This window comes from Streptomyces alboflavus (genome assembly GCF_000716675.1).
GTDB classification, from domain to species: domain Bacteria; phylum Actinomycetota; class Actinomycetes; order Streptomycetales; family Streptomycetaceae; genus Streptomyces; species Streptomyces alboflavus.
The window spans coordinates 1-57,671 of the sequence record NZ_JNXT01000008.1; the positions used below are offsets into that span (position 1 = coordinate 1).

At 72.1% G+C, this 57,671-nt stretch carries 29 protein-coding genes (1 of these 29 running past the window's edge); 24 read left to right on the top strand and 5 right to left on the bottom strand.

Annotated features, from left to right (window positions below; translation table 11 throughout):
* From OO63_RS08410 to OO63_RS08515, 22 genes are all read left to right on the top strand, one after another.
* On the top strand, positions 1 to 1,378 hold a 1,378-nt coding region (locus OO63_RS08410), incomplete at its 5' end, for an alpha/beta fold hydrolase (RefSeq protein WP_031192252.1).
* Between the two features lie 730 nt (positions 1,379 to 2,108).
* Positions 2,109 to 3,587: a sugar transferase gene (locus OO63_RS08415; protein WP_031192253.1), complete on the top strand. Its 1,479-nt coding sequence runs from the start codon at positions 2,109 to 2,111 to the stop codon at positions 3,585 to 3,587.
* Between the two features lie 74 nt (positions 3,588 to 3,661).
* Positions 3,662 to 4,978 carry a nucleotide sugar dehydrogenase gene (locus tag OO63_RS08420; protein WP_031192254.1) on the top strand — a complete coding sequence of 439 codons (1,317 nt, stop codon included), beginning with the start codon at positions 3,662 to 3,664 and terminating at the stop codon, positions 4,976 to 4,978.
* Positions 4,968 to 6,233, top strand: a complete 1,266-nt coding sequence (locus OO63_RS08425; protein WP_031192255.1) for a glycosyltransferase family 4 protein — start codon at positions 4,968 to 4,970, stop codon at positions 6,231 to 6,233. The genes OO63_RS08420 and OO63_RS08425 overlap by 11 nt, the downstream gene beginning before the upstream one ends.
* Complete coding sequence (locus tag OO63_RS08430; protein WP_031192256.1) at positions 6,230 to 7,597, top strand: Wzz/FepE/Etk N-terminal domain-containing protein; 1,368 nt, start codon at positions 6,230 to 6,232, stop codon at positions 7,595 to 7,597. Before OO63_RS08425 ends, OO63_RS08430 begins: the two co-directional genes overlap by 4 nt.
* Positions 7,594 to 9,156: a Wzz/FepE/Etk N-terminal domain-containing protein gene (locus OO63_RS08435; protein ID WP_031192257.1), complete on the top strand. Its 1,563-nt coding sequence runs from the start codon at positions 7,594 to 7,596 to the stop codon at positions 9,154 to 9,156. The genes OO63_RS08430 and OO63_RS08435 overlap by 4 nt, the downstream gene beginning before the upstream one ends.
* 3 nt (positions 9,157 to 9,159) lie before the next feature.
* A complete protein-coding gene (gene asnB / locus OO63_RS08440; RefSeq protein WP_030363678.1) occupies positions 9,160 to 11,097 on the top strand; it encodes an asparagine synthase (glutamine-hydrolyzing) in 1,938 nt (645 codons plus the stop codon).
* Positions 11,098 to 11,124: 27 nt separating this feature from the next.
* On the top strand, positions 11,125 to 13,335 hold the full coding sequence (locus OO63_RS08445) for a bi-domain-containing oxidoreductase (RefSeq protein WP_031192258.1): 2,211 nt from the start codon (positions 11,125 to 11,127) through the stop codon (positions 13,333 to 13,335).
* Positions 13,332 to 15,317, top strand: a complete 1,986-nt coding sequence (locus tag OO63_RS08450; RefSeq protein ID WP_031192259.1) for a heparinase II/III family protein — start codon at positions 13,332 to 13,334, stop codon at positions 15,315 to 15,317. The genes OO63_RS08445 and OO63_RS08450 overlap by 4 nt, the downstream gene beginning before the upstream one ends.
* Before the next feature lie 7 nt (positions 15,318 to 15,324).
* Positions 15,325 to 16,863, top strand: coding sequence for a right-handed parallel beta-helix repeat-containing protein (locus tag OO63_RS08455; RefSeq protein WP_051810658.1), 1,539 nt, complete (start codon positions 15,325 to 15,327; stop codon positions 16,861 to 16,863).
* 1 nt (position 16,864) lies between these two features.
* Positions 16,865 to 18,160, top strand: a complete 1,296-nt coding sequence (locus OO63_RS08460; RefSeq protein ID WP_030363704.1) for a membrane protein — start codon at positions 16,865 to 16,867, stop codon at positions 18,158 to 18,160.
* Positions 18,161 to 18,177: 17 nt separating this feature from the next.
* Positions 18,178 to 19,452 carry a glycosyltransferase gene (locus tag OO63_RS08465; protein WP_031192261.1) on the top strand — a complete coding sequence of 425 codons (1,275 nt, stop codon included), beginning with the start codon at positions 18,178 to 18,180 and terminating at the stop codon, positions 19,450 to 19,452.
* Positions 19,453 to 20,703: a class I SAM-dependent methyltransferase gene (locus OO63_RS08470; protein WP_031192262.1), complete on the top strand. Its 1,251-nt coding sequence runs from the start codon at positions 19,453 to 19,455 to the stop codon at positions 20,701 to 20,703.
* Positions 20,700 to 21,494, top strand: a complete 795-nt coding sequence (locus OO63_RS08475; RefSeq protein ID WP_030363718.1) for a glycosyltransferase family protein — start codon at positions 20,700 to 20,702, stop codon at positions 21,492 to 21,494. The genes OO63_RS08470 and OO63_RS08475 overlap by 4 nt, the downstream gene beginning before the upstream one ends.
* On the top strand, positions 21,491 to 22,141 hold the full coding sequence (locus OO63_RS08480) for a PIG-L deacetylase family protein (protein ID WP_031192263.1): 651 nt from the start codon (positions 21,491 to 21,493) through the stop codon (positions 22,139 to 22,141). Before OO63_RS08475 ends, OO63_RS08480 begins: the two co-directional genes overlap by 4 nt.
* Before the next feature lie 3 nt (positions 22,142 to 22,144).
* Positions 22,145 to 23,170, top strand: a complete 1,026-nt coding sequence (locus tag OO63_RS08485; RefSeq protein ID WP_031192264.1) for an NAD-dependent epimerase/dehydratase family protein — start codon at positions 22,145 to 22,147, stop codon at positions 23,168 to 23,170.
* Positions 23,167 to 24,441, top strand: a complete 1,275-nt coding sequence (locus OO63_RS08490; protein ID WP_031192265.1) for a DUF4910 domain-containing protein — start codon at positions 23,167 to 23,169, stop codon at positions 24,439 to 24,441. Before OO63_RS08485 ends, OO63_RS08490 begins: the two co-directional genes overlap by 4 nt.
* Positions 24,438 to 25,721: an MATE family efflux transporter gene (locus OO63_RS08495; protein WP_031192266.1), complete on the top strand. Its 1,284-nt coding sequence runs from the start codon at positions 24,438 to 24,440 to the stop codon at positions 25,719 to 25,721. The genes OO63_RS08490 and OO63_RS08495 overlap by 4 nt, the downstream gene beginning before the upstream one ends.
* Positions 25,718 to 26,665, top strand: a complete 948-nt coding sequence (locus OO63_RS08500; RefSeq protein WP_031192267.1) for a glycosyltransferase family 2 protein — start codon at positions 25,718 to 25,720, stop codon at positions 26,663 to 26,665. Before OO63_RS08495 ends, OO63_RS08500 begins: the two co-directional genes overlap by 4 nt.
* The gene (locus tag OO63_RS08505) at positions 26,662 to 27,900 is read left to right on the top strand and encodes a polysaccharide pyruvyl transferase family protein (RefSeq protein WP_031192268.1); all 1,239 of its coding nucleotides are present in this window, start codon (positions 26,662 to 26,664) and stop codon (positions 27,898 to 27,900) included. The genes OO63_RS08500 and OO63_RS08505 overlap by 4 nt, the downstream gene beginning before the upstream one ends.
* Entirely contained in the window at positions 27,897 to 28,448 is a 552-nt protein-coding gene (gene rfbC / locus OO63_RS08510; protein ID WP_031192269.1) for a dTDP-4-dehydrorhamnose 3,5-epimerase, read from the top strand. The genes OO63_RS08505 and rfbC overlap by 4 nt, the downstream gene beginning before the upstream one ends.
* Before the next feature lie 7 nt (positions 28,449 to 28,455).
* Positions 28,456 to 29,781: a glutamate-1-semialdehyde 2,1-aminomutase gene (locus tag OO63_RS08515; protein ID WP_031192270.1), complete on the top strand. Its 1,326-nt coding sequence runs from the start codon at positions 28,456 to 28,458 to the stop codon at positions 29,779 to 29,781.
* Positions 29,782 to 29,788: 7 nt separating this feature from the next.
* On the opposite strand, the gene OO63_RS08520 is transcribed toward OO63_RS08515, so the two are convergent.
* From OO63_RS08520 to OO63_RS08535, 4 genes are all read right to left on the bottom strand, one after another.
* Positions 29,789 to 30,478, bottom strand: a complete 690-nt coding sequence (locus OO63_RS08520; protein ID WP_031192271.1) for a phosphatase PAP2 family protein — start codon at positions 30,476 to 30,478, stop codon at positions 29,789 to 29,791.
* A 116-nt stretch (positions 30,479 to 30,594) separates the two neighbouring features.
* Positions 30,595 to 31,029 carry a VOC family protein gene (locus tag OO63_RS08525; protein ID WP_030363819.1) on the bottom strand — a complete coding sequence of 145 codons (435 nt, stop codon included), beginning with the start codon at positions 31,027 to 31,029 and terminating at the stop codon, positions 30,595 to 30,597.
* A gap of 92 nt (positions 31,030 to 31,121) precedes the next feature.
* The gene (locus tag OO63_RS08530; RefSeq protein ID WP_031192272.1) at positions 31,122 to 32,006 is read right to left on the bottom strand and encodes an NAD(P)H-binding protein; all 885 of its coding nucleotides are present in this window, start codon (positions 32,004 to 32,006) and stop codon (positions 31,122 to 31,124) included.
* A 115-nt stretch (positions 32,007 to 32,121) separates the two neighbouring features.
* Complete coding sequence (locus OO63_RS08535; RefSeq protein WP_031192273.1) at positions 32,122 to 33,168, bottom strand: YncE family protein; 1,047 nt, start codon at positions 33,166 to 33,168, stop codon at positions 32,122 to 32,124.
* A gap of 148 nt (positions 33,169 to 33,316) precedes the next feature.
* Here OO63_RS08535 and OO63_RS08540 point away from each other — a divergent pair, with 148 nt between their 5' ends.
* Both OO63_RS08540 and OO63_RS08545 read left to right on the top strand, forming a co-directional pair.
* Complete coding sequence (locus tag OO63_RS08540; protein ID WP_031192274.1) at positions 33,317 to 34,237, top strand: LysR family transcriptional regulator; 921 nt, start codon at positions 33,317 to 33,319, stop codon at positions 34,235 to 34,237.
* Positions 34,238 to 34,698: 461 nt separating this feature from the next.
* On the top strand, positions 34,699 to 44,262 hold the full coding sequence (locus OO63_RS08545; RefSeq protein WP_033263950.1) for a non-ribosomal peptide synthetase: 9,564 nt from the start codon (positions 34,699 to 34,701) through the stop codon (positions 44,260 to 44,262).
* 37 nt (positions 44,263 to 44,299) lie between these two features.
* Here the strand turns inward: OO63_RS08545 and OO63_RS08550 are convergent, their stop codons facing one another.
* Positions 44,300 to 57,671 carry the 3' portion of a non-ribosomal peptide synthetase gene (locus OO63_RS08550; protein ID WP_051810659.1) on the bottom strand. 1,217 nt of this gene lie beyond the right edge of the window, so 13,372 of the gene's 14,589 nt are visible here — the last part of the coding sequence; its start codon lies off the right edge, out of view; it ends in the stop codon at positions 44,300 to 44,302.

Genomic DNA, 57,671 nt, shown 5'->3' on the forward strand with positions numbered 1-57,671 from the left:
CCCCCACGGCACACCCGGCGAACGCATGTACCGCACCGGCGACATCGCCACCTGGACACCACAAGGCCACCTCACCTACCACGGCCGCACCGACACCCAAGTCAAAATCCGCGGCTTCCGCATCGAACCCGCCGAAATCGAAACCGCCCTCACCCACCACCACGCCATCGCCCAAGCACTCGTCACCACCCACACCGACACCCACTCCACCAACCACCTCATCGCCTACGTCATACCCACCGACCCCACCGCCAACGAACCCACCCCCACACAACTACGCACCTACCTCGCAGACCGCCTCCCCGACCACATGCTGCCGTCCGCGTATCTGCCCCTGGCGCAGGTCCCGTTGACCGCGAACGGGAAAGTGGACCACGAGGCCCTGCCGCGGCCCGAGTTCGCCGCCGCGACCGCGTACCGCGCTCCCGGCACCCCCCAGGAGGAGATTCTGGCCGGTGTCTTCGCCGGCGTGCTCGCCGTCGACCAGGTCGGCGTCGACGACGACTTCTTCGACCTGGGCGGCAACTCACTCCTCGCGATCCGCCTGGTGAGCAGCATCCGCGCGGTGCTCATGGTGGACATGCCGATGCGGGTGGTGTTCGAGTCCCCGACCGTGGCGGGACTGGCTCGACACCTCTCGGGTGCTGAACTCGAGGGCCACACAGATCCCTTCGGGGTGGTGCTGCCGCTGCGGGGTGGCGGCAGCGGAGCGCCCGTCTGGTTCATCCATCCGGGCCTCGGGCTGTGCTGGCCCTACTTGGGCATGGCCGCCCGCCTGGGCGAGCGGCCTGTCTACGGCATCCAGGCCAGGGGCTTCGACGGGACCCCGCTGCCGGAGTCCATGGCGGCGATGGTCACCGACTACGTCGAGCAGATCCTCAGCGTCCAGCCGGACGGGCCCTTCCACCTGGTCGGACACTCCATCGGTGGGACCATCGGGCACGCCATCGCCGTGGAGCTCCAACGTCGGGGCCATGAGGTCCCGTTGCTGGCCGTCCTCGACTCCGTTCCCAGCCACTGGTTCGCCCGACAGGAAGCGCAGGACACGTCCTCGGCACGCGACGGCATCAGGGACTACCTGGTGTCCTCGGGTGCCGACCATGACGCCGACCGCGAGCAGCTGATCGAGAACGGCGCCACGATCCTGATCGAACACACCCGTATGGCAGGGGAGTTCACTCAGCCGAGCGGCTACCGCGGGGTCACGCTGTTCTTCAACGCGACCCTCAACAGCGACGAGTCGTACGCACCGCTCTGGGAGCCCCATGTCGAGGGGCCCCTGCACACGTACGACATCCAGGCGACACACGTCGACCTGCATGAACCGCGGCCCGGCGCTGAGATCTGCGCGGTCATCAACCGTCATCTGAAGGGGTAGCCGGCCACCGACCCCACGCGTTCTCCGGGAGGGGCCGTCGCCGTCACCACGGCGGCGGCCCCTCCCGGCCGTCCACGCCACCTCCGCCCCAGGTCGAACACGCCTTCGCGTGCCACCACCACACCCCCGTCCGATCGGGCCAACAGGCTCTGGGATCGGTCAAGTTAAGTGTGTCCTGACGGCTTGAAATCACTGGTGCCACCAGCCGGGAGATTCCCCATCACCACAGGTCACACGGCATGACTTCGTCGTACAGGCACCCGCGACGGGTCACCTGCTGGTGAATCCCTTCTCAAAGCTTGGGCACGAATTGCACACACCCCCTCTACAACCTGACCCCCATGGTCTAAATTGACCGTGCTTCAGCTGTTCGGAGACGAAGCGACCGTTAATGATCTATGGATCCGGCGCCATGCACAGCCAGCAGTAGCGTCCCCGGTGCCAGGCCGGGGGCGGTCAGATATCGGGGCCCGACAGGGGGGCCCGGGTGCGGGGAGCACCCGGGGTTTCGACGGGCCCGGCACGTCTCGGAAGTACGGCAGGGGCCACAACTCCCGTGCCGTCGGGGTGAGTTGTTCACGTAACGCTGAGGCAGCCGGATTTGTCATGCGCGGGAGGCGGGGGCCTCCTGCGGCGAGGAACAGCGCGGCGCCGGGGGCGAGACCTCCCGGGGGGATGAACAGGGGAGCAGGCAACACGTCGAGCCACTGGCGCAACCTGGGGGGGTTCTGTGCAGCAGGGGGAATTAGTCAACCCGTTTCCGTCGACGCGCGGGCGTCTGACGAACGGGGCAAGCAGCCAGCCCGCGAGTGATTGGGAGCAGCGGTACCGCCGCGCCGTGATCACCAGCGACACGGTGTCCACCGCCTTCGTGGTGGCGGCGATCGGGGGCTTCTTCGGGGTCCGGGACGCGGCCAACTGGCATGAGAACTGGGCGTTTCTCGCCTTCGGCACCGAGTTGCTGATCCTCGGGTCGCTCGGTGTGAGCCGATCGTGGGCCCCGGCCGTACTCGGTCAGGGAGCCGAGGAGTTCCGCCGGCTCGGACGGTCCCTGTTCACCGCGGCTGTCGTACTGGCCCTCGGCGGGATCGCCCTCACCTCGCGCAACATCAAACTCTGGATCTTCGTCGCGATCCCCGCGATCGCGCTCGTCACCATGACCGCGCGCTATGTGCTGCGCCTGTGGCTGCACAAACAGCGCAAGGAGGGGCGGTGCCTGAGACCGGTGCTCGCCGCCGGGAGCCCGGCCACCGTGCGCGATCTGATCAGCAGGGCCCGCAAGTTCCCGCACCTCGGCTGGCGTGTGGAGGCGGTGTGCACGACCGACGGTCACGGGCTCGACGGTGACCATCTGGACGGGGTGCCGGTCGTCGGCGAACTGTCGGACGTCGCGGGCCATGTCCGCCGCGACGGCTACCGCGTCGTCGCGGTCACCCCGGACCCGCACTGGTCACCGGACCGGCTGCAGCGCCTCGCCTGGAACCTCGAGGGCAGCGACGCCGACATGGTCGTGGCCCCCGTCCTGATGGAGGTGGCCGGGCCCCGGCTGCACGTCGACGCGGTGCTCGGCATCCCGCTCCTGCGGGTCAGCATGCCGACCTTCACCGGGGGCCGGCGGGCGGTCAAGGCGGTCGTCGACCGGATGAGCGCGGTGATCCTCCTTGTCCTGTTCGCGCCGCTGATGGTGTTCGTCGGACTGCTCGTCCTCGCGGACAGCCGGGGCGGGGCGTTCTACCGCCAGCGCCGGGTCGGCAAGGACGGCCGCGAGTTCACCATCTACAAGTTCCGCACGATGGTCACCGGGGCCGACGGGGCGCGGGCCGCGCTCGCCGAACTCAATGAGGGCGCGGGCCTGTTGTTCAAGCTCCGCCGGGATCCGCGGGTGACCCGGGTGGGAGCGGTGCTCCGGCGGTACTCGATCGACGAACTCCCGCAGCTTTTCAACGTACTCACCGGATCGATGTCGCTCGTCGGTCCGCGGCCCCCGCTGCCGGAGGAGTCCGCGGCGTACGGCCCGGACATCCGGCGGCGCCTGCTGGTCAAGCCCGGCCTCACCGGCCTGTGGCAGATCAGCGGACGCAGCGACCTGCCGTGGGAGGAGGCCGTGCGGCTCGATCTGCGGTACGTGGAGGACTGGTCGCTCGCCCTGGACACAGTGATCTTGTGGAAGACGCTGCGTGCGGTGCTCCAGGGACAGGGGGCCTATTGATACCCGGGGGGCGTCGTCCGACCGGCGAACGACATGGCAGGCCGGAAGGGCGTGCCTGGGGGGAGGAACGGGTGATGAGAGTCAGTGTCTTAGGGCTCGGCTACGTGGGCTGTGTGTCGGCCGCGTGCCTGGCCAGTCTGGGTCACGACGTGATCGGCGTCGATGTGAACCCGGTGAAGGTCGACATGGTGAACGACGGCAAGGCACCCGTCGTCGAGGAGCGGATCGGCGAGCTCGTCGCCGAGGTCGTGGGGGCAGGCAAGCTGCGCGCCACCACCGACGTCCGCGAGGCGGTCATGGGCAGTGACGTTTCCCTCGTCTGTGTGGGCACGCCGTCGGAGCCCAACGGCAGCCTGTGCACCGCCTACTTGGAGCGCGTCACCGAGCAGATCGGTGCCGCGGTGGCCGAGCGGGGCGGGCGGCACACCGTCGTGTTCCGCTCCACCATGCTCCCGGGCACCTGCCTGAACCTGCTCGTGCCGATCCTGGAGAAGTTCCTCGGCGGCACGGCGGGGGTGGACATCGGGGTCGCGGTGAACCCGGAGTTCCTGCGCGAGGGCACGAGTGTGCGGGACTTCTTCGACCCGCCGAAGACCGTCATCGGCGAACTCGACGCGGCCAGCGGCGATGTGGTGGCGGCGTTGTACGAGGGGCTGCCCGGCGAGGTGTTCCGGGTGCCGGTCCCGGCGGCGGAGGCGATCAAGTACGCGGACAACGCGTTCCACGGCCTCAAGATCGGCTTCGCGAACGAGCTGGGCGCGGTGTGCCAGGCGCTCGGCGTGGACTCGCACCAGGTGATGGACGTCTTCCTGGCCGACCGCAAGCTGAACATCAGTCCCGCCTATCTGCGGCCCGGCTTCGCCTTCGGCGGCTCCTGCCTGCCCAAGGACCTGCGCAGCCTGGTGCACGCGGCGCAGCGGGCCGACGTCTCGGTGCCCATCCTCGCCCATGTGCTGCCGTCCAACGCCGACCATCTGCAGCGTGCGGTGGACCTCGTCGAGCGCACCGGCAAGCGCCGGGTCGGCCTGTTCGGTCTCTCCTTCAAGCCCGGCACCGACGACCTCCGCGAGAGCCCGCTCGTCGAGCTGGCGGAACGTCTCTTCGGCAAGGGGTACGACCTGCGGATCTACGACGCCAACGTGAGCCTGTCGCGGCTCCTCGGCGCGAACCGCGAGTACATCGAGACCCGGCTCCCGCACCTCGGGCAGCTGCTCGCGGACTCCGTCGAGGAGGTCCTCGCACACGCCGACGTGTGCCTCGTCGGGACCAGGGACCCGGCCGTCCTCGCGGCGCTGCCGCATGGCGCGGAGCCGGTGATCGTCGACCTCATCCACCTTCCCGACGCCGACGCGCGCCGGGCCGAACCTGGGTACGTGGGCCTTGCTTGGTGACGCAACACGCCGCGACCGGCGAAACCGGCGCGCGCTGATCTTGGTGGAGAACCTGTCGGTGCCCTTCGACCGGCGGGTGTGGCAGGAGTGCACGACACTGCGCGACGCGGGCTGGACGGTGCACGTCATCTGCCCGCGGGGGGAGAAGCGGGACACGGAGCCGGAGGCGGTGATCGACGGGGTGCGGATCCACCGTTACCCGTTGCGCGCGGCCACCGGGGGCCCGGCCGGGTATCTGCGGGAGTACGGCTCGGCGCTGTGGCACACGTACCGGCTCGCCCGGAAGGTCGGTCCGGTCCACGTGGTGCACGCCTGCAATCCGCCGGACCTGTTGTTCCTGCCCGCGCGGTGGCTGACGCGGCGCGGCGCGCGGTTCGTCTTCGACCAGCACGACCTGGTGCCCGAGCTGTACCTGTCCCGGTTCGACCGCGGCAAGGATCTGCTCTACCGCGCCGTGTGCGCCCTGGAGCGGCTGACCTACCGGGCCGCGGACATCGTGATCGCCACGAACGAGAGCTACCGGGATGTCGCGGTGAGCCGGGGCGGCAAGAGACCCGAGGACGTCTTCGTGGTGCGCAGCGCGCCCGCCGTCGAGCGGTTCCAACCGGTGCCGCCCGAGCCGGAGTTGAAGCGCGGCAAGCCCCATCTGCTGTGCTATCTGGGCGTGATGGGACCGCAGGACGGCGTCGACTACGCCCTGCGGGCCCTCGCGAAGCTGCGCGACGAGGTCGGGCGGACCGACTGGCACGCGGTGTTCGTCGGCTCCGGCGACGCCTTCGACTCGATGGTGGAGCTGTCGCGGCAGCTCGGGCTCGACGACCAGGTGCAGTTCACCGGGCGCATCCCGGACGCCGATCTGGTGCGCTACCTGTCCACGGCGGATGTGTGCCTCTCCCCCGACCCGCACAATCCGCTCAACGACGTGTCGACGATGAACAAGGTCCTCGAGTACATGGCGATGGGCCGTCCGATCGTCTCGTTCGACCTCCGGGAGGCCCGCGTCTCCGCCGGGGAGGCCGCCGTCTACGCGCCCGCCAACGACGAGGCCCGGTTCGCCGGGCTCGTCGCGCAGCTCCTCGACGATCCGGAGCTGCGCGCCCGCATGGGCAAGATCGGCCAGGAACGGATCAACGGGGAGCTGTCCTGGCGCAACTCGCAAGTGTCGCTGCTCGCCGCCTACGCCGCTGCCTGCCGTGACCGCGCCGCGGTGTCGGCCCGCTCCCCGATCAGCACAGGGAAGAGGCAGCGCAGTTGAGTGAAGAAGCAATACGCCTGGTGACGATCGGGCGGATCTTCCGTCGGCGGTGGCGGCTCCTCGCCATCGTCGCCGTGACAGGCGCGCTCTTCGGCTTCGGCGTCTCACTGCTGTTCCCGCCGAAGTACACCGCTTCGGCGTCGGTCCTGCTGCCGGGGCAGTGGGAGGAGCGCGAGCTGCTGACCCAGGCGGAGATCGCGACGAGTTCGGCCGTGGTCGACCGCGCGGCCGCCACGCTCCGCTGGAAGGGCGTCAGCGGCGGCGAGCTGCGGGGTCAGGTGAGCGCCAAGGCCTCCGACGGCAACATCATCAAGATCTCGGGTACGGCCGAGAGCCCGCGGCGCGCGCAACAGCTCTCCGACCGGATGGCGGAGCAGTTCGTGGGCTTCGCCGCGCGGATCGCGGGCGACGACGACCAATCCGACGCGGCCACGGGACCCGAGGCCCTGCGGCAGAAGGTGACCGAGACCAACCGCCGCATCAGCGACCTGGCCGACGCCGCCGACCCGGGGCAGACCGTGGAGAGCGTGCAGGCCCGCACCGAACTGGAGAAGCTGCGCACCGCGCTGCAGGAAGCCATGAAGAAACTGGACGAGTCCGACCGGGCGACCGACAAGGCCGGCATGGTCGTCATGGGCCCGGCGGCCCGGCCGACCAGCGAGGCGCCGCCGACGAGAACGCAGTTCGTCGTCGCGGGGGCCCTGCTGTTCTTCCTGGTCGCGGTCATCGGCCATCTCGCCGCCGCACGGAGCAACCGTCGGCTGCGCGGCGAGGCGGAGATCGCGTCGGCGCTGAGATCCGCCGTCCTCGGTGCCGTCGACGTGCCGGGAGACCGGACCGCGCAGCGGCCCCGGAGCGGTGGCCCCCGGGCCCGGATCCGCCAGGTGCTCGGCCTCGACACCCGGTGGGACCTGCCGGCGCCGAGACGGTCCGGCGACGAGGCCGGCAGACGGATCAGATACCGGCGGGTGTGCGCCCGCCTCCGCGAGAAGCTCCTCGCACCCCGGCGGCTGCTCGTGGTCGTACCGGACGGCGACGAGATCGCCCGCCGGGCCGCCGATCAGCTCGTCGCCGAGGCCAAGGGCGACCCGATGCTGCGCGTGGTGGACGTCTCCGTGGAGCGGCCGACGGTGCCGGACCGCGACACCGAGTCGGGTGCCCTGGTCGTGCTCAGCACCGGCAGCTGGACCGCGGGCGAACTCGGCGGCATCGCCGAGGCGTGTGCGGACGGCAGGCACGAGGTCGTCGGCGTCGTCGTCGCCGGTGCGGTCCAGGACCGTCCGGCGCGCTCCGCCGGTCGTCCCGCACCGAGCGCCGCCCCGGCGCTCGCGGCGCGCGGTCAGGCGACGGGAGGCTCCGGGTGACCACGAGTACGACATCGGAGTCGTCGGCCTCCACTCCGCTCCTCGACCTGCAGGCGCTGGTGGTGGCGGTGCGCAGGCGCCGTCGCCTCTGGTGCTCCCTCGCGCTGCTCGGGTTCGTGCTCGGCGCGGCGTTCGCCGTCCTGCGACCGCCGCCGCCGACGGCGGCGACCAAGGTGCTCGTCGCGCACCAGGAGGACCAGCCGAACGACACCGGCACGCTGATCCGCACCGACGTGGAGCTGCTCAAGACCACCCTGATCGCGAGCAAGGCCCTCCAGGCCCTCAAGTCCCCGGAGAAGCCCGAGGACTTCATGCGGGACTACCGGGGCACGGGCATCACCAACAACCTGATGCGGATCGACGTCACGGCCGACACCGAGGAGAAGGCGGTGGCCCGGGCCAAGGCGCTCGCCGACGCGTTCGTCGCCGACCATGTGCGGCGGATGCGGGAGACCGCGAAGGCCGAGGCCAAGGCCCTGCTCGACCAGCGTGAGCGGATGCGGGACGAGCTGGCCAAGGTCAACGAGGCGATCGGGGACCGGGATCCGGAGAGCGACTCGAAGGAGTCGGCCAGCATCGAGTCGCTCTTCGCCCGCAGGGCCGAGCTGAACTCGCGGATCGCCGACTTCGCCCAGCGCGCCGAGGAGGCCCGCGTGGGCACGCCCCGGCTCATCGCGGGGACACAGATCGTGGACGCGCCGCGCGCGGTGCCGCACTCCCTGCCCAAGGCCGCCGTCACCAGTGCCGGGATCGGGCTCGTCCTCGGGCTCGTCCTCGGCATCGCGGTGGCCGCGGTCGGCACGGTGGTCGCGGACCGTCCCGTGCTGCGCCGCCAGATCGCGGCGAACCTGGGCGCCTCGGTCATCGCGGAACTGCCCCGGCTGCCGCGCCGTTCGGCCCGGCTGTGGCAGCTCCGCCGGACCCGGGCCGCGCGGTCGAGACTCACCACGTCCCTGGCCCGCACCGTGCGCGGCTCCGCGGAACCGGTGTCGCTCCTGGAGCTGGGCTGTGCGCGCACCACGAGCGTCATCGCCCTGGACGTCGCCAGGGCGCTGGCGGCCGAGGGGCCGGTCGTCATCGTCGACGGTCTGCCCGGGGCGCAGCTCGCGGGCCGCCATCAGGAGCCGGGAGACCCGGACGTCGTCGCCGGCGAGGACACCGCGTCCGTGCCGCAGCAGACGCGGCGGCTCGGCGTCGGCTCGGTCGCGCCCGGCACGGCCTGGACCGACCTCCGGTTCCTGGGCAGCCGGACCGTGCTCGTCGTGCGGGCCGGGCACGGCAGCGCCGCGTGGCTGCACACCGTGGCACGGCAACTCGCCGACCTGGACATCCCGGTGATCGGCGTGGTGCTGATCGACCCCGATCCGCGGGACCGGACCGACGGCACCCTGTGGGACGGGCTGCACACCGCGCTGCGCGGCCCTTTCAGGCGGATGACCCGGCCGAACGGCGGGGGTACCGCGCACGCCGTCCAGGCAGTGGGGGACGGTCCGCCACGGACGGAGCGACCGCCGGTACCGGCCGCGCGAGCAGCGAACAGCGACCAGGAGGCGCGGTAGCACATGTGTGGCATCGCAGGCACTTACCGATGGCCGGACGGCAAGGCCGTGACCGACCGGCTGACCGAGACCCTCGCCCACCGCGGTCCGGACGGCGCGGGCCGGTACAACCACCGCGCCGGAGACGGCGAGGTGCACCTCGGACACCGCCGCCTCGCCATCATCGACCTGTCCGAGACCGGCGCCCAGCCGATGGTCTCGGGCGGCCTCGCCCTGACGTACAACGGCGAGCTGTACAACGCACCCGAGCTGCGGGCGGAGTTGGCGGCGTCCGGGGTGCGCTTCCGCGGGACCTCCGACACCGAGGTGGTCCTGGAGGCGTGGCGGCGCTGGGGCACGGACTGTCTGCCCCGGCTGCGCGGGATGTTCGCGTTCGGGATCTTCGACGAGCGCACCGGAGAGCTGGTGCTCGCCCGCGACCAGCTCGGCATCAAGCCGCTGTTCCTGCTCCGGCGGGGCGGGGGCCTGGTGTTCGCCTCCGAACTGAAGGCGCTCGCCGCGGTGACCGGCGGGTCCCTGGAGGTGGACCAAGGGGCGCTGGTGGCCTCGCTCCTCTATTACTGGGTGCCGGACTCCCGGTGTGCGTTCCGTGAGGCGGAGAAGCTGCCGCCGGGGAGCTGGCTGAGGTGCCGGGCGGACGGTCAGGTGGAGCGCGGCCGGTACTGGCACCTCAAGGACGTCGCCGCCGAGGGCAGGGAGCGGGCGCGCAGCGGTGAGAAACCGGACCTGGCGGCCGTCGTCGAGGAGTCGACGCGGCAGCACCTGCTGTCCGACGTGCCCGTGGCGACGTTCCTCTCCGGCGGCCTGGACTCCAGCTATCTGACCGCCCTCGCGGCCCGCCACCAGCCGGGGATCTCCGCGTACACGATCGGGTTCCGCGCCGAGGACGCCAAGTTCGAGGCGATGCCGGACGACCTGCGCTACGCCAGGAAGGTGGCCGAGCGGTTCGGCGTCGACCTGCACGAGATCGAGATCGCCCCGAACGTGCTCGACCTGCTGCCGCAGATGACGTACCACCTGGACGAGCCCATCGGCGACCCCGCGGCGATCAACACGTTCCTGATCTGCTCGGCCGCCCGGGAGGCCGGGGTCAAGGTGATGCTCTCGGGGATGGGCGCGGACGAGCTGTTCGCCGGGTACCGCAAGCACCTGGCCAACGTGCTCGCGCTGCGCTACCAGCGGGTGCCGCGGCCCCTGCGGCGCGGGGTGTCCGGGGTCGTGGACCGCCTTCCGGTCGCCTCGGCCCGCCGGGGGTACCGGTCGGTGCGGTTCGCGAAGCGGTTCCTGTCCTTCGCCGACCTGCCGGAGGAGACGGCGTTCCGGCGCAGCTACACCATGTACGACCAGGAGGAGCTGCTCGCCCTGGTCGATCCCGACCTGGCGGGCACGGTCCAGGACGTGCTGACCGAGCACGCGGACGTCTACGAGGACAACGACCTCGACGACCCCGCCGACTTCGTGAACCGCATGTGCCTGGGCGACGCCCGGATGTTCCTGCCGGGCCTGAACCTCACCTACACGGACCGCTCCAGCATGGCCGCGTCCACCGAGGTGCGGGTGCCGTACGTGGACGTCGAGGTGGTCAAGGCGGCGTTCGCGGTGCCCGGCGACCAGAAGATCGTCGGGCGGCAGGGCAAGGCCGTCCTCAAGGAGGCGGCCACCTCGATCCTGCCCCGGGAGATCGTGTACCGGCCCAAGGGCCTGTTCAGCGCCCCGCTGCGGGCCTGGATGAGCCGGGACCTCGCGCCGCTGGTGCGCGAGGTGATCCATGACGGCGTGCTCGTCAGCTCCGGCCTCCTTCGCCGCGACGCCCTGGCGCGCATGGTCGCCGAGGACGCCGCCGGGCAACGGGACTTCTCCAAGCATCTGTGGCACGTGCTGACCCTCGAGTACTGGTACCGCGGCGCTGCCTCTGGCTCCGGCCAGAGCCAAGCGGCCTGACGACGTGGAAGAAAAATAGGAGCTCCGGTGAAACAGGTTGTGCAGAACTACAAGAGCGGCGAGCTCGCGGTGCTCGACGTGCCGGTGCCGGGGTGCAAGCCGGGCGGTGTGCTGGTGCGCAGCGCCTACTCGCTGATATCCACCGGGACCGAGCTCATGAAGGTGTCCGAGGCCGGCATGTCGATGCTGGGCAAGGCCCGCTCCCGGCCCGACCAGGTCGCCAAGGTCATGCAGAGCGTGGCCACCAACGGGCTGCCCGCCACGTACCGCAAGGTGATGGGCAAGCTGGACTCCTACACGCCGCTCGGCTACTCGCTGTGCGGGGTGGTCGAGCAGGTCGGGGACGGCGTCGACGATGTCGCCGTCGGTGACCTGGTGGCCTGTGCGGGCAACGAGCACGCGCTGCACGCCGAGCTGAACTGGGTGCCGAAGAACCTCTACGCCCCGGTGCCGGACGGCCTCGCGCCCCAGCACGCGGCCTTCGGCACCGTCGGCTCGATCGCCATGCAGGGCGTCCGCCGCGGCGAGCCCCAACTCGGCGATGTGGCCCTCGTCATCGGCCTCGGCCTGATCGGCCAGCTGGTCGTGCAGCTCCTCACCGCGTCGGGCGTCCGCGTCGTCGGCGTCGACCCCGACCCGGAGCGCTGCGCCCTCGCCGAGCGCCTGGGCGCCGCGGCCTGCGGCGATCCCGCGTCCGCGGCCGTGGAGGCGTCCGTCGCCGAACTCACCGGCGGTCACGGCGTGGACCAGGTGTACCTGGCCGCGGGCGGCGGCAGCAACGAGCCCGTCGAGCTGGCCGCCAAGCTGTGCCGCGACCGCGGCCGGGTCGTCGACATCGGCAAGTGCCGCCTCGACCTGCCGTGGAACGCGTACTACGAGAAGGAACTCGACGTCCGGTTCTCGCGCAGCTACGGCCCCGGGCGCTACGACCCGGAGTACGAACTGGAGGGCCGCGACTACCCGATCGGCTACGTGCGCTGGACCGAGCGCCGCAACCTGGCGTGCTTCCTCGACCTCGTCGCCCGCGACCGGGTCGACGTGGAGCCGCTGGTCTCGCACGTCGCCGACTTCGACGACGCGGTCGAGACCTACCAGCGCCTCAAGGACGGCGAACTCAAGGCCGTGGCCGTGCTGTTCCGCTACCCCGGCGGCACCGACCGGGCCGCGGCAGGGCAGACCCCGGAGGCGGCCGCGCCCACGGTGACGGTGCCCGCGGTGCACGTGCGGAGCAACGGCGGGGTCACCCTGCCCGCCCGCTCCGCCGCGGGTCCGGTGCGCCTCGCGTTCGTCGGCGCCGGGAACTACGCGACGTCCATGCTGCTTCCGCACCTCGCGGAGCGCGACGGCGTCACGCTGTCGACCGTCGTCACCACGACGGCGCTGTCCGCGGCGAACGCCAAGCGGAAGTTCGGCTTCGCCGAGGCGACCACCGACCTCGACGCCGTGCTCGGCGACAAGTCCATCGACGCGGTGTTCGTGGTCACCCGGCACAGCTCGCACGCCGACCTGACCCGCAAGGCGCTCCTCGCGGGCAAGGCCGTGTTCGTGGAGAAGCCGCTGGCCCTGACCGAGGACGAGCTTGCGGGTGTGCTCGCGACCGTGGAGGAGTCCGGCAACGACCGGCTCCAGGTGGGCTTCAACCGCCGGTTCTCGCCGCTCCTTCGCGAGGCCAAGCGGCAGTTCGGGGCCCGCACCGGTCCGGCGAGCCTGCGCTACCTCGTCAACGCGGGCCGCCTCCAGCACGGCAGCTGGTACCTCCAGCAGGGCAGCGAGGGCTCGCGGTTCGCGGGCGAGGGCGGGCACTTCATCGACACGGCGAGCTGGCTGCTCGGGGCCGACCCGGTCTCGGTGTACGCCCTCGCCCCGGCCGGCAACGAGGACCTGCAGATCGTGCTGCGGTACCCGGACGGGTCCACCGCCACCATCAGCTACGTCACCACGGGCGCGCCCAGCTTCCCCAAGGAGACGCTGGACCTCGTCGCGGACGGCAAGGTCCTGAAGCTGGACGACTTCGTCCGCGCCTCCGTGCACGGCCCGAAGAAGTGGGTCAGCTCGCGCCTTCCCAAGGCCAGGGACAAGGGCCAGAACGCCGAACTGGCCGCGTTCGTCAAGGCCGTGCGCACCGGTGGGCCGATGCCGGTGCCGCTGGAGTCCCTCGTCGCCACCACGGCGGCCACCCTCGCCGTCCAGACGGGCCTGGCCGGCGGAGCGCCGGTGACGTTGGCGGGGCCGCGATGAGCATGAGTGCGGGCTGGTACCTGCGGCGCTTGTCCCGGATGGGGCCGCAGGAGATCGGCGGCCGGGTGAGCGACGTGGTGCGCAGGCGGCGGTGGCGCTCCGCGCGGCCCCTCTGCCCGACCGTGACCGGCGCCCGGTTCACCGCGGTGCTGCCCGCCGGGACCATCGCCGCGGTGCCCCCGGACGCCGCGAAGCGCCTCGTCGCCGAGGCCGACCGGCTGCTCGCCGGGCACGTCGAGTACTTCGGCGTGGTCCGCGACGACTTGGTCGCCCCGGACTGGTGGAGCGACCCGAAGACCGGGCGCAGGGCGCCGTGGGGCTACGCCTTCGACGTGCCGTACCGCAACGAGGACGCGGTCGGTGACATCAAGCAGATCTGGGAGCTGTCCCGGCATCAGTACCTCACCGTGCTCGCGGCCGCCTACGCGGTCACCGGCGACGAGCGGTACGCCGAGCGCGTGGCCGAGCACCTGCGGTCGTGGTGGGCGGCCAACCCGCCGCTGCGGGGCGTGCACTGGATCAGCGGCATCGAGCTGGGCATCCGGCTGCTCTCCTGGGTGTGGGTCCGCCGCCTGCTCGACGGCTGGCCGGGCGCGGCCGACCTGTTCGAGGACAACCCGGTGGCGCACCACCAGATCTGGCACCACCAGCGCTGGCTCGCCGCGTTCCCCAGCCGTGGGTCATCGGCGAACAACCACGTCATCGCCGAGGCCGCCGGGCAGTTCGCCGCGGCCTGCGCGTTCGGGTGGTTCCCCACCTCGGAGCGCTGGCGGGACGGCGCGCTGCGGTCGCTCGAACGGCATCTGCGCGGCAACACCTTCCCCTCCGGCCTCAACCGGGAGCTGGCCACCGAGTACCACGGGCTCGTCCTCGAACTCGGTCTGGCCGCGGTGGCCGAGGCGGACGCCGCCGGTGTGCCGGTGCCTTCGTCCGTCCGGCTCGTGCTGCTTCGGATGACCGACGCGCTCGCGGCCGTCGTCGACAACCGGTTACGGCCGCCGCGCCAGGGCGACGCGGACGACGGGCACGGCCTGGTCGTGGACGGCGGGGGCACCGACCGCTGGGGCTCGCTCCTCGCGACCGGCGAGGCCGTGTTCGGGCGGCTCGACTGGTGGCCCGCGGTCACCGGCACCGACGTGCGCACCCCGCTGCTCGCCGCGCTGCTCCGGCCGTACGGGAAGAAGGGCAGCACGCCGACCGTGACCCGTCCGGCCCGCCGACCGGGTCACTTCGCCGACGCGGGCCTGACGATCCTGCGCGGCCCCGAGGAGATCTGGTGCCGCTGCGACGGCGGCCCGCACGGGTTCCTGTCCATCGCCGCGCACGGCCACGCGGACGCGCTGTCCCTGGAGGTCCGCCACGACGGGGTCGACGTGCTCGCCGACCCGGGGACGTACTGCTACCACGGGCAGCCCGCGTGGCGGCGGTACTTCCGGTCGACCCTCGCGCACAACACCCTGGAGCTGGACGGGAGTGACCAGTCCGTCTCCGGCGGCCCGTTCCTGTGGACCCGGCACGCCCGCAGCCGCGTCCTGGTCGCGGACACCGCCGACGTCTCCGCGGGCGGCACGGCCCTGTGGTCCGCCGAGCACGACGGCTACCAGCGCTCCGTGCACCGCCGCCGGGTGGAGCTGGTCGCCGCGGCCAAGGAGCTGCGGGTGGTCGACGAGGTCCTCGGCGCGCTCGGTCCGCGCCGGGACGTGCGCCTTGCGTTCCACCTCGGTCCGGCGATCGCCGTGGACCTGGTGGGGAACTGGGCGGTGCTCACCTGGACCAGGGAGGGCGAGGTGCGCTCCGCGGTGCTCGACCTGCCGGGGCAGCTGAACTGGCGGGCGCACCGCGGCGAGAGCGATCCCCCGCTCGGCTGGTACTCCCCCGGCTTCGGCCGCAAGGAACCCGCAACGACGCTGGTCGGCACCGGCTTCACCGACGGCACGGCGTCGTCGGCGGAGTTCGCCACCGTGCTCAGGTTCTGCGGCTAGGGGGCGCGTGGTGACGAAGTGGCGGCACTGGGCCCTGCCCGCGGCACCGCTGGCGCTGGTCCTGTTCGCGGCGACCGGCTGTACGAGTGCGCCGGACGCCCCGCAGAAGCCGACCGGCAGGCCCTCCACGTCCGGGGCACACTCCACGGCCGTGGCGCGGGTGTGCGCCGAGCCCGCGGCTGGGCCCGAGAAGGCTCCCGCGGGCGCGGTGACGGTCGACCCGGCGGTGGTCGGCGACCTGGCCGCCAAGACCAGGAGCAACCCCCCGAACACCACGTTCTGGCTGCGCCCCGGCAAGCACAGGCTCGACCCCGACCGCTACGCCCAGGTCGTCGCCAAGAAGGGGAACCGCTACCTCGGCGCCCCGGGCGCGGTGCTCGACGGCCGGAAGATCAACCAGTACGCGTTCAGCGGCAGCGCCCGCGACGTCACCATCCGCCATCTGACCGTGCAGCGTTTCGTCGCGCCGAACAACGAGGGCGTGGTCAACCACGACATGGCCGACGGCTGGGTGATCGAGCACGCGAAGATCCAGTACAACTCCGGCGCCGGGCTGATGGCCGGCGCCCGCCAGGAGGTCAGGGACAGCTGCCTGCGCGCCAACGGGCAGTACGGAATGAACGCGTACAAGACCGGTGACTCCATCAAGGGCCTGGTGGTCGAGGGCAACGAGGTCGTGGGCAACAACACCGACAACTGGGAGAAGCGGAAGCCGGGTTGCGGCTGCACCGGAGGCATCAAGTTCTGGGCCGTCGACGGCGCCGACATCCGCGGCAACTGGGTGCACGACAACCGCGGAGCGGGGTTGTGGGCGGACAACAACAACAATGACTTCCGCATCGAGAACAACGTCCTCGAAGCCAACGACGGCGCGGCGCTCATGTACGAGACCAGCTACAACGCCGTCATCCGGAACAACACGATCCGGCGCAACAACTGGGTCGAGGGCCGCAAGTACGCCGACCGGGGCGACAACTTCCCGTACGCGACCATCTACGTGTCCGAGTCCGGCGGCGAGCCGCGGATCCGGGCCCGTACGAACAAGATCGAGATCTACCGGAACCTCCTGGAGAACAACTGGTCCGGGATCACCCTCTGGGAGAACTCCGACCGGTTCTGCAACAGCCCGGCCAACACCTCGACCGGCTACTGCACGCTCCTTGTGAAGGACCTCGACCGCTGTGAGCAGCCCGCGATCGGCAGAGCGCCGCTGTACTCCGACTGCCGCTGGAAGACGCAGCGCGTGGACATCCACGACAACCGCTTCGTCCTGAAGAAGTCCGTCGTCAAGTGCGCGGCGGAGTGCGGCCGCATGGCGGTCCTCGCGAACTACGGCACCTACCCCAAGTGGTCGCCGTACAAGGGCAAGCGGGTCGCGGAGGCGATCACCCACAAGCAGCGCAACCGCTGGCACGACAACGTCTACCGCGGGCCGTGGAGCTTTGTCGCGGCCAACACGGACGGGACGCTCGACTCCGGGCAGTGGCAGGCCACGCCGTACCGCCAGGACGAGGGCAGCACCTTCGACCCCCGGGCCGGTGGTTGAGATGGGAGGGAACCTGCTGCGCCGACACCCGCCCGGAGCAACGGACATGACGGGCACTCAGCCCGGCGTCGAGGCGCGCCCCGCGGGCACGCCGAAGGCCGTCGGGATCGTCTGGGCGCTCCTCGCGCTCAACACGCTCGGCTCCGCCGGGGCGAAGACCGTCGTCACGCTGCCCCGCTCCCTCATCCAGATGGCCACGATGGGGGCGCTGGTCGCCGCGTTCACGCTGGCGCTCGCGCTCAACCTGCGGCTGCGCGTGCGGCCGAGCGCCTTCGTGTTCCTGCTCACCCTGCTGCTCGTGCCGAGCGTCATCTCCAGCGCGAACCTGGAGGTCGGCTACGGGGCGCTGTTCCGCTGCGCCAGGTTCGCGCTCTTCGTCGGCACGCTGTGGCTGCTCAGCCGCTGGTGGAACGGCGACCTGACGTTCGTCCGGTACCACATCCGGATGTACTTCGCGGTGCTCGTGACGGTGGCCGCGGGCCTGGTCGTCGCGCCGGGCACGGCGATGCCCGAGTACTACGGGGGGCGTCTCGTCGGCGCGTTGTGGCCGCTCACGCCGCCGCAGATCGGACAGTACGCGGCGGTCATCATCGGGCTCACCGTGCTGCTCCTGCTCGGCCGCGCGGCCGACAGGGCGAGCGCGGTGGTGATCATCGTCCCGTCCGTCGTACTGCTCGCCCTGACCCATACCCGCACGGCCACGCTCGGTCTGCTCATCGGCCTTGTGCTCGCGATCAGTTCACTCGTCCTGACCAGCTCCGCCGCCCGCCGCTTCTTCGCCTGGACGGTGCTGATCGCCACGGTGGCGGCGGTGGCGTTCAGCTCCGCGCTGCAGTCCTGGTACCTGCGCGGCCAGACCCAGGAGAACCTGTCCAACCTCACCGGCCGGGCCAAGGTCTGGGACGCTCTCCTCGCGGAGCCCCGGACGACCGGGGAGAAGGTGTTCGGGGTGGGCCTGAGCGACAAGTCGTTCGGCGGGCTGCCCATCGACAACAGCTGGCTGGCCGTCTACCACGAGCAGGGCCTGATCGGCATCACCATCGTGGCGACGCTCATCGCCGTCCTCGGCGGCGTCGCGCTGCTGCGGCCGCCGTCGGTGCCGAGGGCCTGCGCGATCTTCCTGATCAGCTACTGCGCGATCTCCTCGTACACCGAGGCAGGACTCGGCGACGCCTCGCCCTATCTGCTGCACCTGGGCCTGGCCGCCTCGCTGCTCGCCCTGCCCGCCGCCGCGGCCACGCCGCTCGCCGCGACCGCGGTCCCCCGACGACGTGTCCCGCGATGGGCCAGGAGGTGACCTTGAGCATGCCTGACATGCACGTACTGGTAGTGCACAACCGATACTCCTCGGCGCAGCCGAGCGGGGAGAACAGGGTCGTCGACGAGGAGGCGGGGCTGCTGCGCGCGGCCGGCCACCGGGTCGACGTGTTCGAGCGGCGCAGCGACGACATCGCCGCCCGCTCCCTGCTCGGCAAGGTCGCGGTGCCGCTCCTCGTGCCGTGGAACCCGGCGGTGCGCTCAGAGCTCGCCGCCCGGCTGCGCGCCGACCGGCCGGACGTGGTGCACGTCCACAACGTCTTCCCGCTCCTGTCCCCCGCGGTCATCGCGGCCTGCGCCGACGCCGGGGTACCCGTCGTCGCGACCCTGCACAACTACACGCAGGTCTGCCCGCCCGGCACGCTGCACCGGGACGGCAAGGCGTGCACCGAGTGCGTCGGGTCGAAGGTGTCGCTGCCCGCCGTCCGGCACGGCTGCTACCGCGACTCGCGGCTCGCGACGGTGCCGCTCGCGGTGAGCCTCGCGGTGAACCGGCGGCGGTGGTGGTCCGGGGTGGAGCGGTTCTTCTGCATCTCCGCAGCACAGCGCGACGTCCTGGTGCGGTCCGGCATGCCGGCCGAACGGCTCGCGGTGAAGCACAACTTCGTGCCCGACCCGGGAGCGCGCCGGGAGGGCCCCGGCGAGCACGTGCTCTTCCTCGGCCGTCTCGCGGAGGCCAAGGGCGTCGGGCTGCTCATGACCGCGTGGGACGAGATCGCCGCGTCCGGCGGGGTGGGCGTGCCGCTCGTGCTCGCCGGGGCGGGGCCGCTGGAGCGGCAGGTGGCCGACTGGGCGAAGGGGCGCGATGACGTGCGCTACCTCGGACTGCGCTCCCCCGAGGAGTGCCGGGAGACCGTCGCGCGGTCGGTCGCCGTGGTGGCGCCGTCGATGGCGATGGAGACGTTCGGCCTGGTCGTGGCGGAGGCGATGGCGGCGGGGGTCCCGGCCGTCGCCGCCGGTCACGGCGCCTTCGTCGAGCTCGTCGAGGACGGGGTGACCGGGCTGCTCCACGAGCCCGGCGACGCCTCCTCGCTCGCGTCCCGCATCCGCCGGATCACGGCGGGGCGGGACCGCAACCGGGAGATGGGGAAGGCGGCCCGGCGCCGTTACGAACGGAACTTCAGCCCGGCCGTCGGTCTGGAGCGCCTGGAGGAGGGGTACCGCACCGCGATCGCGGGGCGGTACGGCGGCGGGCACGGCACGCCGCCGGCACGGAACGGAAACGCTGACTCGCCGCGGGGCTCCCGCGCGGGCAGAGATGGGGGGAAGTAGATGACAGGATGCCGACTCTGCGGCTCGGAGGCGCTGGCGAGCGTCGTCGACCTGGGGGCGACGCCGCCGTGCGAGAGCTTTCTCGCCGCGGACCAGCTGGACAGGCCCGAACCGGCGTACCCGCTGCACCTGCGGGTCTGCACCGAGTGCTGGCTCGCGCAGATCCCGCCGCTGATCACTCCGGAGGACACGTTCAAGGAGTACGCGTACTTCTCGTCCTTCTCGACCTCCTGGGTGGAGCACGCGCGCCGGTACGTCGCCGACGCGGCGGCGCGGGTGGGGCTCGGGCCCGACTCCTTCGTGGTCGAGGTGGCGAGCAACGACGGGTATCTCCTGAAGCACGTGGTGGACCGGGACATCCGCTGCCTCGGCATCGAGCCGTCGGTGAACGTCGGTGCCTCGGCACGGGAGAAGGGCGTGCCGACGCTCACGGAGTTCCTGAGCCCGGACACCGGCAAGGCCGTCCGCGCCGAGCACGGCCCGGCGGACCTGGTCGTGGCCAACAACGTGTACGCGCACATCCCCGACGTGGTCGGGTTCACGCAGGGCCTGCGCGCCCTGGTCGCCGACGACGGCTGGGTCTCCATCGAGGTGCAGCACCTGCTGACCCTGATCGAGGAGAACCAGTACGACACGATCTACCACGAGCACTTCCAGTACTACACGGTCGCGTCCGCGATCCGGGCCCTCGCGAGCGGTGGACTCACTCTCGTGGACGTCGAGTTGCTGCCGACGCACGGCGGCTCCATCCGGCTGTGGGCCCGGCCCGCCGAGTCGGCCGGTGAGCCGTCCCCGCGGGTGGCGGACGTCCTCGCGCGCGAGAAGGCCGCCGGGCTCCAGGAGCTGTCCGGGTACACGGAGTTCTCCGCCCGCGTCGCCAAGGTGCGCCGGGACCTCCTGAAGTTCCTCATCACGGCGGCCGAGCGCGGCGAGACGGTCGTCGGCTACGGCGCCCCCGGCAAGGGCAACACCCTGCTCAACCACTGCGGCATCCGGCCCGACCTGCTCGCGTACACGGTCGACCGCAACCCCTACAAGCACGGCAGGTTCACCCCCGGCACCCGCGTCCCGATCCTGCCGCCCGAGCAGATCGCCGCCGACAAGCCCGACTACGTCCTGGTCCTGCCGTGGAACCTGCGGGACGAACTCGTCGAGCAGCTGTCCTTCGTGCACGACTGGGGCGGCCGCCTTGTCTTCCCCATCCCGGAACTGAGCATCGTCGAGGTGCCCGCGAAAGAGGTAACAGCATGAAGGTCGTCCTGTTCTGCGGCGGTTACGGGATGCGGATGCGCAGCGGTGCCGCGGACGACGTGCCCAAGCCCATGGCGATGGTCGGCCCGCGACCGCTGATCTGGCACGTCATGCGCTACTACGCGCACTTCGGGCACAAGGAGTTCATCCTGTGCCTCGGGTACGGGGCCCACCACATCAAGGACTTCTTCCTCCACTACGAGGAGACGACGTCCAACGACTTCGTGCTGCGGGGCGGCAGAACCGAGCTGCTCTCCACCGACATAGCCGACTGGACGATCACGTTCGCGCAGACCGGCATCGAGTCGCCCATCGGGGAACGCCTGCGCCGGGTGCGGCACCACCTGGACGGCGACGAGATGTTCCTCGCCAACTACGCCGACGTGCTGACCGACGCGCCGCTGCCGGAGATGATCGACCGGTTCTCCCGGCGTGACGCGGGGGCGTCGATGATGGTGGTGCCGCCGCAGTCGTCGTTCCACTGCGTGGAGCTGGGCGAGGACGGCCTGGTGGGGGGCATCACCGCGGTGAGCGACATGCCGCTGTGGGAGAACGGCGGCTACTTCGTGCTCCGCCAGGAGGTCTTCGACCACATCCCGGAGAACGGGGACCTGGTCGCCGACGGCTGCGCGCGACTGGCCAAGCAGGGACGCCTCGTGGCGCACCAGCACCGCGGTTTCTGGAAGCCGACCGACACCGTCAAGGAGCGCGCCGCGCTCGACGGCGCCTACGCCCGGGGCGACCGCCCGTGGGCCGTGTGGGAGCGCGACGGCGTGGGGGTGGGCGCGTGATCAGGCTCGGGGCCGGGCGCCGCCTGGACCGGATCGTCGCGGTGGGCGCGCACTGCGACGACATCGCCATCGGCGCGGGCGGCACGCTCCTCGCGATGTGCCTGGCGCGGCCTGGCCTGCGCGTCGACGCGCTGGTGCTCTCCGGAGGCGGCAGCGAGCGGGAGCAGGAGGAGCGGGCCGCGCTCGCCGCCTTCTGCCCGGACGCCGAACTGGGCCTGACCGTGCTCAAGTTGCCCGACGGCCGGATGCCCGCGCACTGGGAGGAGGCCAAGGGCGCGGTCGAGGAGCTGCGCATGCGCACCGAGCCCGACCTGGTGCTCGCGCCGCGCACCGACGACGCCCACCAGGACCACCGCGGCCTGGCGCAGCTGATGACCACCGCGTTCCGCGACCACCTGGTCCTCGGCTACGAGATCGTCAAGTGGGACGGCGACCTCGGCCGCCCCTCGGCGTACCAGCCGCTGTCGCCGGAGGTCGCCGAACAGAAGGTCCGGCTGCTGCAGGAGCACTACCCCTCGCAGCGGCACCGGCCCTGGTACGACCGGGAGGCCTTCCTCGGCCTCGCCCGGATCCGCGGCATCGAATGCCACGCGCGCTACGCCGAGGCGTTCGCCGTCACCAAACTCACTCTGAACCTGGGGAACTGAACCATGCGCGTACTGCTGACCGGGCACCAGGGCTACCTGGGCACCGTCATGGCCCCGGTCCTTGAGGCCGCCGGGCACGAGGTCGTCGGCCTCGACTCCGGCCTGTTCGCCGACTGCGTCCTCGGCCCGGCCCCCGCGGACCCGCCGAGCCCCGGGGTGGACCTGCGCGACGTCACGGCCGAGCACGTGGCCGGGGTGGACGCCGTGATCCACCTGGCCGCGCTGTCCAACGACCCGCTGGGCTCCCTCGCCCCGGAGCTCACCTACGACATCAACCACCACGCGTCCGTACGCCTGGCCCGGCTGGCCCGCGAGGCCGGGGTGCGGCGCTTCCTGTACGCGTCCACCTGCTCGGTCTACGGCGCCGCGGGCGGCGACGAGCTGGTGGCCGAGGACGCCCCGCTGCGCCCGGTCACGCCGTACGCGGAGTCCAAGGTGCGCGTCGAGGACGACCTGCACGCCCTGGCCGACGGCGACTTCAGCCCCGTGTACATGCGCAACGCCACCGCCTTCGGCTACTCGCCCCGGCTCCGCGCCGACATCGTCCTGAACAACCTGGTGGGCCACGCGCTCCTGTCCGGCGAGGTCCTGGTGATGTCCGACGGCACCCCGTGGCGCCCGCTCGTGCACGCCGCCGACATCGCCCGGGCCTTCACGGCGGCGCTCGGCGCGCCCCGCGAGGCGGTGCACGACCGGGCCTTCAACATCGGCAGCGAGGTCAACAACGTCACGGTCGCCGAGATCGCCGAGCAGGTCGCCGAGGCGGTGTCCGGCTCGAAGGTGGTGATCACCGGGGAGACCGGCGCCGACCCGCGGTCCTACCGCGTGGACTTCTCCCGGTTCCGGGACGCGATCCCCGGCTTCGACTGCGAGTGGACGGTGAAGCGGGGCGCGCTCGAACTCGCCGACGCCTACCATAAGTTCGGTCTCACCCGGGAGGACTTCGAGCGGCGCTTCACCCGTCTCGCCGTGCTGCGCGCGGCGTCCGAGGCGGGGGCCGTCGACGACACCCTGCGGTGGAGCCGATGACGTCGGCGGGCGCGCAGATGCACGCTCTGGTGGAGCGGCTCTATCCGCTGTGCCGGAGCATCACCGGCGACGGTGTGCGCGCCACCCTGGACATCGTCGGCGAGTACGTGCCGCTCCAGACGCACGAGGTGCCGACCGGGACGCAGGTCCTCGACTGGACCGTGCCGCAGGAGTGGAACATCCGCGACGCGTACATCGCCGACGGCGACGGCAACCGGGTCGTCGACTTCCAGGCGTCCAGCCTGCACGTGCTCGGCTACAGCGTGCCGGTGGCGCGGACGATGCCGCTGTCCGAGCTGCGCGCACACCTGCACACCCTGCCCGACCAGCCGGACCTGGTGCCGTATCGCACCAGCTACTACAAGCCGGAGTGGGGCTTCTGCCTGGCCCAGGACACCCTGGACGCGCTGCCCGACGGCGACTACGAGGTGTGCGTCGACTCCACGCTCGCGGACGGTCACCTCACCTACGCCGAGCACGTGGTCCCCGGGCAGGTCCCGGACGAGGTGATCGTCTCCTGCCACGTCTGCCACCCGTCGCTGGCCAACGACAACCTGGCCGGCGTCGCGGTGGCGACGTTCCTGGCGCGGGCGCTCGCGGAGGAGACGCCGTACTACACCTACCGGTTCGTCTACGCGCCCGGCACCATCGGGGCGATCACCTGGCTGGCCCGCAACCAGGAGCGGATCGACCAGGTCAAGCACGGGCTCGTGCTGGCCTGCGCGGGCGATGCGGGGCAGCTGACGTACAAGCAGAGCAGGCGCGGCGACGCGGAGATCGACCGGGTCCTGCGGCACGTCCTTTCCGCCTCCGAACGGCCGCACCGCGTCACCGAGTTCACTCCGTACGGCTACGACGAGCGGCAGTACTGCTCGCCCGGGTTCAACCTCGGCGTGGGCTCGCTCAGCAGGACCCCGTACGCGGGCTACCCCGAGTACCACACCTCGGCGGACAACCCGGACTTCGTCTCCCCGGAGGCGATGGCGGACACCCTCGCCGTCTGCCGCGAGGCGTTCGCCGTCCTGGACCGCAACCGGCGGTACGTCAACCTCAGCCCGTATGGCGAACCGCAGCTGGGACGGCGGGGGTTGTACGAGTCCCTCGGCGGGCGCAGCGACGCGCAGCAGGCGCAGATGGCCATGCTGTGGGTGCTCAGCCTCTCCGACGGCGAGCACAGTCTGCTCGACGTCGCGGAGCGGGCGGGCCTGCCGTTCGACACCGTCGTCGTCGCGGCCGACGCCCTCGGCACCGCCGGACTGATCAAGGCATGACACCGATGACCACCGAGAAGGAGAAGCGGACCGCCAAGCGGGCCATGGCGGGCCGCCTTTCCTGGGGCCTGGCCGACCAGGCGGTCTGCAGCATGACCAACTTCGCGGTGGGGATCTATGTGGCCCGCTCGCTCGGGCTGACCGCGTTCGGCGTGTTCAGCCTGGCCTGGGTGACGTACGGCGTGGTGCTCAGTGTCTCCCGTGGCCTTGCCACCGACCCGCTGGTGGTGCGCTTCAGCGGCGTGCCGGACGCGTCCTGGCGGGCGGCGGCGGCCCGGTCGTCCGGTACCGCGCTCTGCGTCGGCGGTGGCATCGGCCTGGTGTGCCTGGTGGTCGGCCTCGGCCTCGGCGGCCGGGTGGGGCCCGCGTTCGCCGCCCTCGGCGTGGTGCTGCCGGGGCTGCTTCTGCAGGACGCCTGGCGGTACTCGTTCTTCGCCGCGGGCACCGGGAAGAAGGCCTGCGTCAACGACCTCCTGGGTGCCCTCGCGCTGGTCCCGGCCCTGCTGATGGCCGCGCGCGTGGGCAGCGTGGAGGCCTTCGTCCTCGCCTGGGGCGCGGCGGCCGCGGTGGCCGCCGGGTACGGCTGCTTCCAGTCCGGCATCCGGCCGCGGCCGGACCGGGCGCGCGCGTGGCTGCGTGAGCAACGCGACCTCGGCTCCCGCTACCTGGTCGAGAACGTCGGCGTCAGCGGGGCGTCCCAGCTGCGGGCGTACGGGCTCGGCGCGATCGTCGGGGTCGGCGCGGTCGGCGTCGTCAGGGGCGCCGAGCTGCTGCTCGGGCCGTTCCTGGCCCTGCTGATGGGGCTCTCGCTCGTCACGGTCCCCGAAGCGGCACGGGTGCTGCGGCAGGCCCCGCACCGCCTGGCCAGGTTCTGCCTCCTGCTGTCCGGCGGCCTCGCCGCCGCCGCGCTGCTCTGGGGCGTGGCGCTGCTCCTGGTGCCCGACCGGGCGGGCGAACTCGCGCTCGGCGACGTCTGGGGCTCCGCGTCCGACCTCATCGTGCCCGCCGTGCTCGGGGTCGCGGGCTCCGGCCTCGGCATCGGCGCCGCGGCCGGGCTGCGCGCCCTCGCCGCCGCCCGGCGCAGCCTGCGCGCCCAACTGTTCGCCTCCGCCGCCTACGTCGGCGGCGGGCTCGGCGGGGCGGCCGCGGGCGGCGCGGTCGGCTCGGCCTGGGGCGTCGCCGCGGCGACCCTCTGCAGCTCCGCCGTCTGGTGGCTGCAGCTGCGCTCCGCGCTGCGCGAGCACCACCGCAATCCCATCCCCGAAGTGAGGACTTCATGACCGCCCAACCCCGGCTGAGCATCGGCCTGCCCGTGTACAACGGCGAGGAGTACCTCGCCGAGGCGCTCGACGCCCTGCTCGGCCAGACCTACGAGGACTTCGAGCTGGTCATCTCCGACAACGCCTCGACCGACGGGACCCAGGACATCTGCCGCCGGTACGCCGAGAAGGACCCGCGCATCCGCTACCTGCGCCTGACCCGGAACATCGGCGCCGCCCCGAACCACAATTACGTGTTCACGCAGTGCCGCGGCGAGCTGTTCAAGTGGGCGTCGCACGACGACCTGTACGCCCGGGACCTGCTGCGGCGCTGTGTGCAGGCGCTCGACGAGCGTCCCGACGTGATCCTCGCGCACGCCGACCAGGCGGTCATCGACGAGGAGGGGCGGGTGAAGGTCCCCTACGCGTACACGCTCGCCACCGACTCGCCGCGCGCGCCGGAGCGCTTCCGCAGCATGCTGTTCGAGCCCGGCGGCGACGACTTCTACGGCGTGATGCGGGCCGACGTCCTGCGCCGCGTGAAGCCGCACGACAGCTACCACCACGCGGACCGCACGTTCGTCGCCGAGATCGGCCTGCACGGAGCGTTCCACCAGGTGCCGGAGCTGATGTACTTCCGCCGCGACCACCCCACCCGCGCCGAGCGGGCGAACCCCTCCAAGCGCTCCCGTTGCGTCAACCTGGACCCGCGCCGCGCGGGCCCGCTGCACCCGACGCCCCGGCTGCTCGCCGAGTACGTGTGGGGCTTCGTCTCGGCGATCCGGCGGGCGCCGCTGTCCTCGGCCGACCGGCGCGCCTGCTACCGCCACCTGGCCGCGTGGGCGACCAGCAGGGCCAGGCCGGGCGCGGGCGAGCGGGTCGAGGACCGCGCGCCGGTCGACCCGGCCCGGCTCACGGTGTCCGTCGACGCCGTCGTCGCGGGACGCGAGGGGCGGAAGGCGTGAGACCGGTTCCCCACACCCCCGTGCGCGTCGGGGTGTTCGGCCTGCTCGGCTCCGGCAACCTCGGCAACGACGGGTCGCTCGAAGCCGTCCTCGGCCATCTCCGCGCCGACCACCCGGAGGCCGTCGTGGACGCGCTGTGCGGCGGACCCGAGGTCGTCGCGGCCCGGTACGGGATCCCCGCGACGCGGCTGCACTGGTACCGCGGGGAGTACCGCACCGCCTCGCGGGCCGGGGCGATCGCGGGGAAGGGCGTCGGCAAACTCGTCGACGTCTTCCGCACCGCCGCCTGGGTGCGCCGGCACGATGTGGTGATCGTGCCGGGCATGGGCGTCCTGGAGGCCACGCTGCCGCTGCGGCCCTGGGGCTTCCCGTACTCGCTGTTCCTGCTCTGCGCGTCCGGGCGGCTGCTCCGCACGCGGGTCGCGCTGGTCGGTGTCGGCGCCGCCGCGATCGGCGACCGGCCGACCCGGGCCCTGGTGCGCTGGTCGGCACGGCTCGCCGCGTACCGGTCCTACCGGGACGCCCCGTCCCGCGACGCGATGCGGGAGATGGGCGTGGACACCGCGCGCGACGAGGTCTACCCGGACCTCGCGTTCGCCCTGCCGACGCCGTCGGCCAGCGCGCCGTCGACTTCGTCCGGCGGCGGCCCGGTGTGCGTCGGCGTCATGGACTTCCACGGCGGCAACGACGACCGCGCCCGGGCCGAGGAGATCCACCGGCGCTACCTCGACGGGACAACGCGCTTCGTCCGTGCGCTGGTCGAGGACGGCAGGCCCGTCCGTCTCGTCACCGGCGACGAGTGCGACGCCACCGTGGTCGCCGCGATCCTCGACGCGGTGGACTCGCCGCTGGTCACCGCGGCCAAGGCGGCCTCGCTCGCCGACCTCATGAAGGAGATGGCGGCCGCCGACACCGTGGTGGCGACCCGCTACCACAACCTGGTCTGCGCGCTGAAGGTCGGCGTGCCGACGCTCGCGCTCAGCTACGCGGCCAAGAGCGACACGCTCATGGCGGAGCGGGGGCTCGGCGCGTACTGCCACCCGGCCCGCGAGGTCGACGCCGACCGGCTCCTCGAACAGTTCCGGGACCTGGAGCGACGATCGGCGGAGCTGCGGCGGACTCTCGCCGAGCGCAACCGGGCCGCCGCCGAGCGCCTCCAGCACCAGTTCACCGCCCTGGCCACAGCCCTGTTCCCGGCGGCCGCCCACGCCCACGCACTGCGGGAGACACCATGAAAGCGACCGAAGTCCCGTCGATCACCGGCGCGTACCTCTTCGAGCCGACGCCGTACGCCGACGAGCGCGGCTTCTTCTGCCGCACCTTCGACGCCGACGTGGTGCGCTCCGTGGGCCTGGACCCGGACGCCTTCCTCCAGGACAGCCTGTCCCGCTCGGTCCGTGGCGTGCTGCGCGGCCTGCACCTGCGCTCCGGCGAGGGCGAGGCCAAGCTCGTGCGGTGCTCGTACGGGAAGGTCTTCGACGTCGTCGTCGACCTGCGGCCGAACTCACCGACGTACCGCAACGTGGCCACCTTCGAACTGTCCGGCGACACCCAGGTGTCCCTGTACATCCCGGCGGGGTGCGCGCACGGCTTCCAGGCGCTGACCGAGACCGCCGACACCTCGTACCGGATCGACCGGCCGCACGATCCCACGGAGGACGTGACGATCGCGTTCGACGACCCGGAGCTGGCCGTGCCCTGGCCGCTGCCGGTCACATCGACATCCCAGCGGGACCGTGAGGCACCGAGCCTCGCCGAGGTCCTGAAGCGAATGGAAGGGTGAAGTCCGCTTGGACACCGAAGAGTTCCGACTGCCCCGGTCACGGCAGGCGAACGAGCGGCTGCACGCCCTGGTCCCCGGCGGCGCGCACACGTACGCCAAGGGCGACGACCAGTACCCCGAGGGCCTGGCGCCGGTCATCAGCCACGGCCAGGGCGCCCATGTGTGGGACGTCGACGGCAACCGCTACATCGAGTACGGCTCGGGACTGCGGTCCGTCAGCCTCGGCCACGCCCACCCCCGTGTGCTCGAAGCGGTGCGGCGCGAGCTCGACCGCGGCAGCAACTTCGTGCGGCCCTCCCTCGTGGAGGTCGAGGCCGCGGAGCGCTTCCTGGCCACCGTGCCGACCGCCGAGATGGTGAAGTTCGCGAAGAACGGCTCCGACGCCACCACCGCGGCGGTGCGCCTCGCACGCGCCGTCACCGGGCGCCCGCGGGTCGCCCTCTGCGGCGACCATCCGTTCTTCTCCGTCGACGACTGGTTCATCGGTACGACGCCGATGTCCGCGGGCGTTCCGGCGGAGACCAACGAGCTGACCGTGACGTTCCCGTACGGGGACCTGGCCGCCACGGAGGAGCTCCTGACCCGGTACCGGGACGAGGTGGCCTGCCTCGTCCTCGAACCGGCCTCCCACACCGAGCCGGCGCCGGGGTATCTCGCCGGACTGCGCGAACTGGCCGACCGGCACGGGTGCGTCCTGGTCTTCGACGAGATGATCACCGGCTTCCGCTGGTCGGAGGCGGGCGCGCAGGGCCTGTACGGCGTCGTGCCCGACCTCTCCACGTTCGGCAAGGCGCTGGGCAACGGGTTCGCGGTCTCCGCGCTCGCCGGACGCCGCGAGCTGATGGAGCGGGGCGGCCTCCGTCACTCCGGCGAGCAGGTGTTCCTGCTGTCCACCACGCACGGCGCGGAGACGCACTCCCTGGCCGCGGCGATGGCCGTGCAGACCGTCTACGTCGAGGAGGGCGTCACCGCGCGCCTGCACGCCCTCGGCGAGCGGCTGGCCGCCGGTGTCCGTGACGCGGCGGCCGCCATGGGCGTCGCCGACCACGTCGTCGTCCGGGGCCGGGCCAGCAATCTGGTCTTCGCCACCCTCGACGCGCAACGGCGGCCGTCGCAGGAGTACCGCACCCTGTTCCTGCGCCGTCTCCTCGCGGGCGGTGTCCTCGCCCCGTCGTTCGTGGTGAGCAGCGCGCTCGACGACGCCGACATCGACCACACCGTCGACGTGGTGGCCCAGGCGTGTGCGGTGTACCGCAAGGCGCTCGACGCCGGGGATCCCACCCCCTGGCTGGGCGGACGGCCGGTGAAGCCGGTGTTCCGCCGCCTGGCGTGAGGGGGCGTCAGCCGCGCGCCCGCTGATCGGCGTCGGCCGGCCGGTCCTCCAGTCGGCCGGCCGCCCGGTCGACCAGCCACGCGGTCGCGGGTACCACCACCAGCGCGGTGCACCAGCCGCCGAGGACGTCGGTCGGGTAGTGCGCCACCAGGGCGACCTGCGCCCAGCCCATGGCGGCGCCCGCGCCCAGCGCCGCGCCCAGCACGAGGACCGTGCCGGTCGTCCCGCCGAGGCCGCGCAGGCCGGTCGCGAGCAGCGCGAGAGCGAGGGCGAGCGCGGTGAGGAAGCCGGTGTGCCCGCTCGGGTAGGACAGGTTGTCGGCGCCGTGGATGGTGCGTCCCACCAGGTGCTTGAGCAGCGTCGTGGTCACCACGGTCAGGCCGGGGCCGACCACGACGAGCACCGCCGCGCGCGGGTGGCGAAGGAGCAGACAGCCCGTCACGGCGGCCACGACCAGGAGCGCCGCCCCGGCGGGCTCTCCCCAGAAGTCGATGGCAAGACCGACGTTCCGCCACGGCGACCGGACGCTGTCCGCCGTGGGATCGATGATCCACCGGTCCACCGCACCGGACTCGCCGTGCCCGGCGTACAGGACCCCGATCGTGGCGACCACCAGCGCGGCCAGGGCCGCGACCAGACCGAGCCACGGGCGCAGAGACGGGGGCAGCACCGCGGGTCCCGACCGGTGGGCAGTCATCAAACAGCGCCTTCCTGTTCTGCTCGGGTCCCTCGGCTTCCCTCTGGTTCCCGTCTGCTCCAGGCGCTCTCGGAGACTGCCCGGCCCGTCCGAACAACCTTACGTTCGGCGGGCGGTCAGTCGAGGCAGAACTCGTTGCCCTCGACGTCCTGCATCACGATGCACGACTCGTTCTCCTCATCGGCGGGCAGCAGGCGCACGCGCACCGCCCCGAGCGCGACCAGGCGCGCGCACTCCGCCTCCAGGGTGGCCAGGCGCTCCTCCCCCACGAGCCCGGTGCCCGCCCGCACGTCGAGGTGCACCCGGTTCTTGGCGACCTTGCCCTCGGGGACGCGCTGGAAGTACAGGCGCGGGCCGACGCCCGACGGGTCGCTGCAGGCGAACCAGGAATCCCGCTGCTCCGGGGGCAGGGACTGGTGGTAGTCGTCCCACGTCGTGAAGCCCTCCGGAGGCTTCGGTGCGACGTACCCCAGCACCTCGCACCAGAAGCGGGCGACGCGCTCGGGTTCGGCGCAGTCGAAGGTCACTTGGATCTTCCTGATCGTTGACATCGGCGCACCATAGCAAGGGGTCCACGGCGACCCGCTGCCGGTGTCCGTCGCGCCCTGCGGCACCTGGTACGCCCATGCCCGGGCGCGGTCGTTCAGTTGGACAGGGCGGGCCTCAGCACCTCCTCGCACCACTGCCGGAACGTGGTCGGGGTGGTGGACTCCGTGGTGCGCGGCTCGGCGTTGTCGAGGCCGCGGTTCTTGGCCTCGAACATGTCCACCATGCCTTGCGCCATCGCGTCGGTCATGCCGATGCCGGTCATGCGTGCCTTGAGGGCCGGGCCCGGGACCTGCCGGTAGTGGATCTCCCTGCCGATCACCTCGGAGATGATCCGCGCCATGTCGGTGGGCGACAGGTCCTCGGGGCCGAGAACGGCGACCTGCCCGGAGCCGTGCCAGGTGTCGTCGCGCAGCAGCCTCGACGCGGTCGCGGCGATGTCGCGGGTCGCCACCATGGGGGCCTTCAGGTCCGGGTCGATCATCATGAAGAACGCGTCCTGCTCGTTGATCGAGCCGACGTGGTGCAGCAGGTTGTGCATGAACGACGGGCAGGCCACGGCCCGGAAGGCGACGCCCGAGGCGGCGATCAGGTCGCACATCGCCAGGGAGGACGTGACCAGGCCCGCGTCGTCCCCGTGCGGCGTGCCGCGGCCGAGCGCGGTGATGGCCACCACTCGCCGCACACCATGGCGGGCGAACGCCTCGGTGGCGGGGCGGGTGAAGTCGACGTAGACGGTCTCGGCGCTGGGCGCGTCCCCGTCGTCCGGCGCGAGCCAGAAGACCGCGTCGGCGCCCGCGCACGCCCGGTCGATGACATCGGCGTCGCCGTGCGAGCCCTCGATCACCTCGACGCGTGCACGCACCTCGGGGGCGAGCCGCGAGGGGTCACGGGCGACGAGGCGCAGCGGCGCCCCGCGGTCGAGCAGGTCGTCGACGAGCTGACGGCCGATGGTGCTGGTGGGGGCGGTGATGACGATCATGGTGGGGCCTTTCCGGGTTCTTGGGTGTGGGTGCGGGTGCGGGGCACGGCTCGGGACGCCGTCCAGGGTGGGGCGGGGTGCGCCAGATGGGGCGCGGGCGGGCGCGGGACGTGGCTCACTCCCGCGGGACGTACGCCAGGCCGTGCGCGCCCGATTCGCCGAGCGCCCGGTGCCGCAGCCGCGTCAGGGGCCGCAGGGTCTCCAGGTCGACGATCTCGACGGTGGACGAGGCGTAGCAGGCCACGTACGCGATCCGGCCGTCGGGCGACGAGGTGATGGTCAGCGGGACGAGCCCCACCTCGACGTCGCCGAGCCGCTTGTGGGTGTCGGCGGCGAAGACCGTGAGGCGGCCGGGCGCCATGCGGCCGGCTCCGGTGGCCGGGTCGGGCTCCGTGCCCACCTCGCCCGCGAGGAGCTTGCCCGTCGGGGTGAGGTGGAGGGGCATGGCGGCGTTGTCCAGGGGGAGGGTGTCGGCGACGGCCCTCGTCGCGGTGTCGATCACCCTGATTCCAGGGGGAGTCGCGCCCGCCGCCGCGAAGGAGCCACCGTGCGGCGCGGCGACGAAGGCGTACCTGCCGTCGGCCGAGACGGCGACTCCTTCGCTGCCCGGCACCTCGACCCGTCCGGCGAGGCACTGCCGTTCGAGGTCGAGGACCGAGACGTACGGTGCCTCCTTGTTGGCGACGTACGCCGTCCTCCCGGCCGCGTCGACGGCCAGCCAGTGCGAGCCGGGGGCGTCGGTGCCGATCCTGCCGAGGGGGCGGCGGGTCCGGGTGTCGATGACGACGACGCCGCCGGGGCGGTCCGCCGAGCCCTCCACCGTGACGTACAGGCGGCCGCGCTCCGCGTCCAGCGCGAGGCCGTGCGGGGCGTGTTCGGGGGCGAGGTCGACGACCTCGACGACGCCGCGGGTGTCGGGGTCGATGACGGTGAGCTGGGTCCTGCGGCCGGTGTTCGCGTGGTAGAAGCCCGAGTGGTACGTCATCGTGCACCACAGCAGTCGGTGCGTCGGGTCGAAGCACAACTCGTGTGGCTGGGCGAGGGTTTCGACCGATCCGAGGTACCGGTCGGACGCGGCGTCGAAGAACGACACCGAAGGACCGCTCTGGCAGACCACGGCCAGCACGTCGCCTTCGCGACCGGCCCGTGGGGACTCCTGCATGACTGACTCCTTGCACAACGTGCTCGTCGGGTGGCCCGCGTTCTCGTGGGCCTGCGTCCACCCTTCCGGCGACACGGGCTGCCCAGCAATGCAAGAATCAGCATTCAATTATTGATGCATACGCAAAGATGCAGCTCAGGAGCTGTCCATGGATCTCAATCTGTTGCGCGTCCTGGACGCCCTGCTCCAGGAGAACAGCGTGACGCGCGCCGCCGAGCGCCTCGGCACGTCCCCCGCGGCCACCAGCCGCGCCCTGGCCCGGCTGCGTCGCGCCGTCGGCGATCCGCTCCTGGTCCGGGCGGGGCAGGGCCTGGTGCCCACGCCCAGGGCCGTCGAACTCCGCGACGAGGTGGGCGCGTTGCTGCGGGGCTGCGACGACGTGCTGCGGCCGGGTGCCGGGTTCGAGGCCGTCCACCTGCAGCGCACCTTCACCGTGCAGGCCACCGACCTGCTCCTGGCGGGACTCGCCGGCCCCCTGACCGAGCGGATCCGTGCCGAGGCGCCGGAGGTGGACGTGGTCTTCCTGCCCGAGGCCCTGGAGGGCGGACCCGCGCTGCGTGAGGGCGCGGTGGACGTCGAGCTCGGCGTCCTCGGGGACCTGGATCCGGAGATCCGCACCCAGAGCCTCGTGCAGCGGCCCCTGGTGGGGGTCGCCCGCGGCGGTCACCCCCTGTTCCGGAAGCGGATCGACGCCCGTCGTTTCGCCGCCGCCGACCACATCGGCATCTCCCGGCACGGCAAGCGCCTCGGCCCCATCGACCACGCCCTGGCGGAACGCGGCCTGCGACGCCGTGTCGCGGTCGTCGTCCCCAGCCACACGAGCGCCATGCTCCTCGCCCGGGACACCGACCTCGTCGCCCTCACCCTGACCGGCTGCCTCCCCGGCCCGACCGCCGCCCTGGGGCTGCGGACCTTCCCCCTCCCCCTCGACCTGCCCCCCATCGACCTCGGGATGGCCTGGCACCCCCGCAACTCCGCCGATCCTGGGCACCGTTGGTTCCGCGAGCACGTGGCGGCGGCCGTCCAGGGAGTGTCCTGCCCGGATCGTGGCCGTACAAAGGGGAGTTGACCAGGTCATCAAGAATCACTTACGACGCGCAAGCGGGCACCCACAGGAGAGTGCGTTTGCCTACTGCGCGAACAAGGGCAGTCCGGACCGCACAATCACTCTCCCGTTGACAGACTCACACGCCCTGATCGATCATCGTCGCGGGCGGCCTCATCGACGGACGATAAACCTGTCGCTTTGTTTCGTATGCCGGTGGCGGCTCCTTCGACTGCCTGGACATATTCACGCCCCACTCGGAGGCAAACACGCTCTACAGCAGGTCAAACCATATGCAGAGCCTCCGAACGACACGTCATGTCACATCTGTGCACGGTGAATACACCCTGCGTGACGAATCAGTCTCCCTTTCGCTCCTGGATTGCGATTCGTAACCTCTCCGGGCTCGACCGACCCTGCTGAGCGAATTCCCACGCCTATTCAAGTCGCCCCTGCGAATAAGCCCCGAGAGTGGAAGAGTCAGCTTGTCCGCCAACCCAGGCCTTGCCACCACCGTGCTCGCGCAGGCCCGTCGCCGCCCCGACGCCGTCGCACTCGTCGACGGCGCGGAGACCCTCACGTACGCGCAGCTCGACGCGGCGAGCGCGGCGGTCGCCCACACGCTGAGCCACCACGGACTGCGCCCGGGGCAGGCCGTCGCCATCTGCCTGCCCCGGTCATGGGAGCTGGTCTGCGCCATGCTCGGCGCCCTGCGCCTGGGTGCGACCGTCGTCCCGCTCGATGCCCAGAGCCCGCCCGAGCGCCGGCGCCACATCCTGACCGACTCGGACTGCGTGGCCGTGGTCCACGGTGCCGTCGGCCTCGCCGAATTACCCGAGGGGGTGCGTTCGTTCGACGTGTCCTCGCTGTTCCAGGGCGCGCCGGACGGCAGAAGTGTCACGGACGACAACGCTGTCAAGGACGGCACCGGTGTCTCCTTCGTCTTCTACACCTCCGGCAGCACCGGCCGGCCCAAGGGCGTCGAAGTGCGGGACGCCGGAATCCTGCGCCTGGCACGCCCCGGCTATCTGCGGCTGGACGAGGGTGCGCGCTTCGCGTGTCTGTCCAACCCCGCCTTCGACGCGATCAGTTTCGAGGTATGGGTGCCGCTTCTGACGGGCGGTCGCTGTGTGATCCTTCGCGACGAGACGGTGCAGACCCCCGATGTCCTCGCGGCCGATCTTGAACGCCTGCGGGTCGACGTCCTGTTCATCACCGTCGCGCTGTTCAACGCGATCGTCGACAAGGTGCCGCACTGCTTCTCCGGGGTCGGTCAGGTCCTCGTGGGCGGCGAGCAGCTCAATGCCCGGCTGATCCGTCGCTGGTTTCGCGACAATCCCGACAGCCCCACCCAGCTCCACAACGTCTACGGCCCCACCGAAGCCACCACGTTCGCCCTGTGTCACCCCATTTCCCGCGACCTCGACTCCGAGGTCATCCCGATCGGGCGCGCGCTGCCGGGCACCGGGGCGCTCGCGGTCGTCGACGGCACCCGCGCCGCCGCACCCGGCGAGGTCGGCGAGCTGTACCTGTCCGGCGAGGCGCTTGCGGCCGGGTACCGCAACCTGCCCGAGGAGACCGAGCGCCGCTTCGTCAGCCTGCCCTGGCACGGCGCGGGGCAGGACGCCGCGGCCACGGCCGGAGAACACGACGGACACCACCGCCACTACCGCACCGGCGACCTGGTACGCGTCGACGCCGAGGGGCGCATGGAGTACGTGGAACGCGCCGACCGGCAGGTCAAGGTGCGGGGCTTCCGCGTCGAACCGGGCGAGCTCGAACGCCAGATCGTGGCCCACCCAGCCGTGCGCGAGGCCTACGTCTGTACACATCGCGACCCGGACGGCGTCAATGAGCTCCTGGCCTATCTCGTGCTCGGCGCGGAGCTGTCGTACGAGGACTTCGACCGGCATCTGGCCGCGAGCCTGCCCGCGTACATGCGCCCTCACCGTGCCTACCGCGTGGTCGAGTTGCCGCTCAACGCCAACGGGAAGGTCGACAAGTCGGCCCTGCTGCGACGGGCCGACGTGCCCTGGACCGCTGCCGACCCCACGCGTCCCGAGGAGACGGCGCCGGTCACCGGCCGGCAACGTGAAGTGCTGACGCTGGCAGAGCAGATCCTGGGTGTCACCCATCTCCGGCTTGCCGACAGGTGGGTCGCGAGCGGCGGTGACTCGCTCAAGGCGCTACGGCTGCGCTTCGAGGTACGGCGGCGCTGGGGCCGCGACGTGCCACAAGCGCTCATCCTCCGTGCCGACTTCGCCGAACTGGCCGCCGTGATCGAGGCGGGCAGCGCGGACGCCGACGTGCCGTACCCGCCGGTGGCGGCCCCCGCGGGGGCCGCTGCCGCACCGGCCACCTCCGAACAGCAACGGCTGTGGCTGCTCCAACAACAGCGACCGGACTGCCGTGGCTACCACGTGCCGTTGGCCTTCCGCCTGGACGGCGCCGTCGACATCGCGGCGCTCCGGCATGCTCTGCGCGCTCTCGTGGTGCGGCACCCGGCGCTGCGTACCGCCTTCGAGTCCACGCCCGACGGGCTGCGGCAGGTGGTGCGCGACGCCTACGACCCCTGGGTCGAGCCCCCGGGCGAAGCGCTCCGGTCCGACGACGGCCGCCGCGCCGCCAAGGACGGCTTCTTCGCCGCCTCGTTCGACCTGGCCGAGGCCAGGCTCCTGCGCGCCTGCTGGCTTCCGGGTCCGCACGGCGGCGAACTTCTGCTGCTCGCACACCACATAGCGGTCGACGGCTGGTCGCTGAACGTGCTGTTCGCAGAGTTGTCGGCGACGTACGCCGAGTCCGTACAAGCGCCGGGCGAGGAACCGCAAGCCACTGCGGGGTCCCTCCCCGACGTCGCCGTGCCGCCGACCACGCCTCCGGCCCTCCTGTCGCACTCCCCCTCGGTCCCCACCCCCCTCGACTACGCGGCCTGGCAAGCCTCGTGGTTCACGCACGACGCGTACCGCGCCCAGCGGTCCGAACTGAGGGAGCACTACGGCACGTCGACGCCGGAATCGATGCCCCTGGAGCCGGTCCGCGCGGCCGGACACACCCCCGGCTGCCGCCTGCTGCGCACCACGCTCGACGCGGGCAGCCGCACCGCGCTCGACCGGCTCTGCGCCGACCTCGGCCGCACGCGCTTCCCACTCCTTCTGGCCGCCTACGCCTGGAGCCTCTACGGCGTGACCGGACGCACGGCGCCTCGGATCGCCGGCCCTGTCGCCGGACGGCCTGTCCAGGAGTTCGATGCGAGCGTCGGCATGTTCGCGAACACGGTGCTGCTGCCGCTGGAACTGGTGCCGCACGAGCGGCTCCACACCCAGCTGCGGCGGCACGCCGACGCCACACAGGCGGTCCTCGACCGGCAGGATGTCGCACTCGCCGACGTCCTGGCCGACCAGGAGTCGGGCGCCGGGCAGCCGCCGTTCGACTTCCTCTTCGTCCTGGAGAACACCGACTTCGGCGCGCTCGCGCTGCCCGGCTGCTCGGCCCGGCCCGAGTGGCCGACTCCGGTCGAGGCGAAGTGTCCCCTGACCCTGTCGGTGGTGGAACACGGCGCGAGCGTCGATTGCCTGTGGGAGTACGACCCCCACTACTTCGACGCCGCCGAGGTGACCGCCCTGGACGAGCTGTTCCGCCGGGCCATCGACCTGCTGGCCACCGGAGCGGACCCCACCCTCGCCGAGCTGGTGGCACCTTATCGCCGCGCCCTGCCCGAGCCCGGCCGCGGCACTGCGACACCACCGGCCTTCACGACCATCGCCGAGGGCTTCGCCGATCAGGTCCGCCGCACCCCCGACGCCCCGGCGCTGGCTTCGGGGGACCAGACGTTCTCCTACGCCGAACTCGACGCCCACGCCGCCGCGTTGGCGGCCGAGCTGCGCCACGAGCATCCGTCGTCCTTGGACGACGACCCCTGCCACGTCGCCCTCTACCTCGACGCCTCGCCCGAGCACGTCGTGGCCCTCCTGGCGCTGGCCCGGCTCAACCTGACCGTCGTACCTCTCGACCCCTCCTACCCGCCCGCGCTGCTGCGGCAGATCCTGGACCAGGTCGAGCCGCTGTGCGTCCTGGTGCCGGCGGACGGGGCGCCCGCGCTGGACGCGTTCGCCCCGGCCGGGCTGCCGCGCCGTCCGGTCGTGCTCCCGGACCAGGCACCGGTGACCGACGGCACCTGCCCGCCGCACGACGGACGGCGACCGCTGTACACCCTGTTCACCTCCGGCTCCACCGGTGCCCCCAAGGGCGTGCGGGTGCCTGACCGGACGCTGTGCGATCTGCTCCAGTGGCAGCGGGAATCCGGAGGCCTCGCGGCGCCCGCTGTCACGCAGCAGTTCGCCATGCTGTCCTTCGACGTCTCCTTCCAGGAGATCTTCGGCACGCTGTGCGGGGGTGGCCTGCTCCATCTCGTACGTCCCGGCCTGCGCCAGGACGCGCCGGCGCTCCTCGACCAACTCGAAGCCGCCGGGATCGAGCGGCTCCACCTGCCCTACGTCGCGCTCCAGGTCCTCGCCGAGCACGCCGTCCGTCTGGGCCGCCACCCCTCGCGGCTGCGTGACGTCATCACCGCGGGTGAGCAGTTGCTGTGCACGGACGCCATTCGCAGCTGGTTCGCCGGACTGCGCGGCGCACGCCTGTTCAACCACTATGGGCCGACCGAGACGCACGTGGTCAGCGCGCTGTGTCTCGACGGAGACCCGGCAAGCTGGCCGGAGCGTCCGGCCATCGGCCGACCGGCAGCGGGTGCCTGGCTCCGGGTCGTCGATGACGCCGACGAGGCCCTGCCGGCGGGACGAGCGGGCCGACTGCTGATCGGCGGCCCCATGGCGGCGCCCTGCTATCTGGCCGACCCCGCGCTGAACGCGGAGCGCTTCGTCGACCTGCCCGGACTCGGCACCTTCTATCGCAGCGGCGACCTGGCCCGCTTCGACGCGGACGGCCTGCTGCACTTCCTGGGCCGCGACGACCAGCAGATCAAGGTGAGCGGCCACCGCCTCGAACTGGGACAGGTCGAGGCAGCGCTGCTGCGGCATCCAGACGTCGTCAACGCCGTGGTGGTACGCGACGCGCACCAGCTGGTCGCATGCGTGCAAGTGCGGGACGGGGGCTCGGACACGGCGCTCGCCGAGGGCCAGAGCCCGGTGGGCACGGTGCCGCGGCTCACCGCGGAAACGCTGGCCCGGCATCTGGCGCCCCTGCTGCCCCCGTACATACGCGTCGACCGCTTCCTGCGTGTGCAGACGCTGCCGCTCACCCCGAGCGGCAAGCTGGACCGGCGAGCGGCGCTCACCGCTCCCGGAGTGGAGCTGCGGTACTCCGGCGACGCCGCCGGGCCGGTCCTCTCGCCGTACGAGGCCCGGATCAGCGACCTGTTCGAGGAAGTGGTCGGGCGGCCCATCGGGCCTGAACAGCGGTTCTTCGACGCCGGGGCGTCCAGCCTCGACCTGATGCGCTTCCATCTGCGCTGTACCGCCGAGCCCGACCTGCGGTTCACCATCCCCGATCTGTTCGAGCACGTCACGGTGCGGCATCTCGCCGCGTTCCTGGAGTCCGCCGCACCTGCTCCGGAAGCCGCGGGGGCGTCTTCCGCATCCGCCGACGAGCCCATCGCCGTCATCGGCATGGCGGTCCGTCTGCCCGGCGCCGACGACCTCGCGTCCTTCTGGGACCTGGTGCGTACCGGTGCCCGTGGCATCGAGCACTTCGATGCCACGGACGGACGGGTGGGCGCGCGCAGCCAGATGTCGGGCCTGCTCTCCTTCGACCCGGAGCACTTCGGTGTCAGCCGCCAGGAGGCCCGGTTGATGGACCCGCAACAGCGGCATCTCCTGATGAGTTCCGTGCAGGCGCTCGCGCACGCCGGCATCACCGACCCGAGCGCCGGACGCGTCGGGCTTGTCGCCGGGTGCGGCGAGAACACCTACTTCCAGGCCCTGCTCCGTGAGGCCGATCCGGATCACGTGCCCGACGGCTTCCAGATGGCGCTCCACCACGACAAGGACTTCCTCACCACCAAGGTGGCCTACCACCTCGATCTGTCGGGCCCCGCCTTCAGCGTCCAGGCGGCGTGCGCCAGTTCGCTGGTGGCGGTGCACGTCGCGGCGGGGCTGCTGCGCCAGGGCGACGCCGACGTGATGCTCGCGGGCGGGGTGCTCGTCGACACGCTCCTGACGGACGGCTACACCTACCGTCCGCAGCACATCTTCTCCAAGGACGGGCACTGCCGCCCGTTCAGCGACGACGCGAGCGGGACCATCGGGGCGAGCGGCGTCGGCGTCGTCGTCCTCAAGCCCCTGCGCAGCGCGCGTCGTGACGGGGACACCGTGTATGCGGTGATCACCGGCTCGGCCCTCAACAACGACGGCTCGGGGAAGCTCAGTTACAGCGCGCCGTCCCTCGCCGGGCAGCGTGAGGTGATCCGCAGCGCGCTGCGCCGCAGTGGCCGTGACGGCTCCGATGTCAGTTATGTGGAGGCCCATGGCACGGGTACGCAGCTGGGCGACCCGGTGGAACTCGGGGCTCTGCGGCAGGCCTTCGGGATCCCGGAGCCGGGCGCGGACGGCTCGCGTGGTGCGAGCGGTTGCGCACTGGCGTCGGTGAAGAGCCAGATCGGTCATCTGGGCGCCGCGGCGGGTGTGGTCGGTCTCGTGCGGGCCGTGCTCGCACTGCACCACGATGTGATCCCGCCCAACATCGACTACCACCGGCTCAATCCGCGACTCGGCTCCGACCCGGCCCCGTTCTACATCCCGACAGAGGCGCGTCCCTGGCCCGCCGAACGCCCCCGAGTGGCGGCAGTGAGCAGCTTCGGCATCGGCGGCACCAACGCGCACCTCGTGCTCGAAGCGGACGGAACGCCGCGGCCAGGCGAGATGCCGCAGCCCAACGGGACAGCGGGATCGGGCGGCACGGATCCGCACCGCCCGGTGATGCCCTGCCTGCTGCTGTCCAGCAGCAGCGCGGCGGGACTCCGCGCCGACGCCGCCCGCATCGCCGACTATCTCGAAGCCCGGCCCACGGAGTACCGCCGCGTGCTCCGCCATCTCCAGGCAGGGCGACCGGCACGGCGCCATCGGGCCGCGGCGGTCTGTGCCGACGCCGGAGCCGCCGTGGCATGGCTGCGTACGCTGCGCGGCTTCGGGACGCCCGGCATCGACACGAAGGCCCGGGAAGAACCACGCTCCGCCACGGACCACGCGGCCGCTGAACTCGTCGACGCCTGGCTGGAGGGTCGGACGGTCCCGTGGCCCGCAGGGCCCGCCCAGGCTCCTTGGGACTTCCCCCCACCGGCCTTCCACCTCACCGACCACGACTTCCCGCGCGCCGCTCCCCCAGGCTCCTCTCCCGAGCCCGAGCCCGAGCCCGAGCCCGAGCCCGAGCCGGAGGCCGCGTGGCCGCAGCGGCTGCCCGAAGCCGACTGGCTGCACCAGACGCACTGGGTGCGCCACAGCCGCGTCCGCGTCGCTGCCGGTCCACGCACGTCCGCGACGCTGGTGTCACTGACCGCCGACCCGGCGCCGCCCGAGGCACTGCGGTCGTTCGAGGGCGTGTACGAGCGGGTGGTGCGGGTCAGCGCGGGCCATGGTTTCGCCCGCCTCACGGACGACGCCTACGAAGTCGATCCCGCCGACCCCGGCTCGCTCCGGCTCCTGCTCACCGAGCTGACCGAGACGGGACCGCCGGGAGCGGACGGGCCGGCGGTGCCCATGGACATCGACTGGCTGCACGCACTTCCGCTCGCGGTGGCCGGGCCCGTCGGTGAGGACACCCTCGACCGCGCCCGCTGGGCCTGCCTGGACACCCCGGCTGCTCTGATCCGGGCGGCGGCGGGCTTGCCGGAGTCGCTGCGCCTGCGGCCCTGGTGGCTGTCGTACCGTGCCCAGCCGATCGAAGGCGACGTGCTGCGACCGGAGTTGGGGCTGCTCGCGGGCGCCGCCGAAGTGGTGCCGCAGGAGTGTGCCGTCGACAGCCACTGGCTGGACCTGCCCTCCCCGGACCCGGACGACTGGGCCCCCGCCCTGGCCGCGCTCCTTGCCGGAGTCGATGCCTCGACGGGCCTGCCCCGACGGCTTGGGCTGCGGCAGGGGTACTGGTGGCGACAGGCCCTGCTGCCCGTGCCCGCGGCCGATGTGCCCGACGCGACCGCATTCGGTATGCCGTCGGCCGAGGCCGACACCCATGTGATCCTGGGTGGCACCGGCGGGATCGGTGTCGCCCTCGCGGCCTGGCTGCTCACACGGTCCCCCTGCCGAGTCGTCCTCATGTCACGCCGCAGGCGGCTTCCCGCGGACCTGACGCCGTGGGCGGACCGCATCAGGCTGGTCGAGGCCGACCTGGCGGCGGATCCGATCGAGGCGGTCCTGGAGCGGATCGAGGAGCACGTCGGACGGATCGGCTGTGTGGTGCACGCGGCGGGCGAGGCGGGCGGCGGGTTGATCGCGCGCCGCGACGGCGCGGCGATGCGGCAGGTCACGGCGGCGAAGCTGCGGGGTGCGCTGTTGACGGAGCGTCTGATCGAGCGGCACCGGCCGGACTTCGCCGTGTACTGCTCGTCGATGGCCGCGCACTTCGGAGGCGTCGGACAGTTCGACTACGCCGCCGCAGCCGGTCTCCTCGACGGCTTCGCCCGCCATCGCTCCGGCGAGGCCGAGGCCACAGCACGCCTCGGGATCGGCTGGGACATCTGGAGCGAGGTCGGCATGGCACGCGACGCCCTGCGGTCCGACGCCCGGCACCAAGCACATCTCATGGTCGGCCTCGCGGTGAAGGAGGGCCAGCGGTTGTTCGCCAGGGCGCTGACGCTCGGCCTTCCACAGCTCCTGGTGTCCACCACCGACATCGACCGGGCACGTGAGTTCTACGTCGCGCCCTCGCGCACCCCGGCGGGGACACGGGACAACGCCGCCGCTCCGGCGGCCCCGTCCGGTGGTCGGGGCGCCGGTCGCCGAGCGGAGCGGGAGCCCGAGCAGGTCGCCGCTCGGCTCGGCGGCTGGGCGCGGTCCCTGCTCGGCCTGGACGACGTCGACCCGGACGCCTCGCTCTACGACCACGGCGCGGATTCGCTGCTGATGCTCGACCTGATCGCCAAGGTGGAGGAGCACTACGGGGTCGACGTCGAGCTCTCCGAGCTCAGCCACCGGGTCAGTCTCAACGAGGTGCGCTCCCGTATCGCCGCTGTCACGCGGGATGCGGATCCGGCGACGGAGCAGTCGGCACCTGAGACAGTCCAGGAACCACCGGCAGCAGAACCGGCGGCGTTGGAGCACAACGCCGCCCAGGATCCGCCCGTCTCCGTGGAGGTCTGGCAGCAGGGCACGGGCCGAGACCTGATCTGCCTCGTCCACCCCGTCGGCGGCGACATCCAGGCGTACCGCACCCTGGTCTCCGCACTGGATCCGCACCTCACGGTCTGTCTGATCGCCGACCCGGGACTGCGGCAGGCGCACCCGCCCCGCTGGTCGATCGCCGACCGGGCCCGTCGTTATCACGCGGCGCTCCAGACGCGATTCCCGCACGGGGAGTGGCGCTGGTGGCTCGCGGGCTGGTCGTTCGGTGCGTGGGTGGCCCACGCGATGGCCGCCGAGGCGGAGGCGGCCGGGCGGCCGGCCGCCCGGCTCTATCTGCTCGACCCGCCGCCTCCGGGTTCCGCACAGCACTTCCAGTCGTACGAAGAGACGCAGTTCGAGGCCGTGTTCGCGCACGAGCTGGGGCAAAATGACGCCGGGGCGCCGGCGAGCCCGCAGGCCGCGGCGTACGCGGAGCGCCTGGCCCGCTGCTGCCGCGCCAACGTCGCGAGTCTGGCGCGGCACGAGCTGCCCCGACTGACCACCACGCCCACACGGGTGTGGCTCGCGGGGCGCCCGGTGGCCGGGCTGCCCCTCATGGGCTCCCCCGGCGCCCAACGACGCGCCTGGCGTACCGAGTTGACGCGACTCGCCTCCTGCGACGTGCTGGACACCACGCACTACGGCCTCGTCCGGACCCCCCAGGTGCGGGCGATCGCCGCCGCCGTCAACACCGACTCCCGGCCGGACACGCCTCTGAGCTGAGGGGCTCCCGGTCCGCCGCCGGGAGCCCCTCGCGCGGCTACCCGTCACATGGCCGGGTCGCGGCGCCCCCCGCCTCCTGGCCCCGGGCAGGGGCCCCTTCGGATCCCCCGTCGTCCACACCCTGGGCAAGCCCCAGTTCGGACCGGACGAGCGCCGCCACCTGCCGCACCTCGTCGCTCTCCAGCATCTCCCAGTGGTCGCAGGCCAGCGGCTCCACGAGATAGCCGCCCCCGGCACGCCGTCCCCAGAACTCCCGTACCTCGGTGCGGTAGGCCTCGGGCATCTCCTCCTCCATGGCCTGCACGAAAACGGTTCGTGCCGAGGTCGGCGGCGGGGCGTAGGCGGCGATGGCACCCCGGTTGTTGTTGTAGACGTCGAAGTACCGCTCGATCTGCTGGTCCTCGATGCCGGGGTACATGCCGTTGAACTTGACGAGCTTGTCGCGGAAGTCCGCCATGTCGACCGGCCCGACAGCAGCGCGCGCCTCGCCGTCCTCCGCGCCCGGCGCGTCCAGGAGCACGACGCTCAGGCGGGTATGGCCGGCAGCCGCGAGGCGCCGACCCAGCTCATGCGCGACCAGACCGCCGAACGAGAGCCCCACGAGGACCAGTGGGGAGCCGTCGAGAAGTGGCTCGGCGAGCTTCTCGTACGCCTCGGCCATGGCCTCGACCGTCGGCAGGAACGACTCGCCCGGGTGCAAGCCGGGCGACTGGATGCCGTACACACCGACGGTGTCGGGGAGCTCCTTGGCCAGGGAGAGGTAGCAGAACGCGGTGCCGCCTGCCGGATGGACGCAGAGCACGCGCGCATGGCCGTCGCCCGCGCGGAAGGCGATGAGGTCGCTCGGCGAAGCGTCGGGGGTGCCTCGGCGCAGCCGCTCGGCCAGTTCCTCGATGGTGGGGTGCAGCAGGATGTCGCGGACCGGCACCTCCTCGCCGAGTTCCTCCCGGATGGCGTGGGAGAGCTTGATGGCCGAGATGGAGGTGCCGCCGACGTCGAAGAAGCTGTCCCGGATGCCGATGTCGGCGGTGAGCAGGAGCCGCCGCCACAACTGGTAGAGAGCCCATTCGGCGTGGTCGCGCGGGTTGGCCCGGTTGACCTGGACAGGTCCTTCGGCACGCGCCCGCTCGACGAGGGCGGCCCGGTCGAGCTTGCCGTTCGGGGCGAGCGGGATCCTGTCCAGGGTCAGGAACATCGAGGGCACGAGGTACGTCGGCAGGCGCTCGCCGAGGAACGCGCGCAACTGGCCGTCGGACGGACCGCCGACGGCCGGGTCCACGGGGACCACGCAGGCGAGCAGCTGCGGCGCACCGTGCTCCGCGCTGACCACGACGGCGGCCTGGGCGACGCCGGGGTGCTGGGCGAGGGCCGCCTCGATCTCGGCGGGCTCGACGCGGATGCCACGAATCTTGGTCTGGTCGTCGGCGCGGCCCGCGTACACGAGCTGCCCGTCGGGGGTCCAGCGGGCGAGGTCGCCCGTGCGGTACATACGGGTACCGGGCGGCCCGTACGGATCGGCGACGAACCGTTCGGCCGTCAGGGCGGCGCGGCCGTGGTAGCCGCGAGCGAGGTGCCCCGCCACGTACAGCTCGCCGATCGCGCCGGGCGGCAGAGGTGTGAGGGCGGAGCTGAGGACGTGTGCGCGCATGTTGCCGAGCGGAGTGCCGATGGGCGTGGCACCCGTGTCCCCGAACCCTTCGTCCTCGGGGTTCTCCTCCCCGAGACCTTCATCGGCGATGCGGCCCCCGGCAGTGAACGTCGTCGCGTAGAACGACTCGGTCTGGCCGTACGCGTTGACGACGCGGGCGCCCGGAACGGCCCGGCGCACGCGCCGGACGAGGGCGGCGGGCAGGACCTCACCGGCGAGGACAACGGAGTCGGCGCGCAGCGCCCCGTCGTCGAGCTGGTCGAGGACTTCCGCGAGGACGGACGGCACGGCGCTGACCAGACCGCCGTTCCAGCCACCGCGCTCTGCGATCGCGAGGACGTCGCGGACGACCTCGACGGTCCCGCCCGCGGCGAGCGTGGTGAGGATCTCGAACACCGACACGTCGAAGTTGACGGAGGTCGCGGCCAGCGTGCGGCTGTTGGCTACTACTCCAGTGGCGTCGGCGAGGCGCAGCGCGCCGTTGACGAGAGCACGGTGGGTGAGGGTGACGCCCTTGGGAGCGCCGGTGGAGCCGGATGTGTACATCACGTACGCGGCGTTGTCGGGCCGCACCACGGGACAGGCCACCTGCGGCTCGGGGGCGGTGACGTCGACGTCCTCGACGCACAGTCGCGGCACGTCGAGGTCGCCAGGCAGGACATGGGCGGTGGCCGTGCTGGTCAGGACGAGGGCACAGCGGCAGTCGGCCAGTATGTGGTCGAGGCGAGCGCTGGGGTAGGCGGGGTCGATGGGCAGATAGGCCGCGCCTGCCTCCAGTACGGCGAGCATGCCCACGACGAGGTCGATGGTGCGGGGCAGTGCCAGTCCCACCACGGTCTCGGGGCCCGCGCCCCGGGCGACGAGTTCCCGGGCGAGTCGCCGGGTGCGCGCGCCAAGATCGGCGTACGTCAGAGAGACACCGTCCCCGGTCACCGCGGTGGCTTCCGGGCACTGGGCGACCCGGTCTGCCACGAGCCGGGGGACCGTCCATTCCGGCACGTCGGCGATGGTGCCGTGCGCCCGGTCGAGGAGCAGATCGCGTTCGGCGTCGAGAAGGAGGTCGAGACGGGCGAGCGGAACGTCCGGGTCGGCTGCGATCCGGTCGAGGATCAGGGCGAGGCGGGCGGCGATCGCCTCGACGGCGGCCCGGTCGAGGGTGCCGTCGCGGTACTGGAACTCCATCCGCAGATCCGGCTCCGCGATCACGGTCAGCGGGTAGTGGGTACCGGAGATCGCCCGCGTGCCCGTGACATTGACCTCGGCCGCCGCGAGCGCCGAGGCGAGTCTGGGCCGGTCGACCGGAACGGACTCGAAGACGAGCATCGTGTCGAAGAGGGCGCCGAACCCGGTCCTCTTCTGGATGTCGCTGAGGCTGTGGTGATGGTGGTCCAGGAGAACGGCCTGGCGCTCCTGGAGCGCGGTGAGAACCTGCGCGAGTGTGTCCCCGGGCGCGAACCGCACGCGTACGGGAAGGCCGTTGACGAACAGGCCGACCATCTCGTCGACACCCGCCACCTGCGGTGGCCGCCCGGAGACGGTGGTGCCGAACAGGACGTCCTCGCTTCCGGTCAGGTGCCCCAGGAGCAGCCCCCAGGCCCCCTGGAGGAGCGTGTTGAGGGTGAGGCCGAGATCGGCCGCCCGGTCCTGGAGTTCGCGCACCGTCCGGGGCGGCACGCGCAGCTCCACACGGCCGGGGCCGCTCCGTTCGGCGGTGGCAGCGGCGGGTCCGGCCAGGAGCGTCGGCCCGGCGATCCCTTCGAGCTCCCGCGCCCACGCCCGTGCGGACGCTGCTTGGTCCTGCCCCGCCAGCCAGCCGAGGAAGTCCCGGTAGGGGTGGACGGGCGGCAACGCCGAGGGGTCCCCGTCGGCCGCGTACAGGTGCAGCAGGTCCGACACCAGCAGCGGCATGGACCAGCCGTCGAACAGGACGTGGTGAGCGGACAGCAGCAACTCGGAGCGGTCCGCTCCGGTTCGGGCGAGCGTCATGCGCAGCAGCGGCGGCTCGGCCGGGTCGAAGGGGACTGCCCGGTCCTCGGCGATGAGCTCATCGACAGCCGTCTCGAGGTCGGCGGTGTCGAGGCCGCGCAGGTCCACGACCCGCCACGGCAGCGGGATGCCCTCGACGACGAGCTGTACCTGCTCGCCCCCTGCACCGGTCGCGAAGGCGGTGCGCAGGGCGGCGTGGCGGTCGAGCAGCGCCTGGGCCGCCGTCCGCATCCGCTCGGCGTCGACGAAACCGCCGAGTCGCAGCACGAAGTGCACGTGATAGGCGTCGTACGAGTCGTCGGCGAGGCTGCTCTCGAAGAGCAGGCCGGATTGCGCCGCCGTCACCGGCCAGACGTCGGCGAGGCCGGGGTACGTCCGCCGCCACGCCTCCCGGTCGGCCGCGTCCACCGCGACCAGCGGGCCGACGCCAGGCTCGGAGCCGGACCCGCCGGTCGCGGTCCCGGTGGGCCCGCTCGCGACCTCCGCGAGGCGGGCGACGGTGCGGTGCTCGAAGACCTGCCGGGTCGTGAGGGTGATGTCGTGCGTACGGGCGCGGGAGACAACCTGGACGGAGCGGATGCTGTCGCCGCCGATGGCGAAGAAGTCGTCGTCCACGCCGACGCGTTCCACACCGAGCACGGCCGCGAAGGCGGCGGCGAGGAGTCGTTCCGCCTCGGTGCCGGGCTCGCGGTAGGCGGTGCCCTCGGCGCTGTCCGGCCGGGGCAGCGCTCTCTTGTCGAGCTTGCCGTTGGGTGTGAGCGGCAGCGCTTCGAGGAGGACGAACGCGGTGGGGACCATGAACTCGGGCAGCCGCGCGGCCGCGTACCGCCGCAGCACCTTGACCCGCACCCCGGCAGCGGTCGGCACCACGTAGCCGACGAGCTGCGCGGTCCCCCTGTTCTCCCGCGCCACGACGACGGCGCGGGCGACGCCGGGGTGCCGGGTGAGGACAGCCTCGATCTCGGCGGGCTCGATCCGCAGACCGCGGACCTTGATCTGACCGTCGCCGCGCCCCAGGTACTCCAGCTGGCCGTCGGGCAGGCGGCGCACGAGGTCTCCGGTGCGATACATGCGGGCGCCGGGCGGACCGTAGGGGTCGGCGACGAAACGCTCGGCCGTGAGGCCCGGGCGGTTGCGGTACCCGCGGGCCAGGCTGGGCCCCGCCACGTACAGCTCGCCCGGGGTGCCCTGCGGGGCGGGAGCGAGGCGTTCGTCCAGGACGCGGACACGGACGTCGACGGCCGCCGCGCCGATGGGGGCGGGGCCGGTCGTGAGTGGCGCGCTGATCGTGGCGCAGACCGTGGTCTCGGTCGGACCGTAGGCGTTGACGAAGCAGCGCCCCGGCGCCCACGCGGCGACGAGATCCGTCGGGCAGGCCTCACCCGCGACGGTCAGCGCCTTCAGCGACGTCAGGGTCTTCGAGGCCGCCTCCGGGACAGTCGCAAGCACACTCGGCGGCAGCGTCACGTGCGACACGTTCCGCTCCGCGAGCGTCTGGTACAACTCGTCCCCCACGAGGCGACGCTGACGCGGCACGATCAGAGCCGCCCCGGTGGTGAGGGCCTGCACCAGCTCGACGAACGCCGCGTCGAAGCTCGGCGACGCCACCTGCAGGATCCGCGAGTCGGGCTCGATCCCGAGCCGCTCGCGCTTCGTGGCACTCAGCGCGGCAAGGCCCGCGTGGGTGACGATCACCCCCTTGGGGCGGCCCGTCGAGCCGGACGTGTAGATCACGTACGCCGGGTGGGCAAGGGCTGTCTGGACCCTCGGCTCGGCGTCCGGAACCTGCCGCCAGGCCGCCCGGGTCTCGTCACTGTCGACGGCGACGATGTCCACGCGAAGCTCCCGCGGCAGCTCCGCGAGACAGTCCGTCGTCGTCAAGATCGCTACCGGATCCGCATCCTGGACCAGGTAGGCGATCCGGTCCGCGGGATACTCCAGGTCGACCGGGAGGTAGGCAGCCCCGGCCTTCAGCACTCCCAGGGCGACGGCGACCTGGTCCGCGCAGCGTGGCATCGCCACGCCCACCAGGCTCTCGGGGCCGACGCCCCGGCCGATCAGCCAATGCGCGACCCGATTTGCCCGCGCTTCCAGCTCCCCGTATGACCAGGCCGCCTCGTCCGACTCCACCGCGAGGGCATGCGGGGCGTGTCGCACCCTGGCGGCGAACAGCTCGGGGAACGTCGCCTGTTCGACCTGGAGGGGGGTGTGCGCCCTTTCGGCGGCGAGGAGTTCACCGCGCTCCTGCCCTGTGAGCAGGTTGGCGTAGCTGATGCGGTGCGAGGGGTGGGTGACAACGGTGGTCAGGAGCCGCTCCCAGCGTGCGATCAGGTTCTCGATCGTGGTCGCGTCGAACAGCTCGGTGGAGTACTCCACTCCGATCTGGATGCCCGCGGGCTCGCGGTCCTCGAAGGTCTCACTGAGGCTGAACAGCATGTCGTAGCGGGACGTGCCGGTGCTCGCGAACTCGGCGCCGATGCGGAGGCCGGGCAGGTCGAACCGGCCCTCCTCGTTGTTCTGGAGCACCAGCGCGATCTGGAACAGCGGGTGGTAGGAGGTGGACCGCTGCGGGTTCAACCGCTCCACCAGGGCCTCGAAGGGAACGTCCTGGTGGGTGTAGGCGGCGAGGCTCGACCTACGGACCTGCGTGAGCAGCTCGGCGAAGGTCGGGTCGCCCGAGGTGTCCGTGCGCAGCACGAACGTGTTCACGAACAGGCCGACGAGGTCCTGCAGACTCTCGTCGGTCCGGCCCGCGATGCCGCTGCCGATCGCGATGTCCTCGCCCACACCCAGCCGGGACAGCAGGGCAGCCATCGCCGCCTGGAGCACCATGAACGGCGTCGCGTCCGCCGAGCGAGCCAACTCGACCACCGCACGGTGGACTTCAGGCCCGAAGGACGCGGTCAGCACCTTTCCGGCGTAGTCCAGGGAAGCCGGGCGTGGCCGGTCGCCCGGGAGCGTCGTCGTCGCAGGCAGCCCGGCGAGCTGGTCCGACCAGTAGGCGCACTGCCGGCTGAACAGGCTGTCAGGATCGCCGGGTTCGCCGAGCAGGTCACGCTGCCACAGCGTGTAGTCCGTGTAGCTCACGGGCAGCGGCTCCCACGTGGGCCCGGCGCCCTCGGTCCGAGCCGTGTAGGCCGTGGCCAAGTCCCGGGCCAGCGGGGCGACGGACCAGCCGTCCCCGGCTATGTGATGGATCACCAGGGCGAGGACGTGGATGTCGTCGGCTGTGCGGAAGAGGCTCGGGCGCACGGGTACGTCGACCGCGAGGTCGAAGGTGTGGCGAGCGCTGGCCGCGACGGCGCTGACGAGTTCGTCTTCCCCGCACACCGCTTGCACGGTCAGCGGCACCCACGCCCGCTCCGGCGCGAGCACGTGCTGGTAGGGCCTGCCGCCGTCGCCCTCGGGGAACACGGTGCGCAGGGTCTCGTGCCGGGTGATCACGTCGTTGAGCGCCGACTCCAGCGCTGGGACGTCGAGTTCACCGTCCAGACGCAGGACGAACGCCATGTTGTACGTCGGTGAGGGCCCCTCGTACTGGTGGAGGAACCAGAGCCGCTGCTGGGCGAAGGAGAGTGGCGGCCTGTCTGGGCGCTCCTCACGGCGGGTCAGCGGTTCCCGGGTCCGCGCGCCGCCTTCCAGGTGCGGGGCCAGCGCGGCCACGCTGGGGTGCGCGAAGAACACCCGCAGCTCCACCTCCGCGCCCAGGGTGGTACGGATGCGGCTGATCAGCTTCGTGGCGAGCAGTGAATGGCCGCCGAGGGCGAAGAAGTCGTCGTCGACGCCGACCCGTTCCACGTCGAGGACCTCGGCGAACAGGTCGCACAAGAGCTCCTCCTGGAGCGTGCGCGGCTCCCGGATGCCCGGCTGCGGGGCGAAGTCCGGCGCGGGCAGCGCCCGTCGATCCAGCTTGCCGTTGGCGTTCAGCGGCACGGCGGCGATCGCGACCACCGAGGCGGGCACGAGGTACGCGGGCAGTCGTTCCTGGAGGTAGCCGCGCAGGGAGCCGACCAGTGCACCGATCTGGGTCGCCGCGGCCGGGTCGCTCGCCAGCCACTTGTCCCCCCGCCCAGAAGGTCGGTACACACCGGTCAGGGCACGGGCTGTCACGGTGGCGTCGGTGAGAATCAGCGTGTCGAAGCATTCGCCCGCTTGCGCCCACGTCGGCAAGGCGCTCCAGCCGAGCCCCGCGGCCCAGTCCCGCACCTGCTGCGGATCCAGCGCCGGCTGCCGGGCCGGGGCCGCCATCAGCTGGGCGTCGACGGCCAAGGCGACTTCGCCGCCGACCCGGGCGTTGGGGATCCCGGACACCCGCAGCACATGACCTCGCTGGGCCCGCACGAGGCTCTCAAGTCCCCGCAGGTCGGCGACCTGCCGGCCCCAGACCACGCTCGGGGCACCGCTCAGGTCCTCGACCCGGGTGCCGGGCTTGTGCAGGACGATCTCGTAGCGGTGACGGGTGAGTTCGTTGTGCGCGGCGCCGGTCTTCATGCGGATGTCGACGCCCGCCGCACCGTGGCGAGCGCCCCACTGGTGGAACCACTCCGGGTCGAGGACCAACTCGGGCTCGGTGAGCATGGCCCGGGAGACCGCGGCCCGCACCGCTGACGACGGGGCGGCCGCGTGCTCGGCCTTCTGGGCGTGGTGCACTCCGGCGGCGAACAGGTGCAGCGACCCGGCGTTGCGCACGTCGCCCACCAGGATCCGCCCGCCCGGCTTGAGCACCGTGAAGGCCTGGGCCAGGACCTGGTCCAGATATGCGGCATGCGGAAAGTACTGGATCACCGAGTTCAGGACCACCATGTCGAAGTGGCCGACCGGCAGCCCGCTCACATCGTCGGCGTGCTGGTGGCGCAGCGTGACCTTGTCCACGAACCCGGCCTCGGCCACCTCCCGCGTCAGCCGCCCGATCACCTGCGAGGACAAGTCGGTCGCCCAGTACTCCTCGACATGGGGCAGGACGTGCGCCATCAGCAGCCCCGAGCCGACACCCAGCTCAAGCACCCGGTCGGGCTTCCAGCAGGTGATCTGCCGCACCGCCGCGTCGCGCCAGTCGCGCATCTCGTCCAGGTCGATCGGCTCACCGGTGTAACTGGAGTTCCAACCGGTGAAGTCCTCCCCCCACTGCGTCGTGGCGGCCGAGTAGACGTCGTCGTAGATCTGCTCCCACTCGTCGACCTGCTGTTCGGACTCCGCCACCTGCCGCGCGCCGTCCAGCTCCGGTACGACGTACGCCACCAGGCGCTTGTCGCCGTCCGCCGCGTGGACCGTGACGACTGCCCGCGCCACGGACGGATGGCCCGCGAGCACCGCCTCGATCTCGCCCGGTTCGATGCGCAGGCCATGAATCTTGACCTGGTCGTCGGCTCGGCCCAGGTACGTCAACTGACCGTCGGGCAGTTGGCGTACGAGGTCTCCGGTGCGATACATGCGGGCGCCGGGCGGACCGTACGGGTCGGCGACGAAACGCTCGGCGGTCAGCGTCGGGCGGCCGTGGTAGCCGCGGGCCAGTGAGGGACCCGTGACGTAGGCCTCGCCGGGGGCGCCGGGCGGGACCAGGCCGAGGCGTGCGTCGAGCACACGCACCCGGCCATCGGCCACAGCGGTGCCGATGGGGGTGGCGTCGGTCGTCAGGGGGGCGCTGATCGTCGCGCAGACCGTGGTCTCGGTGGGCCCGTAGGCATTGACGAGCCGCCGTCCCGCACCCCACTTCGCGGCGAGGTCCGGTGGGCAGGCCTCACCGCCGACGGTCAGCACGCGCAGCGCTCCGAGCGCCCTGGAGGCCTCCTCCGGGAGGGTGGCCACGACGCTCGGCGGCAGCATCACATGCGTGATCTCGCGCTCCGCGAGGACCTGGTAGAGGTCGTCGCCCACCAGGCGCCGCTGCCGCGGTACCACGAGGGCCGCACCGCTCGTCAGGGCCTGCACCAGTTCCCAGAACGCCGCGTCGAAGCTCGGTGACGCCACCTGCAGGATCCGGGAGGTGTGCTCGATGGCCAGACGCTCACGGGTCGTGGCACTCAGCGCGGCAAGACCCGCGTGGGTGACGGTCACTCCCTTGGGGCGGCCCGTCGAGCCGGACGTGTAGATCACGTATGCCGGGTGGGCCGGAGTGAGGCCGACGCTCGGAGCGGAGTCCGGGCCCTGTCGCCAGGCGGCCTGTACCACCGCCGAGTCAATGGCGAGCGCCTCGACAGCAAGACCCGACGGCAGTTCCGCGAGGGAGCCCTCAGTCGTCAGGATCGCCGCTGGGGCCGCGTCCTCGACCATGTACGCGATCCGGTCGGCCGGATACTCCAGGTCCAGCGGGAGATGGGCCGCGCCCGCCTTCAACACACCCAGGGACAGAGCCACTTGGTCGGCGCACCGCGGCATCGCCACGGCCACCAGGCTTTCGGGGCCGATACCGCGACCGATCAGCCAGTGCGCGATCCGATTCGACCGGGCGTCCACCTCCGCGTACGTCCACACCTGTTCGTCGGACACCACGGCGAGCGCGTCCGGGGTCTCCCGCACCCGGGCCGCGAACAGCTGCGGGAACGTGGCCACTTCGACGGTGTGCTCGGTCGGGCGGCCGGCCTCGGTCAGTTCGTGGCGCTCCTCGGCGGTGAGGAGGTCGGCGCGGCTGATGCGCTGGGAGGGGTCCTCGACGGCGGCGGCGAGGAGGCGCTCCCAGCGGGTGATCAGTGCCTCGATCGTGGCGGTGTCGAACAGCTCGGTGGAGTACTCGGCCGTGAGGGCGATGCCCCCGGGGCCGGTGCGGCCCCTGAGGCTCCCCGTGTAGGCCTCCGTCAGGCTGAGCATCAGGTCGTAGCGGGCTGTTCCGGTACTCCTGCTGTCCACATCGGCGCGCAGTCCGGGCAGTTCGTACGCGGCTTCCTCGTTGTTCTGGAGCACCAGCGCGATCTGGAACAGCGGGTGGTGCGAGGTGGACCGCTGCGGGTTGAGCTTCTCCACCAGAGCGTCGAAGGGGACGTCCTGGTGGCTGTACGCGGCGAGGCTGGTCTCGCGGACCTGGTCGAGGAGATCGGCGAACGTGGGGTCGCCGGAGGTGTCCGTGCGGAGCACGAGCATGTTCACGAACAGGCCGACCAGGTCCTGCAGGCCTTCGTCGGTGCGGCCCGCGATGCCGCTGCCGATCGCGATGTCCTCGCCCGCACCCAGCCGGGTCAGCACGGCGGCCATGGCGGCTTGGAGCACCATGAACGGCGTCGCGCCGAACGCGTGCGCCAACTCGATGATTCCCCCGTGCAGTTCGGGTGCGATGGTGTGTCTCAGCGTGTCGCCGCTGTAGTCGAGGTCGGCCGGGCGGGGCCGGTCGCTGGGCAGCGTCGTCGTCTCGGGCAGCCCGGCGAGCTGTTGAGCCCAGTAGGCGTACTGCTCACCGAACAGACTCCGCGGGTCCGCCTCGTCGCCGAGCAGCTCACGCTGCCACAGCGTGTAGTCGACGTAATGCACCGGCAGTGACGACCAGTCGGGCGCGGCGTGGGCGACCCGGGCACGGTAGGCGGCGGTCAGGTCCCGGGCGAGCGGGGCCAGGGACCAGCCGTCCCCGGCGATGTGGTGGATCACCAGGGCGAGGACATGGGTGTCGTCACCGGTGCGGAACAGCTGCGCGCGGATGGGGATGTCGGCCGCGAGGTCGAACGGGCCGCGGGCGGCAGCGGTCAGAGACGCCGTCAGATCGGCCTCGTCGGCCACGTCCCGCACGTGCGGGGACAGCTCGATCGAGTGGCTCCACTCGGCGCCGTCGACGTCCAGGACCCGCTGGTACGGTTCGTCGTCGACCTGGGGGAACACCGTGCGCAGGGTCTCGTGCCGGCCGATCACGTCGTGGAGCGCGGCCTCCAGCGCCTCGACGTCGAGCGCACCGGTCAGCCTGAGGGTGAACGGCATGTTGTACGTCGGTGAGGCTTCGTACTGCTGGAGGAACCACAGGCGCCGCTGGGCGGGGGAGAGCGGGGGCCGCTCGGGCCGGTCGGCGCGGTGGGTGAGCGGGGTCCGGGCGCGGGCGGACCCGTCCAGGTGGGGAGCGAGCCCGGCGGCGGTGGGGTGCGCGAAGACGGTGCGCAACTCGATCTCGGTGCCGAGGGTCGCGCGCAGGCGGCTGACGAGCTTCGTGGCGAGCAGCGAGTGGCCGCCGAGGGCGAAGAAGTCGTCGTCGACGCCGACCCGGTCGAGGCCCAGGACATCGGCGAAGGCGCCGCACAGCATCGCCTCCCCGGGGGTGCGCGGGGCGCGGCCGGTGGCCTGGGCTGCGAAGTCCGGGGCGGGCAGGGCGTGGCGGTCCACCTTGCCGTTGGCGTTCAGGGGCAGCTCGGCGATGGCGAGGACGGCGGCCGGAACGAGGTGGCTGGGCAGCCGCTCCTTGAGGTGATCGCGGAGCGAGCCGACCAGGGCGTCGGTCCGGGCCGCGGCGGCCGGGTCGGTCGCCGTCACCGCATCGGCGCCGCCGGACGGCAGGTGGACGCCGGTGAGGGCTCGGCCCTCGACCGCGCCGTCGGCGAAGACGAGCGCGTCGAAGCAGTCAGCGGTACGCGACCAGGTCATCGCCACGCCCCAGCCCCGTGCTGCGGCCCAGTCGGCGAGCTGCCCCGGATCCAGTGCCAGTTGCTGCGGATCGGACACGCCTCGCTGTGAGCCCGTCATCGCCTCAGGCGCGGACCGCCGTTCCAGGAGGCGGGCACTGACCGCCAGGACGGCCTCGTCACGCAGACGGGCGTTGGGGACACCGGTCACCCGCAGGACGCATCCGCCGCCTTCCCGCACCCGGTCCTCGACCTCGCGCAGATCGGCTACGTGGTGACCCCACTCCACCGCCGGAACGCCGCTCAGGTCCTCCGCCTCCACGCCGGGCTTGTGCAGGACGACGTCATAGCGGTGGCGGGTCAACTCGTTGTGGGCCGCGCCGTCCTTGAGGCGGACGTCGATCCCCGCGGCCCCGTGGCGCTCGGCCCAGGACGCGAACCAGTCCGGATGCACGGCGAGTTCGGGATCCATCAGGATCGCGCGCGCCACGGCCACGCGCACCGCCGACGGCTCGGCGCCGGGCCCGGCCGGTTCCTGGGTATGCCGTACGCCGGCGTGAAACAGCGGCAGCGTGCCCGCGTTGCGCACGTCCCCGACCACGATCCGCCCGCCTGGTGCGAGCAGCGCGAAGGCCCCGCCGAGGACCCGGTCCAGGTAGTCGGTGCACGGGAAGTACTGGACGACGGAGTTGAGCACCACCGTGTCGAAGTGGCCCTCCGGCAGGCCACGCACGTCGTCGGCGCTCTGATGGCGCAGCGTGGCCCGGTCCCCGAATCCGGCCCGCTCGGCCTCGCGGGCGAGACGTTCGACGGCTCGGGCGGAGAGGTCCGTGGCCCAGTACTCCTCGACGCGGGGCAACAAGCGGGACGCCAACAGGCCGGATCCGGCGCCGATTTCGAGCACCCGGCGCGGCGCGAAGGACGTGACGCGCCGGACCGCCGCCGCACGCCACTCCCGCATCTCGTCCACGTCCATGGGCTCGCCCGTGGCACGGGAGTTCCAGCCGGTGAAGTCCTCGCCCCAGACCGCGTCGGGGGTGACGTAGACCTCTTCGTAGACCCGCTGCCACTCCGCGACGATCCCCCGCTCCGCCTCCACGCCGAGCCCCGGCTCCTCTTCCGCGTCCGCCCCGTCGGGCTCCGGCACCACGTACGCGACCACGTGTCGTTCGCCCGTACGGTCCTTGTGCAGGACCACCGCGGCGCGAGCCACGCCGGGATGCCGGTCGAGGGCTGCCTCGACCTCG

Excerpts from the sequence above, each read along its gene's own strand:
- OO63_RS08460 (WP_030363704.1), top strand. The coding sequence starts at position 16,865 with ATGGGAGGGAACCTGCTGCGCCGACACCCGCCCGGAGCAACGGACATG.
- OO63_RS08500 (WP_031192267.1), top strand. The coding sequence starts at position 25,718 with ATGACCGCCCAACCCCGGCTGAGCATCGGCCTGCCCGTGTACAACGGC.
- OO63_RS08470 (WP_031192262.1), top strand. The coding sequence starts at position 19,453 with ATGACAGGATGCCGACTCTGCGGCTCGGAGGCGCTGGCGAGCGTCGTC.
- OO63_RS08475 (WP_030363718.1), top strand. The coding sequence starts at position 20,700 with ATGAAGGTCGTCCTGTTCTGCGGCGGTTACGGGATGCGGATGCGCAGC.
- OO63_RS08535 (WP_031192273.1), bottom strand. The coding sequence starts at position 33,168 with ATGCAGGAGTCCCCACGGGCCGGTCGCGAAGGCGACGTGCTGGCCGTG.
- OO63_RS08530 (WP_031192272.1), bottom strand. The coding sequence starts at position 32,006 with ATGATCGTCATCACCGCCCCCACCAGCACCATCGGCCGTCAGCTCGTC.
- OO63_RS08495 (WP_031192266.1), top strand. The coding sequence starts at position 24,438 with ATGACACCGATGACCACCGAGAAGGAGAAGCGGACCGCCAAGCGGGCC.
- OO63_RS08490 (WP_031192265.1), top strand. The coding sequence starts at position 23,167 with ATGACGTCGGCGGGCGCGCAGATGCACGCTCTGGTGGAGCGGCTCTAT.
- OO63_RS08465 (WP_031192261.1), top strand. The coding sequence starts at position 18,178 with ATGCACGTACTGGTAGTGCACAACCGATACTCCTCGGCGCAGCCGAGC.
- OO63_RS08525 (WP_030363819.1), bottom strand. The coding sequence starts at position 31,029 with ATGTCAACGATCAGGAAGATCCAAGTGACCTTCGACTGCGCCGAACCC.
- OO63_RS08450 (WP_031192259.1), top strand. The coding sequence starts at position 13,332 with ATGAGCATGAGTGCGGGCTGGTACCTGCGGCGCTTGTCCCGGATGGGG.
- asnB (WP_030363678.1), top strand. The coding sequence starts at position 9,160 with ATGTGTGGCATCGCAGGCACTTACCGATGGCCGGACGGCAAGGCCGTG.
- OO63_RS08540 (WP_031192274.1), top strand. The coding sequence starts at position 33,317 with ATGGATCTCAATCTGTTGCGCGTCCTGGACGCCCTGCTCCAGGAGAAC.
- OO63_RS08520 (WP_031192271.1), bottom strand. The coding sequence starts at position 30,478 with ATGACTGCCCACCGGTCGGGACCCGCGGTGCTGCCCCCGTCTCTGCGC.
- OO63_RS08420 (WP_031192254.1), top strand. The coding sequence starts at position 3,662 with ATGAGAGTCAGTGTCTTAGGGCTCGGCTACGTGGGCTGTGTGTCGGCC.
- OO63_RS08485 (WP_031192264.1), top strand. The coding sequence starts at position 22,145 with ATGCGCGTACTGCTGACCGGGCACCAGGGCTACCTGGGCACCGTCATG.
- rfbC (WP_031192269.1), top strand. The coding sequence starts at position 27,897 with ATGAAAGCGACCGAAGTCCCGTCGATCACCGGCGCGTACCTCTTCGAG.